49 protein-coding genes and 6 pseudogenes (1 of these 55 running past the window's edge) are annotated in these 57,671 nt (G+C 44.6%); 28 read left to right on the top strand and 27 right to left on the bottom strand.

What is annotated here, in order from left to right; genetic code table 11:
• Window positions 1–193: the start of an ABC transporter ATP-binding protein gene (locus SU60_RS19975; RefSeq protein WP_041157061.1), read on the bottom strand. The gene continues 575 nt to the left of window position 1, outside the view; the window shows 193 of its 768 coding nt (coding positions 1–193); it begins with the start codon at window positions 191–193; its stop codon lies off the left edge, out of view.
• A gap of 2 nt (window positions 194–195) precedes the next feature.
• The gene (locus SU60_RS19970; protein WP_041157060.1) at window positions 196–1,248 is read right to left on the bottom strand and encodes a FecCD family ABC transporter permease; all 1,053 of its coding nucleotides are present in this window, start codon (window positions 1,246–1,248) and stop codon (window positions 196–198) included.
• A gap of 191 nt (window positions 1,249–1,439) precedes the next feature.
• On the opposite strand from SU60_RS19970, the gene SU60_RS19965 reads away from it, so the two are divergent.
• On the top strand, window positions 1,440–2,522 hold the full coding sequence (locus SU60_RS19965; protein ID WP_041157059.1) for an ABC transporter substrate-binding protein: 1,083 nt from the start codon (window positions 1,440–1,442) through the stop codon (window positions 2,520–2,522).
• A gap of 133 nt (window positions 2,523–2,655) precedes the next feature.
• Here SU60_RS19965 and SU60_RS19960 read toward each other — a convergent pair whose 3' ends face one another.
• The 12 genes from SU60_RS19960 to proV all read right to left on the bottom strand — a co-directional run bounded on the left by SU60_RS19960 (window position 2,656) and on the right by proV (window position 13,680).
• Window positions 2,656–3,093 carry a hypothetical protein gene (locus SU60_RS19960; RefSeq protein ID WP_041157058.1) on the bottom strand — a complete coding sequence of 146 codons (438 nt, stop codon included), beginning with the start codon at window positions 3,091–3,093 and terminating at the stop codon, window positions 2,656–2,658.
• Between the two features lie 139 nt (window positions 3,094–3,232).
• A complete protein-coding gene (locus tag SU60_RS19955) occupies window positions 3,233–3,616 on the bottom strand; it encodes a hypothetical protein (RefSeq protein WP_041157057.1) in 384 nt (127 codons plus the stop codon).
• A gap of 199 nt (window positions 3,617–3,815) precedes the next feature.
• The gene (locus SU60_RS19950) at window positions 3,816–5,228 is read right to left on the bottom strand and encodes a sensor histidine kinase (RefSeq protein WP_041157056.1); all 1,413 of its coding nucleotides are present in this window, start codon (window positions 5,226–5,228) and stop codon (window positions 3,816–3,818) included.
• On the bottom strand, window positions 5,218–5,874 hold the full coding sequence (locus SU60_RS19945; protein ID WP_041157055.1) for a response regulator: 657 nt from the start codon (window positions 5,872–5,874) through the stop codon (window positions 5,218–5,220). Before SU60_RS19945 ends, SU60_RS19950 begins: the two co-directional genes overlap by 11 nt.
• Before the next feature lie 3 nt (window positions 5,875–5,877).
• The gene (locus SU60_RS19940) at window positions 5,878–6,513 is read right to left on the bottom strand and encodes a tetratricopeptide repeat protein (RefSeq protein WP_041157054.1); all 636 of its coding nucleotides are present in this window, start codon (window positions 6,511–6,513) and stop codon (window positions 5,878–5,880) included.
• 27 nt (window positions 6,514–6,540) lie between these two features.
• Window positions 6,541–7,335 carry an SDR family oxidoreductase gene (locus SU60_RS19935; RefSeq protein ID WP_041157053.1) on the bottom strand — a complete coding sequence of 265 codons (795 nt, stop codon included), beginning with the start codon at window positions 7,333–7,335 and terminating at the stop codon, window positions 6,541–6,543.
• Between the two features lie 8 nt (window positions 7,336–7,343).
• The gene (locus tag SU60_RS19930; RefSeq protein WP_041157052.1) at window positions 7,344–8,027 is read right to left on the bottom strand and encodes an iron-containing redox enzyme family protein; all 684 of its coding nucleotides are present in this window, start codon (window positions 8,025–8,027) and stop codon (window positions 7,344–7,346) included.
• 10 nt (window positions 8,028–8,037) lie between these two features.
• Window positions 8,038–9,570 carry an AMP-binding protein gene (locus SU60_RS19925; RefSeq protein ID WP_041157051.1) on the bottom strand — a complete coding sequence of 511 codons (1,533 nt, stop codon included), beginning with the start codon at window positions 9,568–9,570 and terminating at the stop codon, window positions 8,038–8,040.
• The gene (locus SU60_RS19920; protein WP_041157050.1) at window positions 9,545–10,189 is read right to left on the bottom strand and encodes a thermostable hemolysin; all 645 of its coding nucleotides are present in this window, start codon (window positions 10,187–10,189) and stop codon (window positions 9,545–9,547) included. Before SU60_RS19920 ends, SU60_RS19925 begins: the two co-directional genes overlap by 26 nt.
• Window positions 10,190–10,402: 213 nt before the next feature.
• A complete protein-coding gene (proX, locus tag SU60_RS19915; protein ID WP_041157049.1) occupies window positions 10,403–11,410 on the bottom strand; it encodes a glycine betaine/L-proline ABC transporter substrate-binding protein ProX in 1,008 nt (335 codons plus the stop codon).
• Entirely contained in the window at window positions 11,403–12,488 is a 1,086-nt protein-coding gene (gene proW / locus SU60_RS19910) for a glycine betaine/L-proline ABC transporter permease ProW (RefSeq protein WP_041157048.1), read from the bottom strand. The genes proX and proW overlap by 8 nt, the downstream gene beginning before the upstream one ends.
• A gap of 4 nt (window positions 12,489–12,492) precedes the next feature.
• Window positions 12,493–13,680 carry a glycine betaine/L-proline ABC transporter ATP-binding protein ProV gene (gene proV, locus SU60_RS19905; RefSeq protein WP_041157047.1) on the bottom strand — a complete coding sequence of 396 codons (1,188 nt, stop codon included), beginning with the start codon at window positions 13,678–13,680 and terminating at the stop codon, window positions 12,493–12,495.
• Between the two features lie 521 nt (window positions 13,681–14,201).
• On the opposite strand from proV, the gene ectA reads away from it, so the two are divergent.
• The 4 genes from ectA (at window position 14,202) to SU60_RS19885 (ending at window position 17,985) form a co-directional block, all read left to right on the top strand.
• The gene (ectA, locus tag SU60_RS19900) at window positions 14,202–14,735 is read left to right on the top strand and encodes a diaminobutyrate acetyltransferase (protein ID WP_041157046.1); all 534 of its coding nucleotides are present in this window, start codon (window positions 14,202–14,204) and stop codon (window positions 14,733–14,735) included.
• Between the two features lie 50 nt (window positions 14,736–14,785).
• A complete protein-coding gene (gene ectB, locus SU60_RS19895; protein WP_041157045.1) occupies window positions 14,786–16,051 on the top strand; it encodes a diaminobutyrate--2-oxoglutarate transaminase in 1,266 nt (421 codons plus the stop codon).
• A complete protein-coding gene (locus SU60_RS19890; RefSeq protein WP_041157044.1) occupies window positions 16,045–16,452 on the top strand; it encodes an ectoine synthase in 408 nt (135 codons plus the stop codon). Before ectB ends, SU60_RS19890 begins: the two co-directional genes overlap by 7 nt.
• A 93-nt stretch (window positions 16,453–16,545) precedes the next feature.
• A complete protein-coding gene (locus SU60_RS19885) occupies window positions 16,546–17,985 on the top strand; it encodes an aspartate kinase (protein WP_041157043.1) in 1,440 nt (479 codons plus the stop codon).
• A 203-nt stretch (window positions 17,986–18,188) separates the two neighbouring features.
• Here SU60_RS19885 and SU60_RS19880 read toward each other — a convergent pair whose 3' ends face one another.
• The gene (locus SU60_RS19880) at window positions 18,189–18,686 is read right to left on the bottom strand and encodes a fasciclin domain-containing protein (protein WP_041157042.1); all 498 of its coding nucleotides are present in this window, start codon (window positions 18,684–18,686) and stop codon (window positions 18,189–18,191) included.
• A gap of 137 nt (window positions 18,687–18,823) precedes the next feature.
• On the opposite strand from SU60_RS19880, the gene SU60_RS19875 reads away from it, so the two are divergent.
• The 5 genes from SU60_RS19875 (at window position 18,824) to SU60_RS19855 (ending at window position 21,514) form a co-directional block, all read left to right on the top strand.
• The gene (locus tag SU60_RS19875; RefSeq protein ID WP_041157041.1) at window positions 18,824–19,414 is read left to right on the top strand and encodes a DJ-1/PfpI family protein; all 591 of its coding nucleotides are present in this window, start codon (window positions 18,824–18,826) and stop codon (window positions 19,412–19,414) included.
• Window positions 19,415–19,453: 39 nt separating this feature from the next.
• On the top strand, window positions 19,454–20,149 hold the full coding sequence (locus SU60_RS19870) for an aspartate/glutamate racemase family protein (RefSeq protein ID WP_041157040.1): 696 nt from the start codon (window positions 19,454–19,456) through the stop codon (window positions 20,147–20,149).
• A gap of 9 nt (window positions 20,150–20,158) precedes the next feature.
• Complete coding sequence (locus tag SU60_RS19865; protein WP_041157039.1) at window positions 20,159–20,596, top strand: GNAT family N-acetyltransferase; 438 nt, start codon at window positions 20,159–20,161, stop codon at window positions 20,594–20,596.
• A 135-nt stretch (window positions 20,597–20,731) separates the two neighbouring features.
• Window positions 20,732–21,061 (top strand): zinc ribbon domain-containing protein YjdM, encoded by a 330-nt coding sequence (locus tag SU60_RS19860; RefSeq protein ID WP_041157038.1) that lies wholly within the window; start codon window positions 20,732–20,734, stop codon window positions 21,059–21,061.
• A 57-nt stretch (window positions 21,062–21,118) separates the two neighbouring features.
• Window positions 21,119–21,514 (top strand): ACT domain-containing protein, encoded by a 396-nt coding sequence (locus SU60_RS19855; protein ID WP_041157037.1) that lies wholly within the window; start codon window positions 21,119–21,121, stop codon window positions 21,512–21,514.
• On the opposite strand, the pseudogene SU60_RS19850 reads toward SU60_RS19855, so the two are convergent.
• The 5 genes and pseudogenes from SU60_RS19850 to SU60_RS19830 form a co-directional block, all read right to left on the bottom strand.
• Window positions 21,511–22,631 (bottom strand): annotated as a pseudogene (locus SU60_RS19850) (ABC transporter permease). The gene SU60_RS19855 and the pseudogene SU60_RS19850 sit on opposite strands and share 4 nt — an antisense overlap.
• Window positions 22,628–23,793: pseudogene (locus SU60_RS19845) on the bottom strand (ABC transporter permease). The pseudogenes SU60_RS19850 and SU60_RS19845 overlap by 4 nt, the downstream one beginning before the upstream one ends.
• 22 nt (window positions 23,794–23,815) lie before the next feature.
• Entirely contained in the window at window positions 23,816–24,799 is a 984-nt protein-coding gene (locus SU60_RS19840) for an HlyD family secretion protein (protein WP_041157036.1), read from the bottom strand.
• 3 nt (window positions 24,800–24,802) lie between these two features.
• Window positions 24,803–26,217, bottom strand: a pseudogene (locus tag SU60_RS19835) (TolC family protein).
• 241 nt (window positions 26,218–26,458) lie between these two features.
• On the bottom strand, window positions 26,459–26,686 hold the full coding sequence (locus SU60_RS19830; RefSeq protein ID WP_041157035.1) for a hypothetical protein: 228 nt from the start codon (window positions 26,684–26,686) through the stop codon (window positions 26,459–26,461).
• 442 nt (window positions 26,687–27,128) lie between these two features.
• On the opposite strand from SU60_RS19830, the gene SU60_RS19825 reads away from it, so the two are divergent.
• Window positions 27,129–28,748 carry an ATP-binding protein gene (locus SU60_RS19825; protein ID WP_041157034.1) on the top strand — a complete coding sequence of 540 codons (1,620 nt, stop codon included), beginning with the start codon at window positions 27,129–27,131 and terminating at the stop codon, window positions 28,746–28,748.
• Window positions 28,745–29,431 (top strand): response regulator, encoded by a 687-nt coding sequence (locus SU60_RS19820; protein ID WP_041157033.1) that lies wholly within the window; start codon window positions 28,745–28,747, stop codon window positions 29,429–29,431. Before SU60_RS19825 ends, SU60_RS19820 begins: the two co-directional genes overlap by 4 nt.
• Before the next feature lie 125 nt (window positions 29,432–29,556).
• Here the strand turns inward: SU60_RS19820 and SU60_RS19815 are convergent, their stop codons facing one another.
• Together SU60_RS19815 and SU60_RS19810 are read right to left on the bottom strand one after the other, a co-directional pair.
• The gene (locus SU60_RS19815; RefSeq protein WP_041157032.1) at window positions 29,557–31,692 is read right to left on the bottom strand and encodes a TonB-dependent siderophore receptor; all 2,136 of its coding nucleotides are present in this window, start codon (window positions 31,690–31,692) and stop codon (window positions 29,557–29,559) included.
• Between the two features lie 140 nt (window positions 31,693–31,832).
• Complete coding sequence (locus SU60_RS19810) at window positions 31,833–32,753, bottom strand: AraC family transcriptional regulator (protein WP_041157031.1); 921 nt, start codon at window positions 32,751–32,753, stop codon at window positions 31,833–31,835.
• A gap of 469 nt (window positions 32,754–33,222) precedes the next feature.
• Here SU60_RS19810 and zwf point away from each other — a divergent pair, with 469 nt between their 5' ends.
• The 4 genes from zwf (at window position 33,223) to SU60_RS22055 (ending at window position 37,630) form a co-directional block, all read left to right on the top strand.
• Complete coding sequence (gene zwf, locus SU60_RS19800; RefSeq protein ID WP_041157029.1) at window positions 33,223–34,725, top strand: glucose-6-phosphate dehydrogenase; 1,503 nt, start codon at window positions 33,223–33,225, stop codon at window positions 34,723–34,725.
• Entirely contained in the window at window positions 34,722–35,438 is a 717-nt protein-coding gene (gene pgl / locus SU60_RS19795; RefSeq protein ID WP_041157028.1) for a 6-phosphogluconolactonase, read from the top strand. Before zwf ends, pgl begins: the two co-directional genes overlap by 4 nt.
• 39 nt (window positions 35,439–35,477) lie before the next feature.
• Window positions 35,478–36,926 (top strand): decarboxylating NADP(+)-dependent phosphogluconate dehydrogenase, encoded by a 1,449-nt coding sequence (gene gnd / locus SU60_RS19790; RefSeq protein WP_041157027.1) that lies wholly within the window; start codon window positions 35,478–35,480, stop codon window positions 36,924–36,926.
• Window positions 36,927–37,492: 566 nt separating this feature from the next.
• The gene (locus SU60_RS22055; RefSeq protein WP_164833058.1) at window positions 37,493–37,630 is read left to right on the top strand and encodes a hypothetical protein; all 138 of its coding nucleotides are present in this window, start codon (window positions 37,493–37,495) and stop codon (window positions 37,628–37,630) included.
• A gap of 88 nt (window positions 37,631–37,718) precedes the next feature.
• On the opposite strand, the gene SU60_RS19780 is transcribed toward SU60_RS22055, so the two are convergent.
• Complete coding sequence (locus SU60_RS19780; RefSeq protein WP_041157115.1) at window positions 37,719–39,488, bottom strand: sigma-54-dependent Fis family transcriptional regulator; 1,770 nt, start codon at window positions 39,486–39,488, stop codon at window positions 37,719–37,721.
• Window positions 39,489–39,810: 322 nt separating this feature from the next.
• Between SU60_RS19780 and exaC the strand changes: the two genes are divergently transcribed.
• Entirely contained in the window at window positions 39,811–41,331 is a 1,521-nt protein-coding gene (gene exaC / locus SU60_RS19775; protein WP_041157025.1) for an acetaldehyde dehydrogenase ExaC, read from the top strand.
• A gap of 74 nt (window positions 41,332–41,405) precedes the next feature.
• Here exaC and SU60_RS19770 read toward each other — a convergent pair whose 3' ends face one another.
• From SU60_RS19770 to SU60_RS19760, 3 genes are all read right to left on the bottom strand, one after another.
• Window positions 41,406–42,932: a tripartite tricarboxylate transporter permease gene (locus SU60_RS19770; protein WP_041157024.1), complete on the bottom strand. Its 1,527-nt coding sequence runs from the start codon at window positions 42,930–42,932 to the stop codon at window positions 41,406–41,408.
• A 19-nt stretch (window positions 42,933–42,951) separates the two neighbouring features.
• On the bottom strand, window positions 42,952–43,446 hold the full coding sequence (locus SU60_RS19765) for a tripartite tricarboxylate transporter TctB family protein (protein ID WP_041157023.1): 495 nt from the start codon (window positions 43,444–43,446) through the stop codon (window positions 42,952–42,954).
• A 273-nt stretch (window positions 43,447–43,719) separates the two neighbouring features.
• Window positions 43,720–44,691: a tripartite tricarboxylate transporter substrate binding protein gene (locus SU60_RS19760; protein ID WP_041157022.1), complete on the bottom strand. Its 972-nt coding sequence runs from the start codon at window positions 44,689–44,691 to the stop codon at window positions 43,720–43,722.
• A 270-nt stretch (window positions 44,692–44,961) separates the two neighbouring features.
• Between SU60_RS19760 and SU60_RS19755 the strand changes: the two genes are divergently transcribed.
• The 11 genes and pseudogenes from SU60_RS19755 (at window position 44,962) to SU60_RS19710 (ending at window position 57,199) form a co-directional block, all read left to right on the top strand.
• Window positions 44,962–45,360, top strand: a complete 399-nt coding sequence (locus SU60_RS19755; protein WP_041157021.1) for a GFA family protein — start codon at window positions 44,962–44,964, stop codon at window positions 45,358–45,360.
• 264 nt (window positions 45,361–45,624) lie between these two features.
• Window positions 45,625–46,343 (top strand): annotated as a pseudogene (locus SU60_RS19750) (GntR family transcriptional regulator).
• Window positions 46,344–46,355: 12 nt separating this feature from the next.
• Entirely contained in the window at window positions 46,356–47,252 is an 897-nt protein-coding gene (gene prpB, locus SU60_RS19745; protein ID WP_041157020.1) for a methylisocitrate lyase, read from the top strand.
• Window positions 47,253–47,386: 134 nt separating this feature from the next.
• A pseudogene (locus SU60_RS22960) lies at window positions 47,387–48,111 on the top strand (citrate/2-methylcitrate synthase).
• Window positions 48,105–48,527 carry a citrate/2-methylcitrate synthase gene (locus SU60_RS22955; protein ID WP_483414610.1) on the top strand — a complete coding sequence of 141 codons (423 nt, stop codon included), beginning with the start codon at window positions 48,105–48,107 and terminating at the stop codon, window positions 48,525–48,527. The pseudogene SU60_RS22960 and the gene SU60_RS22955 overlap by 7 nt, the downstream one beginning before the upstream one ends.
• Before the next feature lie 176 nt (window positions 48,528–48,703).
• Entirely contained in the window at window positions 48,704–51,307 is a 2,604-nt protein-coding gene (gene acnD, locus SU60_RS19735; RefSeq protein ID WP_041157019.1) for a Fe/S-dependent 2-methylisocitrate dehydratase AcnD, read from the top strand.
• Window positions 51,308–51,316: 9 nt separating this feature from the next.
• Entirely contained in the window at window positions 51,317–52,513 is a 1,197-nt protein-coding gene (gene prpF, locus SU60_RS19730; protein WP_041157018.1) for a 2-methylaconitate cis-trans isomerase PrpF, read from the top strand.
• Between the two features lie 79 nt (window positions 52,514–52,592).
• On the top strand, window positions 52,593–54,485 hold the full coding sequence (locus SU60_RS19725; RefSeq protein WP_041157017.1) for a propionyl-CoA synthetase: 1,893 nt from the start codon (window positions 52,593–52,595) through the stop codon (window positions 54,483–54,485).
• Between the two features lie 201 nt (window positions 54,486–54,686).
• Entirely contained in the window at window positions 54,687–55,163 is a 477-nt protein-coding gene (locus SU60_RS19720) for a GNAT family N-acetyltransferase (RefSeq protein ID WP_041157016.1), read from the top strand.
• Between the two features lie 282 nt (window positions 55,164–55,445).
• On the top strand, window positions 55,446–56,903 hold the full coding sequence (locus SU60_RS19715) for an NUDIX hydrolase (RefSeq protein WP_041157015.1): 1,458 nt from the start codon (window positions 55,446–55,448) through the stop codon (window positions 56,901–56,903).
• Window positions 56,904–56,977: 74 nt separating this feature from the next.
• Entirely contained in the window at window positions 56,978–57,199 is a 222-nt protein-coding gene (locus SU60_RS19710) for a VF530 family protein (RefSeq protein ID WP_041157014.1), read from the top strand.
• A gap of 101 nt (window positions 57,200–57,300) precedes the next feature.
• Here SU60_RS19710 and SU60_RS19705 read toward each other — a convergent pair.
• Window positions 57,301–57,671: pseudogene (locus tag SU60_RS19705) on the bottom strand (TonB-dependent receptor); the annotation flags it as partial.

Genomic DNA, 57,671 nt, shown 5'->3' with positions numbered 1-57,671 from the left:
ATTTGTCGTCGTAATGAGAAATGGAACCACTTTTTAGAGTTACATCACCAAAAATGGCTTTAAGTAACGTGCTTTTACCTGCGCCATTTGGACCCAACACCGCGGTCACCTGACCCGGTTCAAGCGTGAAGTTAAAGTTGTTCGCGAGAGTTAATGACTCAATCTGAATATTGACGTTTTTTGCTTTTAACATGATTAACCTCGCTTCGCCAAGATTAACCAAAAGAAGAAGGGCACACCGATAATCGCGGTAACGATACCGATAGGAAACAGCGCACCCGGCACGATAATTTTAGACAGTACAGACGCGCCCGATAGCAAGAAAGCGCCAATTAAGAAAGAGAGTGGTAGGAAGAATCGCTGATCTTCACCGACCATCGACTTGGCCATGTTTGGCGCAACGATACCCACAAAACCGATGATGCCCACAAAGCTGGTGACCGTAGCGGTGATCACCGCGACGATAAATAGTGTTTTGAGACGTAAGCGAGTGATATTGACACCCACACTTTTAGCTCGCTCTTCACCAAGACGAAGAGCGGTGAGTTTCCAAGCATCTTTCAGTAATAAAAGCCCACCAAGTAGCACAACACCAGCCGTAATTGCGACGGTATTCCATGTTGCTTTGGTTAAACTACCAAACAGCCAAAAGAGTATCTGCTGGCTAAGCTCAGGTGAAGAGACGAACTGAACCAGAGACAGCAAGGATTGGAATAAGAAGAGCAGGGCAATACCAGCCAGAATCAATTGGCCCGAGCTAATGTGACGAGCTGATGCTAGTGAGAACAGAAAACAGGCGGATAACATACAACATAGAAATGCCCCTATCGGTACTGCGTAATTGCTGCTCAAACCAAAAGAGCCCATGTATAGCGTGATGGCAGCACCAAAACCAGCCGCTGCCGCCATCCCCAACGTATACGGACTTGCCATGGTGTTATTGAGTAAGGTTTGCATCTCTGCACCACCCATGCCAAGGGCACCACCAACAACAATAGCCATGATGGCGATGGGTAATCGTAGCTCGGTGACGATGATTTGTGTTGAGGGCTCAACGTGGAATGGCAAACCGAGAAATTCAAAAATAGAGTGCAGGACTTTGGTCGCATCAAGCAAAGAGGGACCCGTCATAATGTCCAATACGAAGGTGGCGAAAATCAGTGTGCTAAAAGCACCAATAACCATAAATCGACGTTTTTCGCTCTTGCGCTGTTGTTGGATGAGTTGTTCTAAATCTACAGATTGCACGAATTACTACCTAGTTAGTGTCAGCTTAGACTCCTAAACGGTCTATAGAAGAAACCACAGTACCTGTTGGGAGATGCCGATACTACCACTAATGATAGTTAGTTGCATTATCATTAATAAAAGAATTATGATACGCGAAGCGAAGGCGGACGCGGAACGCCAGACTGATATAATAAAAAGGAATCTTGTTGATGTTGAAACATTTATTGGCGCTTGCAGCGGTGTGTGTGAGCACGATGGCATTTGCCGAACAAACGACGGTTACTGATGTGTTGGGGCGAGAGGTAACATTTGACGCTCCTGCAAAAAGAGTCGTGGTTGGATTTTACCCAGAAGATTACATGGCAATTGGTACGGAAGCGGCTTATGACAACGTTGTAGGTATGTCAAAGTATATCTGGCAGGCTCGTACAGCAAGTTGGCAAGCGTATGTAGCGCATCGCCCATCGCTTGATGAGATTCCAGAAATTGGTCGTGTAGACACCAATGCGTTTTCTGTCGAGAAGGTAATAAGCCTGAGCCCAGACGTTGTCATGCTAGCGGATTGGCAGTTTAAAGCATTGGCATCTGAGGTAGAACGCATGCAGAGTGCTGGCATTGCCGTAGTTGTAGTCGATTACAACGCACAAACAGTCGAACGCCATGTCCAAAGTACTAAACTGATTGGTGAAATCACAGGTCAGCAAGCGCGTGCAAAAACCATCGCAAATGAATACCAACAAAATGTCGACATGATCAGTCAACGTTTAGCAAAAGCGAATTTAGATAAGCCCAAAGTATATACAGAATATGGTGCTTCAGGTGTTGGTGAAGTTGGTTATACCTTTGGTAAGAATATGTGGGGTGCGATAGCAACAATGGCGGGTGGTGAGAATATTTCCGCGCCGTTCGTTGAATGGTGGGGCAAGTTAAACCCAGAGCAGATCATCGTTGTAAACCCAGATGTGATTGTCATTACTGGCTATGAATCAGGTGGTAGTGATGACGCAATGATAATGGGGGAAGGTATCGACGAAGCTTTAGCGAAAGAAAGATTAGCAGGCTTTAAAAATCGTATCGGCTGGTCTTCAATTTCTGCAGTCAAAAATAATCGTATGTATGGAGCATACCACGGTGCTTGCCGAACGATTATCGATGGCGCATTGATTCAATTTTACGCCAAGATCATGTATCCAGAGGTGTTTAGTGATCTCAACCCCAAAGCGGCCTACGAGAGTTTTTATGAAAAGTACCTGCCAGTAAAACCGGTTGGTACCTTTATGACTGAGCTTTAGTTTCATGTCATAGTTTCAAGCCTTATCGGCGAGGTTAGTCTAGTGTGATTACCTTTGGCGATAAGGCTTGTTTAATAATGCCACGTTAAGCCTTTTTTAATTTTATATCATTCAGTAGCTTAACGTTCTCCAGTCAAAACGTATTCATCGGAATACCGGCCACTTCAAATCGCGCCATTACGGGTCTTTCACTTTCCTGATACCAGCTTGCTGGCATATTTGGTTTGAGCTTCGCTTGATCGCTCTTGCTGATCACTACGTAGTGCAAAAACTCGTTCAGTGTTTGCTCCATAGCATGAAACGACATATCTCCATCTTTACTTAACGCTTTTAATAAACCGACGACGGTTTCTTCGGGAATCAATGGCTCTATCACGCAGTGCTTACGAGTTTGAATTGTCTTCGAAGCTGGTAGCTCGTTGCGGGCGGACTCCCAACATGGTTTGTTCGTCTTACTGACATGGTTGTATTTGTAGCAGTAAAAGCTAAACAGGAAGCGTGCAATACTGTGCCAGCGTTCCGCTTGTACTTCTAACCAGATATGTTGAAGTTCGATGTCAGCGTCGGTCATAATATTATCGGTAGGTAAGGAAACGATGAGAGCAGATTATACCTGTCCAACATCGGCTTTATGAATGATATTTTTCTTTTCGTTTATCCAAAATAAAAGGAGCTCACTGAGCTCCTTTTAAAACGATGCTTAGAAAACATTAGATTCGCGACGCATCGTAGCCTGAAGCAAGCAGCAATTCACGTTCACGTTTAATCAATTGAGCACGATCTTCGATCAACTCATTTAGTGCTTTCGAAGGCTTACCCGCTATCGATTTAAATGCCTCAAACGAGTCTGCTTGGCTGATTTCATCGATCATGCTGCTGATAACATTACGAGCTTCACAAGGATTATCTTCGGTTTTGAAGTATTCGACTTGTTGTGCGGCTGCTTTCATTTCTGTAAGTAGCTCAAGTGGACTGCTGTCTTTTGCCACCGCCATGTAGTTATCCAGCACTCGTTTTGCGTACAAAAGCTCTGTTAGTGGGATATCACGCCCGCTCTCAATTAGGGACTCACTAAGGATCATACTTGCGCTCATTGCCATTCCTTTACTTATCGTCTAAGCAGATATTCATATTAATGTGAGTCTAATTTATTGAAGTCTCAATGGGAATGGCTACGAACTGATTCACCGATGATTTTTTCCAATAACTGTGTGAATGCTCGTATATTGTTCTCACGGCTTAAAGGGGCTTGATATTCAGATGTGATAAGTCCATTCACTCGGCCACCTGAAGCTAGGTAAGAGGAAAGGTGATCACAAACTTGTTTACGCCATTTTGACGAGGCGCTATTTCAATCGTTGCCCCATGTAACGTTGCGATGTCCTTGCATATTGACATCCCTAAACCCGCACCGTCACCTTTCTCTGTATGCCCCCGGTAGAATTGCTCGAAAATTCTTTCACGAGTTTCTTTTGGTATCTCAGGACCAGTGTCTGAAACGAACACTTTGAGTACTTTTCCTTCATTGATTGCACTGACTTCGATTTCGCTATCGGACCCCGAGTATCGAATCGCATTGTCGATCAGGTTTCGGAACAACACTTCTAGCAGAATTCTGTCACCAAGCAACTGCGCTTGGAAAGGTTGTAAGCTAATTTCTTGACCATTACGTAACGCCAACGGGGCTAAATCGGCAATCACGGTTTGCAAAAGCGCTTCCAGCTTGATGTTTTGTACCGTTTGTTCCGACATACTCTCGACTTTGGCTAAGGTAAGCAGCTGTTGAATCAACCTATCCGTTCTATCAATGCCTTGTAATATGTTTTCCAAATCGCGTTTCAGTTGCTCTGGTTCGTGACTTTGGAGTGCATTTTCTGCGTTGAGCCGTAATATTGTTAGGGGAGTTTTAAGCTCGTGTGCCGCTGCACGGGTAAATCGTTTTTCTCGTTGCCAAGCGGATTCTAACTCAGAAAGTAATGAGTTCAATGCATCAACCAATGGCGCCAGTTCGGTTGTGTTGTCAGTCACATGAATGCGCTCCAGATGATGAACATTACGTTGAGAGATAGCCGTTCGTAAAGCGTTTATAGGGCGGAAATATCGATTGATCAGCCAAAATAGTAAAAGTAGTAAAGTCGGCAACAAAATGATTTGTTCAACGAGTGTCGACAACGCAATTTCATTGATGATTTCTTGTCTTATTTGCTGCTTTTCAGCTACTACGATGTACTCATTTTCGTAGTTAGTATTTGGAAACGCGAGTTGAAATGTTCGCAACTGAACGCCGTCCCGATTAATATCTAAATAGCCGGAGCGGTCGGCGGATGAAGACAAAGATGGCAATTCTGGATCGGAGCTCCATAACAGCACATTGTTACGATAAAACTGGAAAATGATATTTTGTTCGTAAGGGTGTCCGAATTCGGTCGCTTTGTCATCACTACCATTAGATAACTTTTGAATGTTATGTATCCAGCTTTCGAACTGCTTTTTATGCTGAGAGAGTCTGTTTTGCTCCGATGAGATAGAAAGCGTTAGCAGCATAAGTTTTGCCGATTGGCCAAGCCTAGCGTCGTAGACTTCCTCGACTTCATGTTTTGCAGATTGAAAACTGAAGTACAATGAAACGATCAATAGCGTACTAACCAGCAAGCCAACAGACAGTGTCAGCTGACGTTTAATGGAGTAGGGCTTGTTACTTTTCAAGAATGTACCCCACACCCCGTATGTTTTTGATTTCGATGTTTGGGACTTTTTTGCGCAGGTTGTGAATGTGAACTTCTATGGCGTTGTCGCTTGCCCCTTCGTCCCAACCGTGGAGAGATTGTTGCAACTGATCCTTACTCTGAACTCGACCAGCGTTGGTGATCAAACTTGTCAGTATTTTGAATTCATTTCGGGTGAGTTTGAGCGGTGTATCTCCGTATCTGATAGTTTGTTCTGATAGAGATAACGACAACAGCCCAACTTGGATGATCTCATCAGCGCTACCAGATAGTCGGCGGATGATTACTCTAAGCCTTGCGAGAAGTTCTTCTAACGCAAAGGGCTTCCCTAAGTAATCATCGGCACCGCCATCAAGACCTTGCACACGATCACGTATATCATCTCTTGCAGTAAGTATCATTACCGGTAGCTTAAAGCCGTTCTTACGGATGTTACGCAAGACGTCTAACCCGTCAATATCGGGTAAGGTCAGATCTAAAATGACTGCTGTAAAAGCTTCTGCTTTTAGTGCACTAGTCACACCAGCTCCTTTCTCAAGCCAGTCTACAGTGTAACCATGGCGACTAAGCGAAGTCACCATGGATTGACCGAGGAGTTTGTCGTCTTCTACCAGTAATAAACGCATAGATTATTTTATTTTTCCTAGTGTTGTTTCGATTTCCGATCTCCGTCCTTTATCGGCTAAAGGGCGATCAGGTCGTGGGGACGCTTGCATTGCACGAGTGAGGTACAATTTTGCTTCGTCATATCGGCCTTCTTCTGCTAGATAATCACCATAAAAATAGTTTGGATCGATGCCGTTAGGGTTGATCTCTAACGCTTTTTTTAACATTTGTTCGGCTTTGTCATCATCTCCAAAACCGATTGGCCATCCTGGGACTTTATAATATAGGGAGCCCAAGCTTGTGTATGCCGAGCCTTCGAGTGTTTTTGGTGATGTTTCAATCACTTCTTCTAGCAGGGCTTTTGATTCTTTAACTAACGATAATGCACCTAAACCGCCTTGTGCGCCAGCAAGAGATGCTTTATTGATGGCAAGCCAAACGGTGAGCTCTGGATTGTTGGGCTCTCTGTCCAGGTAAATACTGGTTTTTGCGATAGCGCGATGAAAGCATTGCTCTTGCTCATCGCCACTAGGCGTGTTGTATTGACACTCTGCCCACTTTTTTTGTACATCATGAAGTGGTGTATCGGCCGCGAATGCATGGGTTGATGCCAACGTTGAGCATAGGGTTATCGTGTAACATAGCGTTTTAATGTTCATCGTTCGTGTCCTTTTGTCATCAATGCGTTAATGATGTACGCGATTGACATATTGCTGAATGGTGTCTTGCTGTTTTCTGATCGCAGAAGAAACCACACTGGGTAGCAGTTGATTGATGCGCGCAAACAGTTTTTCTGGCCAACCAATCCACTTCGCTGAAATTTCTTTTTCCAACATAGTGACAACATGTTCAGCGACGACTTGTGGCATATCCATCTTGTTTCCTAGTTGTTGGTTCATTTCGTTGACACTATTGCTGTTTAATGACGTTTTTGTCGCTCTTGGCGCTAAATATAGAGCGCGAATGCCCGTAGCAAACAGCTCTCGGTCTAATGCTTCAGTAAATCGATGCAGTCCTGCTTTAGCTGCGCAATAGGACGTATAGCCCGGGTAGCCGATGGATCCGAATGTTGACCCAATATTAAGGATGATACCTGGCTGCTTTAACCAACTTAGAGCAGATTTGCACAACAGCATTGGTGCAAGAAGGTTTAGTTGGATATCCGCTTCAATCTGTGCGCTGTTTTTATGGCTCAATAGCGAGAAATCGTTACAGCCCGCGTTGTTGATAATGGCATCCACTTTGTTCACTTGCTTAGCTCGATTGTTAATCTCGCTTCGGCCTTCTATTGTCGTAACATCGGCAACCAACACGTCGTGAACCTCTTGGTTTGGTAGTGATGATTTGAGCGTGAAGAGCGTTTCTTCATGTCGTCCGACGAGGATTAACTGTGCGCCTCTACTCGCGAGTTCTGTTGCAATGGCCTGGCCAATGCCACCCGTTGCGCCAGTGAGTAAAATGCGACTGTTTTCAATCTGCATGGTTCACCTCACGCGGCTTGCTGCTTGGAATAAGATGGCAACTCTCTTAGCATCTGCTCGTAGAGAGAAAACACCATATTGGCGGAATCAATGATCACTTGCTGATCGAGTGGGTCAGTTATTTTGTTCATTAATAACTCAAAAAACTTCAGGTGGTCTTGATCTAATACGCTGTGTGAAACGAGATACGTCATTGCTGAAGGTGGTAAGTTGAGTGTCGATTGGATTTTTTCTGCCATTTGTCCTCCAATACCTACACTGGTTCCTTCCAATACCCACACCATGCCAAACAATGCCAACGGGTTGTGGCGATCAATATTGTGATACAGATAAGACACCATCAGTTCAATTGCTTGCCCGACACGACCATCCCTCTGATTGTGGCGAACGGCATTAGCATCACCACCACATGCTTCAATGTCATTGAGAATCCACTCTTGATGACCTTTTTCTTCCTCGATGTATTCTGCAATTGCGCTGCGCACCCACTCATATTCTGCAGATAAACGACCACCACAAGCCATGAGAAGAGGAACGGTATGCTTAACGTGATGATAAGCCTGGGTCAGAAATGCGATGTACATTGGTTTAGATATGTGGCCTTGTTGTACTTCCGCAATCACAGGCGCTGTGAGCATTGAGTGTTGAGCGGCAGAAGTCTGTTGTTTGAGTTGTTCAAAAAAAAGGGTCATAACCTTCTCCTTAAGAAGCGATAGATGACTGGAGAGAAAGGTCGATTCGTTGTACCTCTTCGCCTTCCAGTGTGAATTTTGGTATGTCGTGTGCAAGCCATTTAGAGATGCTACGCTCGATTGCGTCACGCTTAAGCTTGCCGTTTTCGGTGTACCAACTCGGAATTCGTTGTGGGTTATCCATCACCAATAAAACTTGAATTCGGGCATAATCAGGAAGCGTGCTATTTAACGCTGAGATTTTTTCTTCTAAACCCTCGCTCTTTGTAACGATTGCACATAAAGCCTGTTGGTCGTCTCCGGTGACGATCAGTGGCGTATTGGGCAAAAATGCTAGCGCTTCAGACTCGACCCATTCTGGTGATACATTTCGTCCGTACGCTGTCACGATAAGATTTTTTTTGCGACCTGATAGAGTGATGTAACCTTGATCGTCAATCTGAGCCAAATCGCCAGTTGCTAACCATTCTTGATGAAAGGGTTCGTTTAAGTAACCAAGGGCGATACTGCCTTTCACAAACAGTTCTCCATCGTCTGCGATTCGGGTTTGAGTATGCGGCAACGGTTTCCCACATGTGCCGGGTTTGAATTCCGCAGGCGTATTCAAACAGACGACGGAACCACACTCAGATAATCCATAACCTTCAAAAGCGGGTATGTTTAAAGCACGGGCTGCACTAATCAATTGTGAAGACACTCTTGCACCGCCGACGGCAACAAATTTTAGAGAAAGCGCGAGGGTTGGCTGAGTTTTTACGATGTGTATTAATGCCAAGAGTAAAGCAGGGGTTAACACTAAGCTGTCTGGTTTAACCTCGGCTAACGTTTTCGTAAATTGAGAGGTATCAAAGTGGCTAGAGCCCATCAGTCCAGTGTGTTTTCCGGGCAGGATCGTCGCGGTTACTCCCAAGATTAATGGTACGTATACACCCGTAATATTTTCCAGCAGAGTAGATAGTGGCAGCAAGACCAAATGAGACTGCGCTAAGCCTTTGACTGCATGTGAGAGCGATGTGGCAACTTGGAATAAATGCTCATTGCTTAAACATACGCCCTTGGGTTGGCCAGTCGACCCAGAGGTAAACGTAATTTTCCCGGTCCCTTCAAGATAAGGGGCATGTACCGTGGCGAATGTATGTGTCAATGGTAAGCCAGAGACTCGTAGTTGTTCGTTTGGCGTTGGCTGAATGATACCGTCAGGTAAGGCAACGTTGTTCCAATCTCCTAGTAAGGTATCGACGTTTGACTGGATTAAAATATGCCTTATTTGGCTATCAGAAAAAAACATTGGGATAGGAACAACAACAATGTTTGCAGCCATTGCAGCAAGATCGATGATGGCCCAATTAATGTTATTTTCTGCACGCAACGCGAGCACTTTAACATTGTGCGCCTTTAGTTGAGACGCAGCATATTGAATTTGATCGAACAACTCAGAGTAGGTTAATTGAACGGTTTTTCCAGTATCGTCCTTTCCCACAAATGCTAAGTGCTCTGGTTGGGTCATTGCCCAATTTTTAATGGTGTCTAGGAGCGTATTCATTATTATTCCATGCTTGTTGACGTTTTCGTTGTTGGAGTGTTCGAAGGCGTTCTAGCCCTTGGATTAAGTTTCCGGCAAGAACTCGAGGCTGGTGCTCGTAGTATGACCCCCAGGTTGATTGAGCATCATGGACTTTGCCAGGGTCGGCATGGGTGATGATTTTTGACTCTAAACCAAAGCGCGTCATCATAGCGTGCAGTGGATCTGTGGCAGTAAAAATGCACCATTCAAAACCAAGTTCCACTAACCGTTCCGCAATGAGGTAGAAGTGAAGACCTGACATGCCTTTAGCAAATGAAGCTAGATGCCCGAATTCCACCAGATTGGAACGCTGCACTTCACATTCAAATAGATTGGAAACCAGTGTTTGTGCCTCTCCCTCTAAGTATTGTTCTAGGAAAAGAGGTTCCTGATCAGCGACGCGAAAGCCGCAAACTGAAATAATATGGTCGTTCTTAATTAGGGTTAAATACTCAGGCATAAATTGCTTAAGTTCAGCGCAGAATGCTTTTTGGTAGCGCAGAGAAACATGATCAATAACGTCGCTCCACAACGGGTGTTTTGAATCAACGATGTCCAACGTAAAGCTATCTTGAGAAGTTCTTACATTGAGTTTCATTTGCGATTCCTTTGACTGAGTGAATACCAATAAAGTAAAACGCAAAACTTAAGGAACTCTTAAGGAGTGAAAATTAAATGAGATAAAGGGAAGTTGGGAGTGAAGATAAGATGTAAAAAATAAGAGCCAATTGCGATGAACAATTGGCTCTTAGCGAGTTTATTAACTAACCGTATTGTTTTGAAAAACAGTGGTTATGCCTGGTCCTGAGGGCTACATCGCCGCTTTTTTGGCCTCGGCAATCCAACTATCAAACAGGTCTCGGTTAGCTTTAATCCAACCATTTACGTGAGATTTAATGTCAGCTGAGGTATTTTTACCTTTGCTCATCATCATGTTCTCTGCACTCACATCGTTGATGTTAAGCTTCATGATTTCGAAAAGTTTCGCTGCGGCAGGATTTTTTTCTGCAAATTCTTTGTTTGCAACAATTCGCATTGAGTTCATCTCGAAACCATAGTTTTTGCCATTGGCAAGTGTTGTGTCGACGTCTTTACGATCACCAGGAAGCGATGAAAAAGGCACTTCTAACCAAACCACATCTTTACCCGGAACTAAAACGCCACTTACCCAATATGGTGTCCACGTGTAGTAAAGGATTGGGTCGCCTTTTTTGTAACGTGAAATAGTATCAGCGATGATTGCAGCATAGTTACCTTGGTTATGCGTGACAGTGTCACGAAGTCCGAAGCTATCAAGTTGATGCTCTATGACCATTTCGCAACCCCAACCAGGGTTACAGCCAGTTAAGTCAGCTTTACCATCGTCATTCGCATCAAACAACTTCGCGATCTTTGGATCCTTTAGCTGACCAATGTTAGTGATGTTGTACTTTTCAGCTGTTTTCTTGTCAATCAAGTAGCCTTGAGCGGCACCGCTGATGTACTCGCCTTTAGTGAAAAACTTGTCATCACCTCCCGCCATTTCGTATTTACCTGAATGGAGTGGATACCAATATACAGCCAAAAACGTTGCATCGCCTTCTGCGATAGACGTGTAGGCGACATTGTAATCAACCTCTTTTGTCGGCTTCACATCGTAGCCAAGCTCTTCGAGTGCTCGATTGACGATCAACGTCTGAAACGTTTCTTCGGCCACCGTCGATTGAACAGGTTGGACGCTAACGCCTTTACCTGGGAGATCTTCTGCGACACTATAAGTGGAAAATGCCATTGTACTAAGTGCGCCTATCGTCAGCGCGTTCTTCCATGAGTTAATCATTAACGTTTCTCCTAGTTTTTAGGTCATCTTGGTTCGTCTTTGTTTTCAATTTTAAAAGGTATGAAACAGGACCTGTGTGATACCAGCGCAGCTTAGTATTGCCTGCATTTACGCCGAGGACTTGGGTAATTCGGTCCAACAAGATCGCCAGTATGACAATCCCAAGACCACCAACTGCAGCAAGCCCCATGTCCAGTCGTCCGATACCACGTAATACCATTTGTCCCAACCCACCGACGGCGATCATGGAGGCAATGACCACCATAGAAAGTGACAGCATTAAGGTTTGGTTTACGCCAGCCATAATCGTCGGTAGTGCGAGCGGTAATTGAACGCGATACAACATTTGCTTTTTGTTTGCGCCAAAAGAGTGGCCAGCTTCGATAAGTTCTTCGGGTACTTGCTGAATACCTAAAATAGTAAGGCGTACTACTGGTGGTAAAGCGAAGATGATAGTCACCACCACGCCAGGAACGTTACCGATACCGAATAACATAACAATGGGCACCAGATAAACGAAGGCTGGGGTAGTTTGCATCGCATCTAAAATTGGTCTGACAAACTTTGCCGCTGTGTTACTACGTGATAACCATATCCCCATGGGGAGGCCTATTAATAAACAGAAAAACACCGCGGTTAACACTAGTGCCAACGTGGTCATCGCTTGCGACCATGCGCCGATTAAACCAATAAACACAAGAGAGACGAGTGTTGAAAGGCCTAATTTGAGGTTCGAAAACTGCCAAGCCAGTAAAAATAGAATCAGTACCATGATTGGCGCGGGAGTAGAGACCAAGGCGGTTTCAAATGATGTAAGGATAAAATCAATTGGAATTCTAATCGCTTGAAAGACCGGACGACCGTGTTCAACCAACCAATTTAATCCATTTTCGACCCAATGATCGACAGGAAGAATTGCATCCTGAAAAGGATGCATGATATCGAACGGTGCTTGTTCGACAACTTCTGTATTTAACCAGTCATTGTTTCCCGCAGCTTCACCGCCTTGCGCCCAAGGATCGCTTTGTGCTGGGGCTGTTTGTGACCACGGATCGTTATTTGATTGTTCTGATGACATCGTATTAATCCTTATCTAGCGTTTGCAGAAGACGTGATTTAGTCACGACACCAAAGTAATTACCGTGTTCATCAACCACAGGAACAGAATAGGGGACGCCACCAACAATCCCAAGAATGTCATTGATTGATTGTGTGGGTTCTAGTGTCACCCCATCTTCCAGTAGAGCACTGGCGAGTGAACGGTTTTCCTTGTGAGCTAAACGCAATGAGTCAATAGACACAATGCCGGAGTACTTACTTGATTTGTCAACGACAATGCCATATTCACGGTCGTTATCCATGAGCATCTGCATAGCAGAACCAGGACCATCGTATTCTGACTTTTTGAATACCGCAGCTGGCTTTTTACGCGCGATATCTTTCGCAGTGAGTGCACTGGCTATGTTTACGCCTCGGAAAAAGGCTTCTACATAATCATTGGCCGGATTGTGTAAAATTTCGTCGGGAGTACCAACTTGAACGACATCACCATTTTGCATGATGGCGATTCTATCCCCAATCCTCATCGCCTCATCCAAGTCATGAGAAATAAATACAATTGTTCGTCTGTCGTCATTTTGGAGTCTGATCAGCTCGTCTTGCATTTCTGTACGAATAAGAGGATCGAGAGCGGAGAAAGCTTCGTCCATTAGCAAAATGTCTGGGTCACAAGCCAAAGCTCTTGCTAAACCGACACGCTGTTTCATACCGCCGGACAGTTCATCTGGGAATGATTCAGAATATGGACCAAGACCGACTCGTTCTAGTGCTGAGAGGGCGCTAGCTTGACGGGTTTCTATGTCTACGCCTGCCAACTCCAAACCAAATGCTGCGTTTTCGATGACACTCATATGGGGCATAAGCGCAAAGTTTTGGAAAACCATGGAAATGTTATTGCGGCGAACTTCTCTGAGTTCATTTTCAGAAATGTGGGCAATATCTTTGCCTTTGAGATAGACATTTCCCTTAGTCGGCTCGATAAGTCGATTGAGTAGGCGAACAAGCGTCGATTTGCCTGAGCCAGAAAGGCCCATGATGACAAAAATTTCTCCTTCGTTGATGGAAAGAGAGACATCATTTACACCAACGGTTAAACCGGTTTGTTCGAATATCTTGTCTTTATCGTTCCCTTTTTCGATAAGAGAAAAAGCACGTTCTGGTGCTTCACCAAACACTTTATAAAGTCCCTTAACTTCCAGTATGGGATCCATGTTTATCGTCCTTTTTTATGTGCTTAACGCTTTGTACTCTAAACAATTTTCTGGAATATTTCAACGTGCTGCAATTATCTTGGAACGAAATAGGCTTATATGTAACCAAAAGGTTACAGTGTGAGTTTTGAGTTATTTGTCTTTAAAAACAGTTACTTGATGTGGTTTTAATTGTGTTTATTCTATGAGTCCATGAATGCGTGAATTAATTTTGAATATTAATTGACCGATTTTGTCGTGTAAGGCTGTTTGCGTTCCTCAGGGGTGTTAGGTGGTTGTGAATTTTTTAAAATTTAGAGCACTAATCTTTTGATGTCTTGGCATGATTTTTGGCAAATTTGTATAATATTTACACAATAATTTAGACCTCAAAGTATTTTAAGATTTGATTAAGGATGTAAAATGTGTGATATTGATCACAATTATTCGCTTAATGCTGTCAAATATTTGATTTTTGGTAGCGAGAGATGCGCATAATAATAGCGAAATTTAATTAGACCTCAAAGGATATGGTTTTTCACATGATCACATCAGCACCTTGGGTTCTTTATCCTGAGATTGATAAAGAAACAAACAAAAAATGGATTTTTCGTGAACCTAAAATCTCTGATGGTGACGACATTTATAGCTTGATTGCAGACTGTCCACCATTGGACATGAACTCTTCTTACTGCAATTTTTTACAGTCTTCTCATTTTAGCAAAACCAGTGTTTTGGTTGAGCAAAATGGTGACATAGCGGGGTTCATTTCTGGTTACAAAAAACCAGATGAGCAGAACGTTCTGTTTGTTTGGCAGGTTGCAGTTTCTCCTAAGTTTAGAGGGAACGGATTAGCACTTCGTATGCTTAAAGAACTGCTTTCACGAGAAAAACTAAACAATGTCAACATGGTTGAAACGACCATAACGGAAGACAACAAAGCCTCTTGGGCACTTTTCAAAAAATTGGACGCGATGAATGGCAATTTAGGCCAAGTCAGCACATTTTTAGATGAAGACGCCCATTTTAAAGGCAAGCACGATACAGAATATCTGTATCGAATTCCTCTAAAGTAATCCTCAACACAAGTAATCCACAAACAATAGGAATCAAAAACGGTCTTATCATGGATATTTTTAAAAAGCAGGAATCTAACGTACGCTCTTATTCAAATAATTTCCCAGTTGTATTTCGTAAAGCGAAAGGCTGCTGGCTAGAAACAGAACAAGGTGAGCGCTACTTAGACTTCCTAGCTGGCGCAGGATCTCTTAACTACGGACACAATAACCCTGTACTCAAGCAAGCTCTGCTCGAATACATCGAAATGGATGGTATTACTCACGGTTTAGACATGCATTCAGAAGCGAAAGCTGGTTTTCTTGAAGCCTTAAACCGCTACATCCTTGAACCAAGAAAGTTGGACTACAAAGTTCAATTTACCGGTCCAACGGGTACCAACGCAGTAGAAGCTGCTCTAAAACTGGCGAAGAAAGTGACTGGTCGTTCTAGCGTAGTTGCATTCACAAACGGTTTCCATGGCTGTACTGCTGGCGCGCTTGCTGCGACAGGTAACCAGCATCATAGACAGGGTAATGGTTCTAGCTTGCATAACGTTACGCGTCTGCCATATGAAGGATATGCGGGAGTTGATGGTTTGGCTCTGTTTGAGACGATGCTAAACGACAATTCTGCCGGTATGGATAAACCTGCTGCTGTTCTTCTAGAAACGGTGCAAGGTGAGGGCGGCTTAAATGCGGCGTCTAACGAGTGGCTACAACGATTAAGCAAAATCTGTAAAGCGAACGATATATTAGTGATTGTCGATGATATTCAAGCTGGTTGTGGCCGTACTGGTACATTCTTCAGCTTTGAACCATCGGGCATTAAACCGGATATCGTCACTCTGTCTAAATCGATTGGTGGTTACGGACTACCAATGGCGGTTGTATTGCTTAAGCCAGAGCTTGACCAGTGGAAACCTGGTGAGCATAACGGTACGTTCCGTGGCAACAACCACGCGTTTGTGACTGCAGCGAAAGCGCTAGAAATTTACTGGGCAAACGACGACTTTGAAACGCATATTAAACAGTGTTCTGAACGTGTGAGTGAAGTCATTCAGCGTTGTGTGAAGCGCTACCCACAAATGTTCGTCCAAGAAAAAGGGCGTGGCATGATGATCGGCATTGAATGTGTGAATGGTGATATGTCTGCTGAAATTACCAAGGCGTGTTTTGATAACGGCATGGTGATTGAGACCGCTGGACCAGACGATGAGATTGTGAAGTTCTTCTGTCCACTGACGATCAGCGAGTCAGAGCTGGATCAAGGACTCAGCATTTTTGAAAGTGCAGTAGAAACAACTGTTGCAAAACACTTCAAACAAGCATCTTAAAAGGATTTTTAAATTATGATCGTAAGAATCTTGAAGAGTGTCAAAACAGTGAACGACGCGTTGTATCAGATAACTGGGAAAGCGTCCGTATGTTGTTGAAAGATGACAACATGGGTTTTTCTTTCCACATTACGACGATTTACGAAGGTACTGAAACACATATTCATTACCAAAATCACCTAGAGTCTGTTTACTGTATGAGTGGTGAAGGTGAGATTGAAGTTGTGGGTGGTGAAACGTATCCAATCAAACCTGGTACGCTATACATCTTAGATAAACACGATGAACATTACTTACGCGCTTATAAAAATAAAGAAATGGTAATGGCGTGTGTATTTAACCCACCGATCACTGGCGCTGAAGTACACGACGAAAATGGCGTATATCCACTCGTTGACTAAGCATCAATGACTTAATGTGAGGCGTTTAAACGCCTCACACATCAAATCTCTTTTCTTTTTTTTTTTAAAGTTACCAATCAAAAAAGGTATATCATGACTTTTACCGTAGAAAAAATCGGCGGTACATCAATGACGGCATTTGACGCCGTTTTAGACAATATTATTCTTCGTCCCAAAACACCTTATAACCGAATCTTCGTTGTTTCGGCTTACGGTGGTATGACTGATGCGCTATTAGAATGTAAAAAAACGAGCAAAGCCGGTGTATACCAACTGGTTGCTAAGCGCGATGACAGCTGGGAAGAGGCTCTAGCGTACGTTGAAAATCGTATGCTACTGACTAACGAAAACATTTTTGCTGATCCAATGAATCGTATGCGAGCAGATAAGTTTATTCGCTCACGCATTTCGGAAGCGAAAAACTGTATTGCCAATATTCTTGAGACATGCCAATACGGTCAATTTTCATTGCGCCAGTATTTGCCTCAAATTCGTGAATTTCTCTCTTCGATCGGTGAAGCACACAGTGCATACAACACCACATTGAAGCTCAAAAATATGGGTATCAACGCTCGCTTTGTTGATTTATCTGGCTGGGATACGCAAGAGCCAATCAGCTTAGACGATTCAATTCGCGACGCGTTTTCAGATATCGATGTGTCAAAAGAGCTACCGATCGTAACAGGATATGCTTACTGTAAAGAAGGGCTAATGCACACTTATGACCGTGGTTATAGTGAGATGACATTTAGCCGTGTTGCTGCGATTACGCAGGCTGACTTAGCGATTATTCATAAAGAGTACCACTTGAGCTCTGCTGACCCACGTGTTGTCGGACCTGAAAAAGTGTTGCCTATTGGTAGTACAAACTATGATGTAGCGGATCAGCTCGCTAACTTAGGCATGGAGGCGATTCACCCTAATGCCGCGGCAGGCTTACGTGAAAGTGGTATCGAACTGCAAATCAAAAACACCTTTGAACCTGAACATGAAGGCACTTTAATTTCTTCTGGTTATCGTCCGGAAGAAGACAAAGTTGAAATCATTGCGGGTAAAGAGAAAGTTTTTGCTTTGCACTTGTTCGACCAAGCAATGGTGGGCAAGGTTGATAACGTGAGTTATGAGTTGATGGAAATTATCTCAGACGCACGAGTCAGTTTGATCGGTAAAGAAATGAACGCAAACTCGATTACCTATTATTTGGGTGGTAGCGCAGACAGCTTGAATAAGGTTCTCTACAAAGCTGAAAAATGCTATCCAAAGGCGTCAATTAAAGGCCGTATGGTGGCATTGATTTCAGCAATTGGCTCTCAGATTGACACGAACAAAACCTTGGCGAAAGGCGTGTTATCTTTGATGAACAGTGGTGTTACTCCGGTTGCTCTTCACTCGTCATTACGCAACGTGAACGTTCAATTTGTGGTGAGTGATAAAGAATACCAACGTGCTATTTGTGCCTTACATGATGAGTTTTTCGAACCGTTGGAAAAGTCTGGTTCATTAGAAACGGAATCAATAGAAGACGTTGCTTAGGCTTGATTACCGACCTTAATGAAAACTATGTAAGCAATAAAAGAGTGATAAGTGACAGTCGATCAATAAACGTAAAAATCGATAAATATAAAAAGGGGCTTATGCCCCTTTTTTGCTTATGCCTCTTTTTGTTATAGTTTGACGCCCTATTGTTACAGTCCCGCCCTTGGGACCAACCTTTCAGTTCAAGGTGAGTGACAATCTTATTCAGGCATCAATACGGTATCAATGACGTGAATCACGCCGTTACTCGCTTTTACATCGGCAGCGACAACGTTGGCATCGTTTATCATCACCATATCGCCATCAACCGTGATTTTTACTTCACCTCCCTGTACGGTGTTTGCCGTATCCATTTTGACAACATCGGCCGCCATCACTTCTCCTGGTACAACATGATAAGTCAGAATGGCGACAAGCTTGTCTTTGTTTTCTGGTTTCAACAGTGTTTCAACTGTGCCTTCGGGAAGTTTAGCGAACGCTTCATCTGTAGGGGCAAATACGGTTAAGGGGCCATCGCCTTTCAATGTGTCGACCAAATCCGCCGCTTTTACTGCCGCGACGAGTGTAGTAAACGAACCATTTTCGATGGCAGTATCGACAATGTCTTTTTTCATACCATGATTGTGAGCATAGGCACTCAATGGCAAGACTAGTGTTGCAGCGAATAGATATGCTAGTGTGACGTATCGTTTAAACATGGTGATTTCCTTTTCTTGATGAGTTTTTAACATGGATCACCGTTTATTTACGTCCGTTTTGGCGGATCGATCATAAAGCAGTGTGAACGGCCAATTCTGTTTCAAGATTAATAGCGACCATAAAACATGGAGTGTTGATGAACATTGGAATTTATATTTACGACGACGCCGAGGTATTGGATTTTTCCGGTCCCTTTGAGGTGTTTAGTACCGCAAAGCGATTAGATAACAACGATTGGAACGTATTTTTGGTTTCTGAAAATTCGGCACCGGTTGTCGCGCGTGGTGGTTTTACTGTCTTGCCACATTACGCTATTGACGATCATCCGAATATTGATTTACTGGTCGTTGTTGGTGGTATCCATACAGAAGAAATGACAAAGCAAAATGTACTGAGTTGGATCAATTCGTCCGCTCAACACGCTGAACACGTCGCTTCCGTTTGTACTGGCGCGTTTTTATTGGCTAGCGCAGATTTGTTGAATGGGTTAACAGTGACAACGCATTGGGAGGATATTTCCGATTTGGCTCGTCGCTTTCCTGCATTAACGGTCATAGGAAACCAACGTTGGGTCAGTTCAGGGAAATATACAACATCGGCTGGTATCTCTGCTGGTATTGATATGAGTTTACATCTTGTTGCAAAGCTAGTTAGTGAAGGGTTAGCTAAAAAGGTGGCCCGTCAAATGGATTACCGTTGGCAGATTAACGCTAAAGATATTTGCTGAACAAGTACTTGTGGTTACTTGATTATAGAAGGACGATAGATGAAGACAATTGGATTACTCGGTGGGATGAGCTGGGAGTCAACGGCCAGTTACTATAAAGCGCTAAACGAAGGCGTTAAGTCTCGTCTCGGCGGATTACATTCAGCAAAGATCTGTCTATATAGCGTAGATTTTGCAGAAATAGAGCAACTACAACATCAAGGTAAATGGTCAGAAACAGGTGTGTTACTCTCAGATGCCGCAAAGTCCATAGAACGAGGCGGTGCGGATTTTTTAATGATTTGCACTAACACCATGCATAAAGTCGCACCAGAGATTGAGGCGCAGATATCTATTCCTATATTGCATATTGCTGATGCTACGGCACAAAGCCTAATTCGAGATGGCATCACAAAAGTAGGCCTGTTAGGGACGCGCTTCACAATGGAACAAGATTTTTACAAGGGAAGGATCTCTGAAAAGTTTGGAATCGAAGTTATTGTTCCTTCCAGCAGTGAACAATCGGTGGTTCACGAAGTTATTTATCAAGAGCTTTGCCAAGGTGTTATTAATGACGATTCACGAAAGCGCTATGTAGAAATCATTGGCAACTTACATGCTCAAGGCGCACAAGCGGTGATCTTAGGCTGTACTGAGATTGCACTATTGGTTAAGCAAAGCGATACCGATGTGCCTTTGTACGACACGACAGAAATTCATGCAGCGCATGGTGTGGAATGGGCATTAAATCGCTGAGAGGTTGCAATGAAAACTGTAATTGGAAATAGCCCAGAATTGATACAAAAGGCGCAAGCTATTCGTCATCAGGTGTTTACTGTTGAACAAAATATTCCTAAAGAGCTGGATTTAGATGGGTTAGATGAAGAGTCTGTTCATGCATTAGTTACTGAAAATGAGGCACTCGTTGCGACTGCTCGATTAACGATAACAGCAGAGAACTCTTCTGTTATGGCTCGAGTTGCGGTAACTAAAACCTATCGAGGAATGGGCATTGCGTCTAATGTTGTTCGGTCATTAATGGAGTACGCGAGAAATCACGGAATAAGTTCAATAGAAATTCATGCCCATGGCTATTTACGTGACTATTATGAACAGTTTGGTTTTGTGTTTATTCAAGATGTTGAAATCGTCGGAGAACATCAGTTAATCGAAATGCATTACCAATTTAACCATATCACGTAGTGGTTTTATCTCTAGTGTCTGTTATGTTAGGAGCATCTTGCAGATGCTCATTAACGGGATTTATTAGCACAGCCAAACTGAATATGTTCTAAAACTAGAATGTGTCTCTTAAATAGTAATTTAAAATAGGTAGTTATGTCTTTTCCTCCATGTCCAAACTGTCAATCAGAGTACGTTTATCAAGACCAAAACCATCTTATCTGTCCAGAATGTGGTCACGAGTGGGACCCTTCCGAAGTTGAAGAGGGGTTTAGCGTTAAAGACGCAAATGGTACTTTGTTAGCGGAAGGCGATAAAGTGACTCTCGCCAAAGACCTAAAGGTGAAAGGCAGCTCTCTTGTGTTAAAAATTGGTACCAAAGCGGTTATCAGACGTATTGTCGAAGGCAAAGACCATCAGCTCGATTGTAAAGTGGACGGTGCTGGTGAGATGATGGTCACCGCTAAATTCGTAAAGAAAGCTTAAGGCACTCAGTGCGATGTTAAATTTAGTGTTAAGTGTTTTGTTGTGGAGAGCAGTTGAATGGCAGGGATAACCCAGTTAGATGACTTATTAAAATCATTAAGTCCCCATTTATTGGAGCCAGAGTTCGTGTTTTGCTCTGTAACAGATGAGATAGCAGATTATGTATCATTTGATCCTGTTGCGACTTTTAAAGAAGCAGAAGGTTTAACACTTGTACTCGAAAAATCGGTAGCTTTGGATGCAGGGTTGGCGTTTGATGGAAGCTTCAAGCAGATTACATTAACGGTGCACTCCAGCCTTGACGCGGTAGGTTTAACGGCTGCGGTTGCCACCAAACTTGCGTCAAAAGGAATCAGTGCCAATGTGATCGCTGCTTTTTATCACGATCACATCTTTGTACCGTCCGCTAAGGCAGAGGATGCGATAGCCGCATTACGCGAGTTGAGCGTTTAAACTCTTCTCGCTCGCCAATACGCAATCCCACCCCATAACACAGTAAGCAACCACAGAGCGGTCCAATGGGTCGCAACTTGTTGCCATGTTGCGCCCATTTGATTAAGAGCAAGAAAGCCTTTGATAGCCCAAGTGCTTGGACTCAAATCTGCTATCCAAAGTAGGGGGCTTGGAATGGATTCCACTGGCCAAATGAAGCCTGCGAGGAAGACCAACGGCATGGAACTAACCAGCACAACCAGTGTGACCAGTTCTCGCGAGGTAATAGAGTGCCAAGCCAGAAACCTAATCCACAACTACTTAGCAGAAATGGTAACAGCAATGTCAGTAGCTCGCCGGCTTTGCCAATGTGATTGACATCTAAGCGTTCGAAACTTATACCAAAGTAATAGGCGCTGAGAACGTAATAAATGACAACGAAAACCAAGGTCCTGACCAACAACAAAGCAGGGATTGAGGCTTGTGACCAGTAGCCTTTTCCGAGACGTTGTGAACCGGTTTGTAAGCCCACTGCCATTATCAATGTTTGCTGTAAAATAAGGACAAACACAGCAGGAACAACGTAATCGATATAGCCCATTGTGGGGTTAAATGTCGGTTTCATATTGAGCTTAATTGCTGAGTTGTTATGGCTTGCTAGACTAAGGGGCGTGCCATCAATCAACATCTTACTCACTTTGACTTGCGCACCTAAGGTTCCGCCCGCTTTTGCTAACCCTTCTACAACAGTACCATAGACCAAAAAATACGAAGCATCCGCTGCATAGGCTAAGGTTGGGCTTTTCCCCAGCAGTAGATCTTTATAAAAGTGTTCGGGAATGACTAAGAACCCCGTGATATCACGCTTTAAGAACGCATATTTGGCATCCTCAATGGTGCTTAGCCTCGAAACGACGCTTACTTGAGGCGTTGCGTCTACCATTCGCTCTAGTTTAAAACTCGTTTGGCTACCATCGAGGTTAACGATGGCAATGGACTGTTCTCTTGGCGTTTGTTGCGTGTAAGGCAGTGGGTACAAGAACGAATAGAACACAACCCCACCAAAGACCGTTAAGGTCACCACTGGATTTGTCATTACCGAGCGGATTTCTGCCTTAATCAATTGCCAGAGCGTCATGCTATCTCCTCATGTTGGCGTTTATGAGTCGCGCTGCGGTGTTTGCCCATTAAAGCTACAGTGGTTAACAAAGGCACAATATACGCGCTCATTGGCCATAAGTGACTGAGGGATTGCGCTATTTGTGCACCATAGTTTGCTTGTTCTACTTGAATTTCGATGTAGTGACTGATGGGCAAGAACGAGCGCCAAAGCATGGCGAGTGTATTCATGTCTGATACAGGAAACGTGATGCCATAAAAGCAAAACTAGGTGCAGTAAATGCACCAGCAAAACTCATTGCTCGAGCTGGGTCCATTGTTAGAAAGAAAAACAACGCTCCCATGATGATACAGGCGATAACTGTGGCGAGTTGCGCCAAAACTAACACCAAAAAACTGCCCGCCATTGGCCAGTCAAGTAATCCATAGAACCAATACAAATACAGTGCACCTTGCACCATAAATACTGGAATGTATTGTCCTAAAATCATAAACGTTCGAGCGTAGGGTTGATTACCAAGAAACTCGAAACCATTTTTATGTCCGTAAATGCGAAAATTTGCGGCGAGAACCAGTATTGTACTGACCACGATACAAATCTGCCAAATCGCCGGCACGATAGCGGTTACGAGAAACTGTGCATAGTTGTTGTTCTGATTAAACAGGGCTGTGACTTGAGTGGATACTGCAACAGTGTTTCCAATCGCTGACAGTGCGGTTGTATTTCCTTTTGCAAGTCGATTCATGACTTCGAGTTGAGCGTCAAAATAGCCTTGAGCTTGTACAACTGCCGAGTTGATCAACTTAGCCACCAAAATATATTGGCTGTTATAAAATACCGAGAGTTGTGGCTGTCGGTGTTGCAGAATGTCTTGGTCGAACCTTGGCGGGATAACCGCGTATGCGTAGATTTTACCATTGATCATCGCATTTTTGGCTTCGCTTGCATCAGCATATGCATAGCGCACATCTAAGGCAGAAGAAGCGTCTAACGTTTGCGTGAGTTGACGTGACAGCTGCGAATGTTGCAGGTCCACGATCCCCATGGGCAAGTCACGGGCAATGCCTGATGAGAATACGCCCCAAATGATCAACGCAAGCAAAAGGGGGATACAAGTCAAACAGGATAACAGCCATTTATCGTGCTGTAAGACATGCCGCTGTGAAATATGAATTGTCATCGTCTCGACCGTATGAATATCGTTAAAGTTCAACAACGACGCTCATACCCATGCGCAACGTAGCATCGAGTTGCTGAGTGGGTCTTGCTTCGACTTCAAACGTTCTGAGGTCAAACCCTTGCGAGGCATCTGTCGCACGCCAAGTTGCAAAATCTCCCATTGCAGCCACGTGCGTGACTTTAAACTCAATGTTTTGGTCTAGTGCAGGCAAGTACGCCTCAAATGTCGAACCTTTTGAGAAGTACTTTAAAAGATCTTCACGGACATTCAGTGTGGCCCATGCATCTTTGGTGTCGATCACGGTAACGACAGGAAAGCCTTGCGGAGCCAGTTCTCCACTTTGTAGCAGTACTTGAGACACTTCACCGTCAAACCAGCTGTGTATTTGGGTGTCTTTCGCATACGCTTCCACCTCTGCTACAGCACCGGATGCCATACGTGCTTTCTCGGCTGCGGCTACTTTTGTTTCGCTTCGGGCGCCTTCTCTTGCCATTTCGTACATTTGAAAAGCGGCACTTTCCGTGTACTTTGCGGCTTGCCATTGAGTGAGCGCTTCATCGCGCTTTTGTTCCGCAACAACGCCATCTTCATACAAGTTATTGACTCGGTTATAGGTTTTTTCTCGTAAGTTGGCGGCGGCTTTTGCTTTCAACCATTGATCTTTGGCGGCCCGGATTTGTTGATCGCGAGCGCCGTTTTCTGCTTCTTGTGCGAGTGCGTCTGCCGCTTTTTCACCTGCTTTTGCTTGCTCCAATTTGGCCTCTATTTCTGGGCTATGAAGCGTAAAAATAAGTTGGCCTTTTTGAACCTCTTCGCCTTTACGCACAAGAACCTGGTCAATACGCCCCGGTACTTTCGATGAAATGCTGTATTGCTGTGCCTCAATCAAACCTTGAAGGCGAACTGGGCTTGGCTGATAGGCTTGGTAAAACTGATAGCCAACCCAAGAGGTAATACCCAAAGCACAAAGCGATAGTAAGACGGGTTTCAATGATTTTGTTGCCATACTTTATTGAACCTCTTTGGATTGAATAGCAGGAGAATAGGCGGTGTTTTGATATTGTTGGAAGCTGTTCATCTCGTTGCTGAGTGCCAACAGTTTGGTTAATGATACTAAGTAGCGGAAGCGTGCCGCTGAGATTTGTGTCTCTATACTCGCGACGTAAAGCTGAGCGTCGACAACATCCAGTGAAGAAGAAAGCCCTTGGGTAAACGCTTTTTCTCTGAGCCGTAAATTTTCGTTCGCTAAAGAGATGCTAGACTCCAGCCCTTTAACCTCATCGATTGCTTGTTGTGCTTCTAGGTAGGTCTTTTGAACCAATAAAGAGAGATCTTGCTTAGCTTGGGATTTCAAAGCATTGACTTGTGAAAGTACACTTTGTGCCGCTTTCACTTTTTCGCTTCGTCCAGACGATTCAATTAATGGCACGTTGACACCAACACCAACGAGCCAATCGGGTTTAAGCTGACTAGCAAGGGAGTCATCTTCATACAAGGTGTAATCACCGTATAAGTACACATCGGGATAATATTTGCCTTTTTCTGCTTTGAGTAAGCTGGTGGCTTGTTTGTGTTTGGCGTCGAGCAGAGCTAAACCAGGATAGGTCTGCAATGTCTGTTGTGTAAATGCGCTGAGAGGAGGGAGATGATCGTTTATGAACAACGACTCTGACGGTTCAACCACATCATTTACCGCAAGGAGTTTACCAAGGGCAGCTTGGGCAATGCTTAAGTCACTGGCCGCTTTCCGTCGTTCTACCGATGCTTTATCTAAAGACGCTTCTGCTTGAAGACGTTCAACTCGTGCTATTTGACCTTGTTCTTCGAGCTTTACCGCAAAGTCTCTGTGTTTCTTTAAGCCATTCTCGACCATTTCTCGTGTTGTTAACACTTCTTGCGCCAGTACAACAGAAAAATAATATTTTGATAAATCCTCAAAACGTGCCTGTTGCTCCATCTTAAGCTGGCTTTTCGCTTCTTCTGTTTTTCCTGCTGCTGCAGATTGCGCAGCAGAAATTCGACCACCAGTAAAGATTGGCCATATAGCTCGAATAGACGAAGAAAAAATATCTTGCTCGGTAATGGTTGACGTGGTGCTAGCAAGGCCACTAAAAATAGGCTGAAAAGCGGCAGGTATTGATAGGTTAGTGCCGGTGCTGTCCAGGATTTGCTTACCCGATAGTGTCACATCAGTGTCGAGGCGAGTGTAGTTTGCTCCAACAGTCACTTGAGGTAAGTTAAGGTTGCTGGTCGCCCCCTGTTGATACTGATAGTTTTCCACGTTGCTTGTTGCGCTTTCAGAGAAAAGTTGTTTTCTAATAGCACTTGCCATGCGTTGTCGAAAGTAATGCGTGAAGCGTAGCTAGCCGGAGAAAGGACACAAGTGATAAGGCCTAGTAGCCAAAATTTTCCAGTAAGTTTCATAATGGCTCTTATTGTAGAGTATTGGCTCTAATATAAAGCAATAAACATTGCGTGTTAAGTATTAACCGCGTTTATACAATCACAGAGTCGCGTAGAACTTTGAGACGTTCGCACGTTTGCGTTTATATGCACTTGTGTTTATACACTTTGCTTATGTGTTTATACACATTGTCTACAAAGGTACAAAACGTCTCATAATTCTTTAACTACCTACTTTACGGGATGTTACTTGTAGGTTGCATTATTTTTTGCAAGGGCAGTGAAACTCCGCTCTCCACTCCAGTTGTCGTGAGCCTCGTATAGTATTCAACAAGTCCTTACCGCTCATTTGAGGGAAGGACATCAGCACTTTAAAGTCTAATGTGCCTCCATCTTTTTTCTCATAAGCTCTTACATGAGTAAAAGTTGAATACATATTATCCGACAACATGGCCTTATTAAGGCAAATTCCCAAACTATCACGTTCCATTTTTGGTGTTCCTTATAACTATAAATACACCTCTGTTTATAGTTTTCAGTATGCAGGTGGTGTCTAAACATTTGTTATATAGTCAGTATTTTGAAGTTTTTTAGTTTATTAATTGAAATGACTGACAGGTATGTTGAGCTTGTTTTAGACTTCCGATTTCCACTGCTTTATCAAACGGCTCCTTTGGCTTATTTGAATAAAAAGTATACGCCTGAAAATCTAAAAATGCTTCAACATTCATCAAAAATATGACGTGACCGCACTCATGGATTTCGGTCCAATCAGTGTACTGAATAGAGGAAACGTTGCTCTACGAGTGGTGTTGGTCGAATCAGATACGCATATAACTCTTTACTCTTCACAAATTTATGATTTTGCGACAGCTTGACTGTTAGTTAAATGTTAAGTTTCACCTCGGAAGTTTAATGAAAAGGAACAACTCATGAGTTGGAGCACGATCAGCTTTAGAAAGCGTATGCTGATAATTATGACGCTCTCAGGGTTGATTGAGTTATTGGTGCTGGTTGCAGCCGGTGTCACCTATTTAAAAGTAAACCAAGAACAAGAAATGGGTGAGAAAGCGCTTGGCGTAGCCCGTTTCCTAGCGAGTTCATCGATTGTGCGTGAAATCGTACAAAGTCAAAACGGAGAGGCTTATCAGGCCCGATTTTTAGAGCTTACAGATGCTATCGGTGCTGCTTTTATTGTGATTGGAGATAAGGACGGTGTACGTCTGATTCACCCAGTCGAGGATCGCATCGGCAAGCCAATGAAAGGAGGAGACAACCGACGAGCTCTTGAAGAAGGCCTTTCTTATGTTTCGACGGCAAAGGGTTCGCTAGGGTTTTCTATTCGTGGTAAAGCGGCGGTCTTTGACTTGGAAGGGAATGTCATTGGTGTCGTGTCTGTAGGCTATTTGCTGGATAGGCTGCAAGATCGAATTGAACCGTTTTTAGCTTTTTTAATACTCATGGTTGTCATTGTGGTGGTCGCGAACGCACTGGTGTCAAACTATGCGTCTCGCAGATTTCAGCGCGCTATTTTGGGCTTTGAACCAGAGGAAATTGGTCGGCTGTATGGCGAATTAGAAGTGACCATGGGCACGATTAAAGAGGGAGTGCTAAGTATTGATTCACAAGGCGTACTACGTTCAATAAATCGCAGTGCGTGTCAGATCTTGGGAATAGAGCGAGACGCCGCACTCAATAAACCGCTTACCGATACGATTCCTGATAGTGATTTGTATACGGTATTAGAAACCGGACAAGAAGATCATGACATTGAGATATTCTTGAATCACAAGCGGTTGATTGCCAACCGTAGCCCTATCAATGTTGATGGTAAAATTGTTGGTGCCGTTTCGAGTTTTCGTTTGCGTGATGAAATCAACGAACTTACAGAACAATTGTCGCAAACCAAAGAGTATGCCGATCTCTTACGTTCTCAAACTCATGAGCATAGAAACAAACTCAACACCATTAGTGGCCTTGTACAAATGGGTGAGTTGGAAGAAGTGCAAAAGTTAATTGGGCAAGAAGCCGCTCACTACCAAGCCATGATCGAGTTTTTGAGAGATACGATCAAAGATCCTTTAATCGCTGGGATGCTACTGGGCAAAACAGAACGAGCGCGAGAGCTAGGATTGCAATTAGTAGTAGAGGAGGGAAGCCGTTTAGAACCATTGACTGAGTGGTTAAATGCAGAAGATCTCGTGACAATTTTGGGCAATCTCATTGATAACGCGTTTGATGCAACTATGACGGCGATTCGCGACGAACCGAACGTGGCGGCTGACCGCAGGAACATTGATGTTTCGATCAGCGATTATGGTAACGAAGTTATTCTAGAAGTAAGCGATCATGGTTGTGGTTTGCCTAGCGATATAGAGCCTCAAATGCTTTTCGAAAAAGGCATTTCAACGAAATCTCGGCATAACCGTGGCGTTGGTTTGCATTTGGTTAATCAACTCGCGATACGTTATCACGGCCACGTTGAGCTACTACCTAATTCACAACAAGGAACAATAATTACTGTGTATTTGCCGAAGGAAGAACAAGTATGAGTAACGCGACTCGAGTCATGATCATTGAGGATGATTTGGCAATTGCGGAGTTACATCATAAGTATCTAAGCCAACTTGATGGTTTGGATGTGGTAGGTATTGCAACGTCGCGTATGGAAGCAGAAATGCAGATTGACATCCTTAAACCGGACTTATTGTTGATGGATGTTTATCTTCCTGATGGAACGGGATTAGAAATTCTCAATACATTGCGTTCGAGTAACCTGACTTGCGATGTTATTTTAATTACTGCCGCGAGAGACGTGGATACCTTGCAACAAGCGATGCGAGGAGGCGTTGTAGACTATCTGCTCAAGCCCGTTATGTTTCCCCGTTTAGATGCTGCTCTTAAAAAATACATTGCTCAGCGTCAACAACTGGATGTAATGAAAAGTTTGGACCAAAACTTGGTCGACCAAATGCTACGCTCAAGCGATATGTCTGATAGTGCGGTTAAACGTTTACCAAAAGGGATTGACGGCGTAACCTTGGATAAAATTCGGGAGCTATTTACCGGCAGTGAATCACTGACAGCTGACGAAGCAGGCCTAAGAATTGGGGCAAGCAGAACAACAGCAAGACGATATCTGGAATACTTGATCAGTGCCGGTGAACTAGAGGCCGATTTAAACTATGGGACAGTAGGGCGCCCAGAAAGGTGCTATAAAAAAGTGATTCGTTGACACTCAAAACGGCCACTTCAAAAATAAAAGATGATGCAAAAGTAATACAAAACACAAAAAGCGGTGACGAGCTTTCGCCACCGCTTTTTTTGTGTGATAAGAGTGTTCACCTGCTCGTCGACCGACTAAAAGTTATACTCTAACCTCGCTTCAATCGAACGTTCTGCCCCAAACCAGCAGTTACTGCTGTCAAAACACGAGTAGTATTCTTTGTCGAACAGATTGCTCGCGGAGATGGTCACTTTCGCACCATCAAGGGATTGAGATGAAGAAGAAAAGTCATAGCTCGCGGCTAAATCGACCAGTGTATAATCTGGCACTTGATCGCTGTTTTGCGCATCGAGTTGTGTTTCTCCCACGTACCGGACACCGGCACTTGTGCGCAGGCCATTGAGTGTACCTTCGAAGAAGTAATTCGCCCATAAGGAAGCGCTTTGCTCTGGGACCCAAACTGGCACTTTTCCCTCTTGGTTGTAGTAGTTGTCCTTGGTTATTTCCATATCAATATAGCTGTATCCAAGTGTGACATCTGCTTGCGGTGTCGCTTGCCATTTTGTCTCGAGCTCCACACCCTTTGATATGACTTCACCTGCCTGATAATTGGGGGCATAAGGATCATTTGGATCCGTTAATATCGCGTTTTTCTTTGTAATATGGAATAACGCTAAGTTGGCAGACAGTGAACGGGTCATTGGTACATACTTCAACCCAAACTCCCACTGATGTCCAGTGGATGGTTCGAATGCAGTGCCATCGGCATTTGCTCCAGCAATTGGCTCAAAACTTTCCGAATACGTCAGATAAGGCGAAACTCCGACGTCCAGTTCGTATAAGCCACCGACGCGGAAGGAAATGTTGTTATCGTCAAGCTCTTCTTTACCATCTGATACCGATCCTAAGTAATCACTCTCTGTATCTGTTTCTGATTCGTATTTATCCCAACGAAGTCCCGCAATCATTATTAGCTTATTGAAACGCATTTGATCCTGAAAGTAGAGACCAATCTGTTTGGTACTAATATCGAGGTCTTGTTGGTAAGGGAAGTTGAGTGTCTCGCGGTTAATGCTGTTGTGATCGGGATTAAAAATATCCTGAGTCAGCGAGTAATCTAACGTGTCTTTGTATGTTACCTCTGAATCGAGCTGTTGGTAATCCAAGCCGAACAGTAGGTTATGTTCGAGACGACCAGTTGTAACGAGTCCTGAAAGTTGGTTGTCGATGACAAAAGACTTGGACGTTTCATCGGTCAGGTAGGCATTTCGACCAACCGTCCGGTTATCGGTGTTTAAGGCGTTGCTGTAGGTATTTTCTTGGTATGCGTCCGCAGCCATATAACGAGCATTTTGTAAAAACTGCCAGTTGCTGTTGAAATCATGCTGAATCTTATAGCCAAACATCAACACTTCGCGCTCATATGTGTTCCAGTTTTCATCCCCTAGATACGTATTTGGCGACATAGAACCCAAAGGGTTTTTAGCCACAGAGCCGGAGGCCGGAACCGTGGTATAAATCCCCGCTGATGGGTCGTTTTGATAGTAAAGGTTAACGTTGATGAGGGTGTCATCTGTTGCTTGCCAGTTCAGAGAGGGAGCAAGAACGTATCGCTCGTTTTCTGATGTATCAGCTTGACCATTGCGCTGCTTAGCTAGACCAACGATGCGGTAATCTACTTTGGACTCCCCAAGCTGTCCTGTGCTATCAAACGTCAGTTCTTTAAGGTTGTTTGTGCCTGTGGCGACTGATATTGAGTGCGCAGACTCGGATTGAGGTGCTTTGGCGATGATATTAACCATACCACCTGGTGGTATATTCCCGTAAAGGACAGACGTCGGTCCTTTAAACACGTCAATTTGTTCTAGTGCCACCGCATCAATTTGCGGTTGTAGGTTCCATCCGTTGTACAACAATGGCAGTCCATCATAGAAATTAGTGTAATTAATGAATCCGCGAATATTGAATAAATCGAGACGGCTTACCGCGCCACCACGCAACTCGGTATTCACTCCAGGGGCATAACGCAATGCTTCTCCAACGGAGCTGACCCCGCGCAAATCCATCTCATCCTTGGTTAAGGTTGTCATTGCTTGAGGCGTTTCGTAGGGTTCGAGTGCGGTCTTGGTGGCGGTATTTCGATATGTTTCACCCAGCACGGTTACGGTGTCGTACTTTGTGATGTCATCACTTGCGCTAACATGACTGGCAAGCATTGTTGATACCACTATTGCTACCAGAGACCGACGAAGTCGCGTTTGTTTATCCATAATTGTGTTTTCCACTACTGCTACTACTTTTTGTTGATAATGATTGTCATTTCTATTTTATAGAGAGTAATAATGAAAACTTAACAATTTGGTGCAAATCGCTCTTTATCTGATTCGAGTAACGAAGCGTGTAAATAAAATTAAGACTTGCCGCTGCATTGCAGTGATTTGATTGGAAGCCAGTAATGCATTTTCGCGCTGTCATCATTTAGCTTGTAGTTGCTCGGATAGACTTCTAGCTCATATCCATCAACGCCTCGATAGTTGGAGTTAGGGAGCCATTCGAGAATAAACCAAGTTAATGTGTTCGCTAGCTCAGAAACTTTACCTACATGCGTGATCACCGCATAGGTTTGATGAGGCACGACTAGAGTGTCTAAGTGAAGTTTTCCTAGCTGATCATTGTTTGCACCTTCGCTCAGTTCAAATCCTGCCCAGTATTCGAGTAGACCAGCATTGCAATTGGAGTTTACGACATCAATCACTCCAAGTGATGAGTGGGGCGCATCTATCCCTTTGCTCATGAGCGTATTCCAGACCGATGGAACCTTTTGATGGAAGTCGGGGGTTGGGGAGAGTAACCCGCGGATGGGCTGATGAATACCCGCGAGATGAAACGATGGTTTGGTTTCCACTTTCACTTCAATAAATTGTCCGCTGCGGTGTGAGCTCGTAGAGGACCGCTTTGCGGTTAACGGCTGTCGTAAGCCCGTCAATTGCTGCCTTTTACGGTATTCTCTAGGGCTGATTGAGAACATTTGCTTAAAAGCGCGGCTGAATGCAATTTCAGAAGTAAATCCAACGTCTATAGCAATGTCCAACGAGCGCTCGCGGCTGTGAATAAGCTTCTCTGCAGCGAGACTCAATTTTAGGGCTCTGACGTAAGACGCGACGGTCATTCCTGTATGCTGTTGGAAAACACGTTGCAATTGCCAACGTGACCAGCAGCTTTTTTGGGATATTTCATCAACGCTGAGTGGTGACTCTAGGTTGTGATGAATATAATCCAACAACTTTTGGATGCGATTAATTGCGTTCGTGTTAACAGTGCTCAGACTCATACATGGTTGTTATTGATGATCATAAGCTTTATTATCTAATATTGAGAATCATTATCAACAATGTTGAGTGGATTTTTTTCATGACTTATAAACAGCGTGACGATGTTGTCAGGGTGGCGGTTTTTTGTCCTGCTTGGGGTGCCGAGTTAAATGAGCTGCAAAGTAGGGGAAACTTTTTTTATAATTAAAATACAGTTGGTTATGTGAGTTTTTGTAACTTATTTAAACGTTTGCATTCTCAAAGTATTGATGTAAATCAAATTGTCGTGGACAATACTGTCCCGAATCGGACTCTACTCCTTTGAGCTAAAGGTTGTGCTCATAAACAATTATTGGCCTGAGTAAAGTTTACCTATTAGTGTAATAGGTAAGACCAATTTTCTATTTTGAGGTACCATTGATAGGTTGGTTTCCTCCTTTTTAGCCGTATCCGGGCATACAATCAGTACCTCGTTTTAAGGGAAGAATGATGGTAATACCAGAAAACAGCAGCATCGTTATTTTTGGTGCTTCAGGTGATCTAACATATCGCAAGTTGATTCCTGCTTTATACCACCTCTATGCGAGCAAACAGCTTCCAGATAACTTTACGATTCTCGGAGTCAGCCGCACTGAATACAGTGACGAGTCTTACCGTGAAAAACTGCAAAAATCACTTAAAGAAATGGAAAAAACTGAGCCAGAAACGCTCAGCGCATTCATCAACCATCTTCATTATCAAGCGATCAACACCTCTGATACACAAGATTATGGCAAGTTAGCAACACGATTAGATGAGTTAGCTGCTCAATATGGTCATGATCAACGCAACACGCTTTTCTATCTAGCAACACCTCCAAGCCTTTACAGCGTTATTCCAGCTAGCCTCGCAGCGCATGGTTTAAACAGCGAGGAAGATGGCTGGAAGCGATTAATCATCGAAAAGCCATTCGGTTATGATCTCGAGTCGGCGCGTACCCTTGATACGGAAATACACGAACATTTCCAAGAGCATCAGATCTACCGAATCGACCACTACTTAGGTAAAGAAACGGTGCAGAACCTTTTGGTTCTTCGTTTCTCAAATGCGATGTTTGAGCCGCTTTGGAACCGTAACTACATCGAATATGTTGAAATTACAGGTGCTGAGTTCTTAGGTGTTGAAGAGCGAGGTGGTTATTATGATAACTCTGGTGCCGTTCGTGATATGTTCCAGAACCACCTGCTTCAAGTATTAGCAATGGTCGCGATGGAACCGCCAGCTCAAATTAACGCTGACGCTATGCGTGACGAAGTAGTGAAAGTACTGCAATGCCTTAAACCGCTAGATGACCAAGCACTACGTAACGACCTTGTGTTGGGACAATACACGGCGTCAGAGGTTCGTGGGCAGAGCTTACCTGGGTATCGAGAAGAGCCTGGTGTTGCCGACGACTCGCGCACAGAAACTTATATCGGTTTAAAAACTTACGTTAATAACTGGCGCTGGAATGGTGTGCCTTTTTATGTTCGTACAGGTAAGCGCCTGCCGACACGCGTAACGGAAGTGGTCATCCACTTTAAGCAAACACCACATCCTGTTTTTGGCCAAAATGCACCTGAAAATAAGCTGATTATTCGTATTCAGCCAGATGAAGGCATCCAAATGAGTTTCGGTTTGAAAGAACCAGGCGCTGGGTTTAAAGCGAAAGAAGTGAAAATGAACTTCCATTATGCGGATCTTCAAGAAACGCAAATGCTCACCGCTTATGAACGTCTTCTTCTTGACTCGTTAAACGGTGATGCCACGTTGTTTGCGCGCAGTGATGCAGTTGAAGCATGTTGGCAGTATGTACAGCCAATTCTAGACTTCAAACAAGATCCCCAGTCACTCTTTGGATACGCATGCGGTACATGGGGACCAAAAGAGTCTGATGACTTGTTGCAGCGTAGTGATCGCGCTTGGCGTTTCCCATGCAAAAATTTAACAGATACGGATTACTGTGAATTATGATCAACCATAAGATTTATCAAACACCAGAGCAGGTCGTAGAAAGCCTTGCCAATGACATGAAAGCATTCAGCGAAATGGGCAAGCCTATCCATATTTCGCTTTCTGGTGGCAGTACGCCAAAAATGCTTTTCAACTTACTTGCGACGGATGCGTACGCGACTTCAGTTCAATGGCAAAACCTTCACTTTTGGTGGGGTGATGAGCGCTGTGTTGCTCCGGATGATGCAGAAAGCAACTATGGCGAGGCTAATGCGCTTCTTTTCAGTAAAGTTGCTCTGCCCACTGAGAACATCCACCGCATTCGCGGTGAAGAGGATCCAGAAGTAGAAGCGGAACGTTTTGCTAACGAAATGCTAGACGCAATTCCATCTTTGCACGGTACGCCAGTGTTCGATTGGATCCTACTTGGTGTTGGCGCTGACGGTCATACTGCTTCTTTGTTCCCAGGACAAACGAATTACGATGATGCGAATCTGTCGCTAGTTGCATCACACCCTGAATCGGGTCAGCTTCGTGTGTCAAAAACCGCTCGCGTTTTAGAAGCAGCGAAGCGTATTAGCTACTTGGTACTAGGCGCTGGGAAAGCAGACATTGTTGAAGAGATCAACAGTTCGCCAGCTGAGGCACTGCCATACCCAGCTGCAAAGGTTCAATCCCAGTCTGGTCTCACAGAGTGGTACTTAGATTTAGATGCAGCTGCGAAAATTTCGTAACACGTTGCTCGTCATTAAAAGATTAATTGGAGAGAAATAATGAAAGGTGATATCGGTGTAATTGGCCTAGCGGTAATGGGTCAAAACCTTATCCTAAACATGAACGACCACGGCTTTAAAGTTGTCGCTCACAACCGTACTGCTGCGAAAGTAGACGAGTTCCTGGAAGGTCCAGCAAAAGGCACTAACATCGTTGGTGCATACTCTCTAGAAGAGTTAGTAGAGAAATTAGAAACGCCACGCAAAGTGATGTTGATGGTTCGTGCTGGTGACGTGGTTGATAAGTTTATTGAAGCGCTTGTTCCATTGCTAGATGAAGGTGACATCATCATCGATGGTGGTAACACAAATTACCCTGATACAAACCGTCGCGTTGCTGCACTGCGTGAACAAGGCATCCACTTCATTGGTACTGGTGTATCTGGTGGTGAAGAAGGCGCACGTTTCGGTCCATCTATTATGCCAGGCGGCGCTCCAGAGGCTTGGGAAGCGGTTAAACCTATCTTCCAAGGTATCTCTGCAAAAACTGATGCTGGCGAGCCTTGCTGTGACTGGGTTGGTAACGATGGTGCGGGTCACTTCGTGAAGATGGTTCACAACGGTATCGAATACGGCGACATGCAGTTAATTACTGAAGCTTACCAGTTCATGAAAGACGGTCTTGGTATGTCTGCTGACGAGATGCAAGCAGTATTTGCCGAGTGGGACAAAACAGAACTAAACAGCTACCTTGTTGAAATCACCGCTGACATCCTTGGCTACAAAGACGAAGACGGCGAGCCGCTAGTTGAGAAAATTCTAGACACAGCTGGCCAAAAAGGTACGGGTAAATGGACGGGTATCAACGCGCTAGACCTAGGTATTCCTCTAACGCTAATCTCTGAGTCTGTATTCTCTCGTTGTCTATCTGCACTGAAAGACCAACGTGTTGAAGCTGAAAAACTGTTCGGCAAAACCATCACACCTGTTGAAGGCGACAAGCAAGAATGGGTTGATGCACTACGTCAAGCGCTTCTAGCGTCTAAGATCATCTCTTACGCTCAAGGCTTCATGCTAATGCGCGAAGCGTCTAACGAAAACGGCTGGGATCTAAACTACGGTAACGTTGCACTAATGTGGCGTGGTGGTTGTATCATCCGTTCTGCATTCCTAGGCAATATCCGAGATGCATACGAAGCAAACCCTGAACTAGCGTTCCTAGGTTCTGATGATTACTTCAAAGGCATCCTACAAAACAGCCTAGCAGCATGGCGTAAAGTTGCAGCTAAGTCTCTAGAAGCTGGTATCCCAATGCCATGTACGACTTCTGCACTGACGTTCCTAGACGGTTACACGACGGCGCGTCTACCTGCTAACTTACTGCAAGCTCAACGTGACTACTTCGGTGCGCACACTTACGAGCGTATCGATCGTAAACGTGGTGAATTCTTCCACACTAACTGGACAGGTACAGGCGGCGATACGGCGTCTACGACTTACGACGTTTAATCGTTTTAAGTAAACCAGTTTAAGTATAAAAGATGCCCATGTGGCATCTTTTTTATTCATCAAAGATTATATGCAGGTTCTATTGGTTGGTTTTGATGAAGTTGGTTCTGCTTTTTTAGGCAACTAAATACACAGTTTTTGTGTGGAGTATTTTCTTTACATCGTAAATATGAAATTTGTTTAAATTGCATATAAAGTGCACTTTGTTGTAATAAAATGTGAATAATTTTTTTGTATTGCTGATTAGAAACAGGTAGTCATCGTGTTAGAACTGCGTGAACTCATCCTTTTCTATGTGAAGCTCTTATAACTATATATGTTTTATATCAATAGTTTATTAATATTTTTATATGTAACAACTTGCATTTCTAATATTAAATACGCCTCAATGATGAAAATTAACTATATATCAGCCTGCGATCTACGCCTATAATACTCGGCCAAAAGGATGATGCTTAGTTAAACGATCTCCTTTAAATTTGAAATCGATAGGGATCCCGGTGAATGGCTTTCACTGGCTTCACGTATATTGCTATATAAATAACATAACCATTGAGGTTCTCATTATGACTCTTAATAAGTACTTTGTTTTCGTTCCGGTTGCACTTGAAACCGAAATTAAAAAAGAGACTGAAGTTAGTTCAAATAAAGAGGCTCAACGTCAGACACTATTAAAACAGGCGCAACAACAGGGCGGTCTGTAAGCTAGGTTTCAAATTAATAGAGCACCCATTCTTGGGTGCTCTATTTTTACAAGATAACGTCAGTGCTGAGGTTACTTGGCTATATATATTATTTTATTAATCCCAACGTTTTCAGTTTGCGGTAAATTGTATTTCGGCTGACACCCAGCATACGAGATGTTTTGCTTATATTGCCTTGGTTGGCCTGATAGGTTTGAACAAGTTTATCTTCTACCGTACTACGCATATCTCGTATTTCCGATACATCTGTCATCTCTTCCAGTGTGCTCTGAGCTTCGGTGAGTTTCTTCGCTAGGTGGGAGGGAACGTGTACAAGTTCTAGAGTCTCTTCTCCTTGGGCCATCAGAGCCGATACTTTTAATAAACTGTCCAGTTCTCTTAGATTTCCAGGCCATGAGTAGGAGAGAAAGAGAGAAAGAAGATGAGGGCACAGCTGTTGCCCAGGTTCGCCGTGTTTCCGATGAATATTCTCAATCAATTGCTTTTTGTCCGCACGATCTTCAAATTTAGGCAATTCAATGATTAATCCATTGAGTCGGTAATACAAGTCTTGGCGAAATTCTCCTAACTCTACTAATTTCTCGAGGTCTTTATGTGTTGCGGCGATGATTTGGGTATCAACTTGAATGGTCTGATTGGAGCCAACGGGCAGAACCGTTTTGTCTTGTAGAACATGGAGCAGACGGCTTTGTGCTTCCATAGGTAGATCCGCTATCTCATCGAGAAATAAGATCCCTTTGTGTGCCTGACGGATCTTACCTAGATAGCCTTTGTTACTTGCCCCGGTAAACGCGCCAGCAACATAACCAAACAGTTCAGATTCGACGAGATCTTTTGGTAGAGCACCACAATTTACGGAAACAAGAGGACCGGTTTTTCTTTGGCTATTTTTATGCAGCGCTTTGACGAACTCATTTTTCCCAACCCCTGTTTTCCCCAAAATCAGTAAGCTGATGTCCTTGTCAATCACTCGATTTGCTTGTTGCCAGCAGTGCTCAACACTGGAGTCACCGAAATGAAGGTCATTCGATGCGCTGATAGAGCGGTGTTGTACTTTTTCCTCTGTTAATGACGCTGTTTTATACACGATAGTTTGATCTGAATTCTGGAGGTCGAGAATGTCCTCTATCGATTGTCCGATAACATCACTGCGATGAAGTAACTGTGATGCTACTTGATTATGGGCCAAAACCTCACCTTTTCGGTTAGCAATAATAATGCCTTGCCAGCCACTATTAAGGAGACCTCGTTCACAGGCTATGTCCACGCGTATGTGCCCGTTTGGTACTTGGTTAAGCATTTGATTCTCGACGCGCTGAACCATAGTTTGCAGCAAGACTTGTGTTGATAATTCATGCTTTTCTTGTTCACTGGTAATATCCAATATGCCAAGCAATCGACCTAGGTGGTCGAAAACAGGGGTGGCTGAACAACTGATGAAGCGGTGGTGCTGAATGAAATGTTGGTCACCAATAACCGATACAGGTTTCGCTTCCACTAGAGCAGTTCCAATCGCATTGGTCCCTTTGACTCTTTCTTGCCAGCAAGCTCCGGAACTGAGTGCGATTTCTGTGAGTCTCTCTCGGAATTTAGGTTGACCCCAACTGCCAATGACGATGCCGTCGCTATCAGTCAGGATTAAGCGACTGTCACTATGTGCAAAAGTCTGATTAAACAAAGGCAACGCAAACTTTGTCACCGCCTCTAAGAGGAAGTTAAGTTGGTGGCGTCGTTCTTCTAGGGTAGCAGGCGTCACCCTAATGTCCTCTGGGCGACGTCTTTGCTTCAAACCGGCTTGCGCACTTCGATTCCAAGATGTAGAAAGCCAGTTATTGTCGGTAAGATGTTGAATTTGCATGACTGTACCATTTTGCCACAATGTGGGTGTGTCATTTTGGAACACTTGAACAGTGCGGAACATAACGGACTTTAGCTCAGGCACTATCCACTCATATTGTTATTGTTTGTTAATCATAGTTTTACAATTAATTAACAACAAGTCGCTCTAACTTGGCTTGTGACTTGCGTAATTTTGTTGGTCAACGGTGCGATAGCACACTGATACCTAAATAAACTCAAAAGGTGAACATTTAAGCATTAATGCTCTGATTGCTAAGCCTTTAAATCATTTGGGTACATAACAACAAATGCTAAATGAACGAGAAACAAAAGGAAGAGTTATGATCTATGCACAACCAGGTAGTGAAAACGCCATTGTTAACTTCAAATCACATTATGATAACTTCATCGGGGGCGAATGGGTAAAACCGTCGAGTGGTGAGTACTTTGACAATATCTCCCCCGTTAATGGTAAGCCTTACTGTAAAGTGGCTCGCTCGGGAGAAGCTGATATTAATTTAGCATTGGATGCGGCGCACAGCATTCGAGAGACGTGGGCAAAAACCAGTGTGACAGAGCGTTCTAATCTGCTGTTGAAAATTGCTGATCGTATTGAGCAGCACATTGAAGAACTTGCTTTGGTAGAAACATGGGAGAACGGTAAGCCAATACGGGAAACGCTTGCAGCGGATATACCACTGGTTGTTGACCATTTTCGCTATTTTGCCGGGTGTATCCGAGCGCAAGAGGGTAGCGCGGCTGAAATCGATCAAAATACCGCGGCGTACCATTTCCCTGAGCCAATTGGTGTCGTCGGACAAATTATTCCGTGGAACTTCCCCATCCTTATGGCTGCATGGAAAATTGCGCCAGCACTTGCAGCGGGTTGTTGTGTTGTACTTAAACCAGCGGAACAAACCCCAACGTCGGTATTGGTTTTAATCGAAAAAATCGCGGATTTGTTACCACCGGGAGTTCTCAATGTGGTGAATGGTTATGGCTCTGAAGCGGGGCAAGCGTTGGCGACCAGTAACCGTATCGCGAAGTTGGCTTTCACCGGATCGACACAAGTGGGTAATCACATTCTAAAATGTGCCGCTGACAACCTCATCCCTTCAACGGTAGAGCTGGGTGGCAAGTCACCGAACATCTACTTCCCGGATGTTTTTAACCACGAAGATGAATTTGTCGACAAATGCATCGAAGGCACACTACTTGGCTTCTTTAACCAGGGAGAAGTCTGTACCTGCCCATCCCGCGTTTTGGTTCACGAATCCATCTATGACCAGTTTGTTGCGAAAGTTGCGGAGCGAGCGAAGTTGATTAAGCAAGGCAACCCCCTCGATACGGAAACACAAGTTGGGGCTCAAGCCTCTCAAGAGCAGTTTGATAAGATTCTTAGTTACCTCGAAATCGGTCGAGAAGAAGGTGCAAAAGTGCTCTTTGGGGGTGAGATTGCGACGCAAGAAGGCGATCTTGAGCAAGGCTACTACATCCAGCCAACGCTACTAGAAGGGCATAATAAGATGCGCGTATTCCAAGAAGAAATTTTTGGTCCAGTCATTGCGATAACGACATTCAAAGATGAAGCTGAAGCACTCCAGCTCGCCAACGACACAGAATATGGTCTTGGTGCTGGCGTTTGGACCCGAGATCAAAATCTGGCATATCGAATGGGTCGCAACATTGAAGCTGGTCGTGTCTGGATCAACTGTTACCACGCGTATCCGGCTCATGCGGCATTCGGCGGTTATAAAAAGTCGGGTATTGGACGTGAAACGCACAAAATGATGCTAGGTCATTATCAGAATACCAAGAACTTACTGATCAGCTATAGTATCGATCCTCTTGGCTTTTTCTAGGTAAAACAACCAGAAACGAAAAAAGCCATCGCTAGGATGGCTTTTGCGTCTATTAGGGGGAGTAATAGACTGAGTTACTGTTTAACTTTCACTGGTTGAGCTCTGAGCTTCTGGAATAAGTTAACAAATAACGGGCTGCTCAAAACCAAAACTGCTAGGACTGTAAAGGTTAAGGAAATAGGACGTTCCCATAAGAAGCTCAACTCACCATCAGAAATCATTAATGCACGACGTAAGTTCTCTTCCATCAGTCCACCAAGGATAAAGCCAAGCAGTAATGGAGCGAGAGGAAAGTTTGCCAAGCGAAGAGCTATCGCCGCCATGGCTACGAGCAGCATTACAAACACATCCATGGTATTGAACGACACTAAGTACACACCGGTAATTGAGAAGAACAGAATCATCGGAAGGAGGACCGTTCTTGGCACCGCAAGTAATTTTGAGATGTACGGGATAAGTGGTAAGTTCAGAATAACCAGCACGATGTTGCCAAAGTACATTGAGATAATTACCGACCAGAACACATCTGGGTGTTCAACAAACAGGCGAGGGCCAGGCTGAATACCGTAGGCGATCAATGCACCAAGCATGATTGCAGTCGTGCCTGAACCGGGAATGCCCAATGTTAGCAAAGGTACAAATGAGCCACTTGATGCTGCGTTGTTAGCTGATTCTGGCGCAACCAAGCCACGAATACTGCCTTTACCAAATTCTTCTTTTTTCTCTTTCGGAGCAAGGTTACGTTCCAATCCGTAACTCAAGAAGGCTGCAATTGTTGCGCCCGCTCCAGGAAGTACACCTGTAAAGAAACCAAGAATAGAAGAACGGATAGAGACGGGGGCTACTTCTTTGATTTCTTCTTTGGTGACCTTCATGGATCCTATGTTGCTGAGCTTTTGCTGCTCTTCGTCACGAGTATCGTCAGAAGGCTTAAGAATGCCCATCAACGTTTCGCCCAAAGCAAATGTCGCCATTGCTAACAGTAGGAAGCTAAACCCATCCATTAAGTCGGTCAGTCCAAAGGTAAAGCGTTCCACACCGACACCTTTGTCAATGCCAACCGTTGACAGCATTAATCCGAGAATTGTCATCATCCATGCTTTGATCACTTGACCTTTACCTGCAAACGCTGCAACGGCGGATAAACCAAGTAGCATGAGAGCAAAGTAGTCCGACGACTGGAAGCTAAGTGAAACCTTCGCTAGAGCGGGAGCCGCAACAAGTAACATGATTGCTGACAGTGTACCACCTGTAAAAGAGGAGTAGGCCGCGAGCGCCAGTGCTTTGCCTGCCTGACCTTTTTGTGCCATTGGGTAACCATCAAATGCGGTCACAACGGTTGAAGAGCAGCCCGGAGCATTGATAAGGATCGAGGACGTCGAACCTCCAAATACCGCACCATAATAAACACCTGCCATCAAAATCAGGCCAGATGACGGCTCAAGACCGTAAGTGATTGGGATCATCAATGCGATGGCAGAAATCGGGCCAAGACCCGGCAGCATGCCGATAAATGTACCGACGAAGCAGCCGACGATCACCATCATGATGTTCATTGGCATCACCGCCGTGGATAAACCTTGTAGAATTCCATCTAACATAATTCTTTCCTTTCTTTGGCTACCAGATGGTGAAAATTAAACCTGGCTCGAGGTAGATATCTAAACCTTGAGTGAGCAACAAGTAGAAGGCGATGACAAAAGGGAAAGAAGCGCCAAACAAAATGGGCTTACGTCTTTCACCGAGCAAGTAAAAGCCTGCGAGCAGGAAGAAGCCTGTTGCCAACACAAAACCTAGGTAGGTAAGCCCAAGTCCGTACAGTGCCATCAATGCCAGGAAGGCAATGAGCAATTTCCAGTTGAACGTCAACACCGCTCCGCTCTTTTTATCTGGTTGTCCTGTTACAAGCAGTAAAAGTGCTAATCCGATACCGATATAGGTAAGGATTGTCGGTAACGTACGCGCGGTAAACGGTTCGTATTCATCACCAGGGAATAGAGGGATTTGTGACGTTTGGTAACCGTAACAAAGACAAAAAAGAAGAAAGATCATTGCACCGACGCGATCACGACAGAGCAAATACTCTTTGGTAAAAAAGTTGGTTGAACGAGACATATTCAACTCCTAACAAAATAAAAAATCCGTATATGGGCGTTAATGTGCAAGTAAATTCATTAACAATTAAGCTTTTCGCTGCTAGTCGAGCCGCTTAATAATATCCAAATGACTTCCAGATGCTGGTTTCAGAGCAATCTTGCCCAGCCATGCTTCTCGAGGTTGTTTGGGTATATAAACAAAGGAGTTTGTATGCCGAATGCCGACAATGCCCATATACGGTGAAACTTTAAGTGCAGAACACATAGGGGCGAAAGGACTCGCCCCTAAGGGTTACTTCAGAAAACCTAATTCACGCATTAGATCGCCCATTTGCTGCTCTTGATCTTCAAGGAAAGCAAAGAACTCTTTATCTGCCTTGTAGTTGTCGATCCATCCATTTCGGTCACGAACAACTTGCCACTCGTCAGTGTTATACATCTTAGTGAAAGCGCTATTCCACTCATCAATCTTTTCTTGGCTGACACCAGGAGCGGCAAAAAATCCACGCCAGTTTGCAAAGACGGTTTCATTACCATATTCGGTGAGTGTTGGAATATTTGGAGCCGCATCTAGGCGTTTTGGTGCTGTGACGGCCAGTACTTTGACTTGTCCAGATTTGGACATTTCCAGTACTTCACCCAAGCCTGTTGATAGCAGTTGAGTTTCGCCAGAGAGCAGGGCCGCCATCGCTTTACCACCAGCATCGTATGCGATGTAACGGACTTTACGTGCATCAAAGCCTTCGCCTTTAAATGCCGCTGCAACAACGAGATGGTCCATTGAACCGCGCGCTGAGCCGCCCGCTATTTTTACGTCGCGAGGATTGGCTTTAAAGGCTTTTACTACATCTTCCCATGTGTTGTATGGAGAATCGGCTGAAGCCACGATTGCACCGTAGTCGGCAATTGTTGCAGCAACTGGTGTTAGATCGCGAAATGATTGTGGGAAGATGCCCGTAAGGGAGCGAACAACAATGGGGGTCGAGTTGACCATCAGTGTGTCTTCTTGGCGATCAGCAGTTTCAATTAGGTGAGCTATCGCTTTACCGCCACCGCCGCCAGAGAGGTTTTGGAAGGAGACCGTGTCAACAATATCTGCTTTCACTAAGACATCGCCAGTTCCACGAGCGGTCATATCCCAGCCGCCACCCGCACCACCAGGAATAAGGAAATGCATTTTTTCTACATCCGCAGCAAAAGTGTTGAATGAAAATGTAGCTGCGATGATTGACGCGGCGAGCGTTGGTTTGAATACCTTTAACATGTTCACGTTCCTTCTTTAGTGTGACCCTATTCTGTGGGTGGGTCTTTTTGTTTTGATGAGTATTACTATTGTTTCAGTTGTAAAGCTGAACTTTGGTGAAAGGTTAATGAACTGTTAATGATGTGTCTGTAAAAGGGAGATAAAGAGAATATTGGTTATAACGGTAATTCTGTTCATAAAGTTCACAGCGAAAAACTGGCGGTTGGTCACGCAGGTATGCCGAACATTAGGTCATAATGTTGCGAGTACCAACTTGATAAGGAGAGCTAAATGAAAGGAACATGTCTGTGCGGCGCAATAGAAGTGGTAGCAGAACCAAAAAATGAGGTGAGCCTATGTCACTGTTCAATGTGTCGAAAATGGTCGAGCGGGGCGCTTCACGCGGTGCACTGTGGCCCAGATGTCACTTTTAAAGGTGCAGAACCTAAACGTTATCAGTCGTCAGAGTGGGCGGTTCGAGGTTTTTGTGGCGAATGCGGTACCAATCTGTTTTATCATCTCCTACCAACCAACGAATACATCCTCTCGGCTGGCCTGTTTGATAATCCAGATTTCAAATTGACGCTAGAAATTTTTACCGATGAAAAGCCGGATTATTACGATCTCAATCCACACTCGAAAAAGATGACCGCGCAAGAGGTCTTCGAGCAATTTGCACCCAAAGAATAGCTGGTTGCGGTTTTATGGCTCGGCAACAAGTTGGATTTCCTTTATTTTCAAATCAGTATGAATCTTTTAGTTGTCGACAATTTGTTTATTTTTATAAGTTTCCCCTTCATTAAACCTCTAAAATTTTAATTTTCCCCGCTTAAGACTAAGACCTTAGTCTAGATTGTCGACAATTAACTTGATTGTCGACACTTTGATGGTTTACTTTATATACAGATTAAGAAAATGTAGACATTTTGGTGTCGTTAACACGAGTGGTTGTATATGAACACTGAGTTGAAAACCCGATATAAAGCGATCGCATCCGAGAAAGAGCATACTAAGTCAGAAACGCTGACGGAGTCTCTCATCGAGCAATCGTTAATGGGGACGTTGAGCCGGGAAGTAAAATCTCTGAGCCAGAGCTTGCAAGGAAATATCAGGTCAGTCGAGGGCCTTTGCGTGAAGCGATCATGCGTTTGGAAGGGCTTGGGTTAATTGAACGTATTCCGCATGTTGGCGCACGCGTAATTACGTTTTCACCAGAAAAGTTGATTGAGCTTTATGCCGTTCGCGAAGCGTTGGAGGGAATGGCGGCGAGACTTGCAGCGCGTCATATTACACAAGAAGAGCTATTGAGTTTGGAGATGCTATTGTCGACACATTCAAAGCATATTGACCAAGTTGAGGGTGCCTCATACTTCCACCAGCATGGTGACTTTGACTTTCACTATCGGATTATTCAAGCAAGCCGAAATAGCAAGTTAATCACGCTTCTTTGTGATGAGTTGTATCACTTGTTGCGTATGTACCGCTACCAGTCACCGCGCGCACAATCTCGTCCTAATGAAGCGCTTCATGAACACAAGTTTATCTTGGAAGCGATTCGTAACCGTGATGAAGAATTAGCCGAAATGTTGATGAGGCGCCACATATCTGGAAGTCGAAAACTCATTCAATCGCAAATTATTCATACAGAAAATGAAAGTATAGATAAAGACTAGAAGGAATTCGTCATGAGCTTAACACCGGGAGCGAAATTCAGACTCGCTATTGAACAAAACAATCCGCTACAAATAGTCGGCACAATTAACCCTTATTGCGCAATGATGGCGAAAAATTTAGGCCATCAAGCGATTTACTTGTCGGGTGGTGGCATTGCGAATGCCTCTTATGGTTTGCCAGATTTAGGTATCACAACATTAAATGACGTTCTGGTTGACGTTGACCGTATTACTAACGCGTGTGATTTACCGTTATTAGTGGACATTGATACTGGGTTTGGTGGTGCATTCAATATTGCGCGCACGATTAAATCGATGGAAAAAGCGGGTGCAGCAGCCGTTCATATGGAAGATCAAGTGGCACAAAAACGCTGTGGTCACCGCCCGAACAAAGCCATTGTTAGCCAGCAAGAGATGGTTGATCGCGTGAAAGCTGCAGTTGATGCACGCAACGATGACAGCTTTGTCATTATGGCGCGTACTGATGCACTTGCAGTAGAAGGCATGGACAACGCCATTGAACGCGCGATTGCTTGCGTGGAAGCGGGGGCGGATATGATCTTCCCAGAGGCGATGACCAAGCTAGATCAATATCTACAATTCTCTAACGCTTTGGAGCAAGCAACGGGCAAGCACGTTCCTATTTTGGCAAACATCACTGAATTCGGAGCAACACCACTGTATGGCTGTGATGAGTTAGCAAAGGCAAAAGTGGACATGGTGTTGTACCCACTCAGCGCGTTTCGTGCCATGAACAAAGCTGCAGAGACAGTATACAAACACCTTTTAGACGTGGGTAATCAGGAAGCATTGGTGGATTCAATGCAAACGCGTAAAGAACTGTATCAGCATCTGAACTATCACGATTACGAAGACAAACTAGACCAACTATTCTCTGAGGGGAAATAGGCGGCACAACAAAATAGTCGGAAGCCCAAGAACAAATTTTAGTCATACGAATATCAATCCAATAACGTGAAAGCCGTCTGGTTAATAACTAACGTTCCACAAGAGAACAAAGCCAGACCCAAAAGGAGTTGAACATGCCTCAATCTGTAGATAAGAAAGCAGAAATAGGTGGCGCTGGCCTGCGCGGTCAAAGCGCTGGAAGCACAGCTTTATGTACTGTCGGTAAAACGGGAACGGGTCTTACATATCGTGGTTACGATATCACTGACCTTGCCAATCATGCTCAATTTGAAGAAGTTGCCCATCTTCTGTTACGCGGTCACTTGCCGAATCAACAAGAGCTAGATGCTTATAAGACACATTTATTGAGCCTTCGGGGCTTACCCACTCAGTTGAAACAAGCTTTAGAACTGATTCCTGCTACTGCGCACCCGATGGACGTGATGCGTACGGGTTGTTCTGTGTTAGGTAACCTAGAACAGGAACTGAGCTTTGATGAGCAACTGCAAGCAACGGAACGTATGCTGCGCTATTTCCTGCCATTATTTGTTACTGGTACCGTTTCAGCCATGATGGCGTGAGGGTTGACACCGAAGATCAGACCGAAGACTGCATTGGTGGTTATTTCTTGAGACTGCTGACGGATAAAGCGCCGAGTGATTTACATAAGCAGGTGATGCATTGCTCATTGATTCTGTATGCCGAACATGAGTTTAATGCGTCAACCTTCGCAGCACGCGTTTGTGCTTCAACGTTGTCAGACATCCATTCCTGCATTACCGCGGCTATCGGAACGCTCCGTGGTCCTCTTCATGGCGGGGCAAACGAAGCCGCGATGGAGATGATTGAAGATTGCTGACGCCAGATGAAGCAGAAGCGAACATCATGAAAATGTTGGCAAATAAAGACAAGATCATGGGCTTTGGGCACGCGATTTATCGCGAAAGCGACCCACGTAACGCTTTGATCAAACGTTGGTCTGAAGAGTTGTCGAAGCACGTCGGTGACACGCATCTTTACGCGGTGTCTGAGCGCGTGGAATCGGTCATGAAGCGTGAGAAAGGTCTGTTTTGTAATGCTGACTTCTTTCATGCATCGGCGTACCACTTTATGGACATCCCAACCAAATTGTTCACACCAATTTTCGTGATGAGTCGTCTTACAGGCTGGGCTGCACACGTTTATGAGCAGCGCGCGAATAACCGAATTATTCGTCCGAGCGCGGACTACACTGGGCCAGACCATCAAGAGTGGGTACCGATTGAGAATCGCTAGCGCGTAACGCCTTCTCTTACGTTCTATTTTCTCCGCGTAAGAGAAGGCTCTTTCTCATCACTCACGTTATTAGAATAGCGACATCTTAAAAAAGTTCTCCAAACTGCTTGTCGAAAGTGATGTTTCTAGAGTGATGGGGAGAAGGCCAAGATGTACAGATTGAATGGAAGCAAACCATGAGCACAACCATTAATACCCAATATCGTAAGTCGCTTCCGGGGACTCAACTTGATTACTTTGATGCCCGCGAAGCCGTAAATACTATTTCTCCTGGAGCTTATGAAACGCTCCCTTATACCTCGCGCGTTCTTGCCGAGCAGCTGGTACGCCGCTGCGATCCCAACGTATTAAAAGACAGCCTTAAACAACTTATTGAGCGTAAACGCGATCTTGATTTTCCTTGGTATCCAGCTCGTGTTGTTTGTCACGACATCCTCGGACAAACGGCACTGGTTGATTTAGCTGGTTTACGTGATGCGATTGCAGAGCAGGGCGGTGATCCTTCAAAGGTCAATCCGGTGGTAGAAACTCAGCTGATTGTTGACCACTCTCTTGCGGTTGAACACGCTGGTTTTGATCCTGATGCATTCGAGAAAAACCGCGCAATAGAGGAGCGTCGCAATGAAGACCGCTTTCATTTTATTGAGTGGTGTAAAACGGCATTTGAAAACGTCAGCGTTATTCCTGCTGGTAACGGTATCATGCACCAAATCAATTTGGAAAAAATGTCGCCAGTGGTACAAGCGAAGCAGGGTATTGCTTACCCAGATACGTGTGTAGGTACGGACAGTCACACTCCTCATGTTGATGCGTTAGGGGTCATCGCGGTTGGGGTTGGTGGTTTAGAAGCCGAGACTGTTATGCTGGGTCGTCCATCAATGATGCGCCTGCCTGATATTGTGGGTGTCAAACTAACGGGTAAACGCCAGCCGGGCATTACCGCGACAGACATTGTTCTTGCGATTACTGAGTTTCTTCGCAATGCGCGCGTGGTCTCTTGTTACCTTGAGTTCTTTGGTGAAGGGGCGCGAGACCTGACCATCGGTGACCGCGCAACCATCTCTAATATGACACCTGAATACGGTGCATCAGCAGGGATGTTCTACATTGATGAACAGACCATCACTTATCTGAAACTGACAGGCCGTGATGAGCAGCAAGTCGATCTAGTCGAGAAATACGCGAAACAAACAGGTCTTTGGGCAGATGATATGGTTACTGCTGAATATGAGCGGGTCCTTGAATTCGATTTGTCTTCAGTAAGCCGTAACATGGCTGGTCCTTCAAACCCTCACCGCCGTCTTCCAACTGCAGAGCTCGCTCAACGTGGTATTTCTGGCGCGTGGGAAGATAAAGAGGGCGAACTGCCAGATGGTGCAGTGATCATCGCTGCCATTACGTCTTGTACGAACACCAGCAACCCAAGAAACGTGGTAGCGGCGGGACTGTTGGCGAAGAAGGCGAATGAGCTCGGCCTTGTTCGTAAACCGTGGGTGAAATCGTCGTTTGCGCCGGGTTCTAAGGTTGCGCGTTTGTACCTAGAAGAAGCCGGCTTACTTCCGGAACTCGAGAAGCTTGGATTTGGCATTGTCGGTTATGCATGTACAACCTGTAACGGTATGAGCGGTGCATTGGATCCAAAAATTCAACAAGAGATCATCGATCGCGATTTGTACGCGACAGCCGTGCTTTCTGGTAACCGTAACTTTGATGGCCGAATCCACCCATATGCGAAGCAAGCTTTCCTCGCGTCACCACCGCTGGTGGTCGCGTATGCGTTAGCTGGCACGATTCGTTTTGATATAGAGCGTGATGCACTTGGTACGGATCAAAACGGTAATCCAATTCATCTAAATGATTTGTGGCCAAGCGACGAAGAGATCGATGCGGTTGTTGGCAAGCACGTTAAGCCAGAGCAGTTTAATCAGGTTTACATCCAGATGTTCAAACTGGGTGACACGGCGCAAAACACCAATCCACTTTACGATTGGCGCCCTATGAGTACGTATATCCGCCGTCCTCCGTATTGGCAAAAAGAGGGAGAAGGAGCGTTAGCGGGTGAAAGAACGCTGTCTGGCATGCGTCCTTTAGCGGTTCTGGGCGACAACATTACCACCGACCACCTATCACCATCGAATGCGATCATGGCAAGCAGTGCGGCAGGTGAATACCTTGCAAAGATGGGCGTTCCGGAGCAGGACTTTAACTCTTACGCGACCCACCGTGGAGACCACTTAACGGCGCAACGTGCGACCTTCGCTAACCCGAAACTGTTCAACGAAATGGTGAAAGAAAACGGCGAAGTTGTGCAGGGCTCTCTTGCTCGCATTGAGCCAGAAGGTCAGGTTGTTCGCATGTGGGAAGCAATTGAAACTTACATGAATCGTAAACAACCACTGATTGTTGTGGCTGGCGCGGATTATGGTCAGGGGTCATCTCGTGACTGGGCAGCAAAAGGTGTTCGATTGGCTGGCGTAGAAGCGATTGTTGCGGAAGGCTTTGAGCGTATTCACCGTACTAACTTGGTTGGCATGGGTGTGTTGCCACTGCAATTCAAACCGGATGTTAACCGTAATACATTGGAACTGAATGGCACTGAACTTTACGACGTAGTGGGTGATATTAAACCGGGCGCGGATTTGGCTTTGGTAATCACCCGCAGCAATGGAGAGAGGGTCGACGTGCCTGTGACTTGTCGCTTAGATACTGCTGACGAAGTTCATGTGTATAACGCGGGTGGTGTATTGCAGCGTTTTGCTCAAGACTTTTTGGCTCAATAAGGAGTCGCTATGAAAAACATTTCTCCTAACATGATGAGTCAAATAAAAGTACCTGCGACGTATATGCGTGGTGGAACGAGTAAAGGTGTCTTTTTCAATCTCGATGATTTGCCTCAAGAGGCGCAAGTGGCGGGCGAAGCGCGTGACAAGCTGTTATTGCGAGTGATCGGCAGTCCCGATCCTTATGCAAAGCAAATTGATGGCATGGGATGCGCAACCTCAAGCACCAGTAAAACGGTGATTGTATCGCGCAGTTCTCGTGATGGTCACGATGTTGATTACTTATTTGGACAAGTGTCCATTGATAAACCATTCGTTGACTGGAGTGGTAACTGCGGCAACTTGTCTGCTGCAGTCGGCCCGTTCGCGATTCATGCTGGCTTGATTCCGCAAGAATGCATACCTGAAAATGGCATCGTGACAGTGCGGGTGTGGCAGGTGAACATCAGCAAAACGATCTTAGTCCATGTGCCTATCGTGAATGGTTTCGTGCAAGAGACCGGAGAGTTTGAACTCGATGGCGTGACATTCCCAGCGGCGGAGATTCAAGTGGATTTTGTAGACCCGGCAGACGGCGAAGGCAGCATGTTCCCTACGGGTAACTTGGTCGATGATTTGGTGGTGCCGGATGTGGGCACCTTCAATGCGACGTTCATCAATGCGGGCATTCCGACCATCTTTATTGATGCAGATTCACTTGGGTATCAGGGAACAGAGCTGCAAGACGACATTAATAACGATGATGAAGCGCTGGCCATGTTTGAATCTATCCGTGCGCACGGAGCATTAAAAATGGGGTTGATTTCAGATCTTGAAGAAGCCCAAAAACGCCAACATACACCCAAAATAGCCTTTGTTTCTCAACCGAAAAACTATGTCTCGTCGAGTGGTAAGTTGGTCGCCGAAGGTGATATCGATGTGCTGGTTCGCGCTTTATCGATGGGGAAACTTCATCATGCAATGATGGGGACCGCTGCTGTCGCGATAGCCTCAGCTGCCTGTGTTCCGGGGACATTGGTGAACCTAGCTGCTGGTGGTGGAGAAAAAGAGTCGGTAGTTTTTGGTCATCCGTCAGGAACGCTAAAAGTAGGCGCAAAAGCGCAGCAAACCGAACACGGCTGGATGGTACAAAAAGCCATCATGAGTCGAAGTGCGAGAATACTGATGGAGGGCCTTGTGCGTGTTCCCTCCGATGTCTTTGAATAAAACGAGAGTATTACCAAAAGTAGCAAATAACCGCTTATTTAGGGTGATAGTAAAGTCAGGACATACTGGAGGAAGCAATATGTCTTCATACGAGCAATCTTTATATGAAAAAGAATACCAATGGGCGCAAACAGAACCAGAGAGTTTTTGGCGTGTTCAGGCAGACAACATTGATTGGTTTGAGTCTCCAAAGACCATTTTGAAAGCGGACGAAAATGGTATCGAACGCTGGTTTCCAGACGGGGTGATGAACACATCTTGGTTGGCGCTAGACTACCATTGTGAGCTAGGTCGTGGTGATAGCATCGCCCTTATCTATGATTCACCAGTGACGGGAATTAAGAAAACGTATACCTACGCTGAACTACGAGACCAAGTGGCGAAGATTGCCGGTATGTTGTCTTTGCAAGGCGTTGAAAAAGGTGACCGAGTGGTCATTTATATGCCGATGATCCCAGAAGCGGCAATGGCCATGCTCGCTTGTGCACGATTGGGCGCAATTCACTCAGTCGTTTTTGGTGGTTTCGCACCCAATGAGCTCGCGGTGCGGATTGAAGATGCTGAGCCAAAAGTCATCATGACAGCGTCGTGTGGGATTGAAATTAACAAGGTCATTCCTTACAAACCTATGGTCGACCAAGCCATTATGGATAGCCGTTGGAAGCCGGAGAAAGTCTTAGTCTTCCAGCGCCCTGAATGTGAAGCTGAACTTGGCCAAGAGCGAGATTTGGATTGGCAACAAGAATACAGCCAAGCACTCCCACACGCTTGTGTCCCTGTTTTAGCCACAGACCCTCTGTATATTCTTTACACCTCAGGTACGACGGGTAAGCCGAAAGGGGTGGTCCGTGATAATGGCGGGCATGCGGTGGCGATGAAGTACTCAATGAATGCCATCTACAATATTCCTCAAGATGGCGTATTTTGGGCCGCGTCGGATGTTGGTTGGGTCGTCGGGCATTCGTATATCGTTTACGCTCCACTCATTCATGGATGTACAACGATTCTGTTTGAAGGCAAGCCAGTCAGGACCCCCGATCCTGGCGCGTTCTGGCGGGTATGTGAGGAATACAAAGTTGATGTGTTGTTTTCCGCTCCAACCGCGTTTCGTGCGATTAAGAAAGAAGATCCGGAAGGTGCGTGCCTAAAGCAGTATGACCTATCTAATTTGAAAACAATTTTTATGGCTGGTGAACGCTTGGATCCTCCAACGCTTGAGTGGGTCCAAAGCAAAGCTGAAAAACCTGTGATTGACCATTGGTGGCAGACAGAAACAGGTTGGGCGATTTCTGGTAATCCGACGGGGATAGAAATGATGCCAGTGAAAGCGGGGTCATCAACTAAGCCTATACCTGGTTACCAAGTCGACATTCTCAATGAATTTGGTGAAGTAGTCGGTCCTAATCAGCAGGGTTTTGTCGCGATAAAACGTCCCTTGCCACCGAGTTGTTTGCCAACGGTATGGCGCAACCACGACCGATTCGACACGGGGTATCTGAGTCAGTTTCCAGGTTATTATGTGTCGGGGGATGGAGGCTATCTGGACGAGGACGGGTATTTGTTCATTATGGGACGAATTGATGATGTCATAAACGTCGCAGGGCATCGCTTATCTACTGGCGAGATGGAGGAGATTGTCGGTGGTCACCCTGCCATTGCCGAGTGCGCGGTAGTGGGTATCCACGATGATTTAAAAGGACAGCTTCCGCTAGGTTTTGTGGTACTGAAAGACGGTGTCAAAGTAGACGAGCTTGACTTGGAAGGCGAGTTAGTCGGAAAAGTACGCAGTGAGATTGGTGCGGTTGCTTGCTTTAAGCATGCGTTGGTCGTAGACCGATTACCGAAAACCCGATCGGGTAAAATTCTCCGTCGAACCATTCGTCAGATTGCCGATGGTGAGAAGTATACGGTACCTTCGACCATTGATGACCCAACCAGTCTCAATGAAATCGAGCGGGTATTACGCCGTTAGAATCTGTTGTGATTAGCTCCGTACTTTTGCCCCTGTGAATCTCGCCACCACAGGGGCTTTGATAATCCTTCTAGTTACACCAACGAAATTCACACTAACGAAGCAACATTAACCACATAAAATAAAAAGCTTGTGTGCTTGCCATCCTTCCACTTTAGACACAAACTACAAAAATTCCATGATTGGCAGTTGTCCTTATTTATGTCTGAATTTTTAATCAAGCCTGCGCGTTTTGAAGATCTTGAAAGCCTCAACGATCTGATGTTCGATTTGCATGATGAACATCATGTCCAATCTCCAGAATTATTTAAAACAGCGGAGGAGATTGAACAGGAAAAAAGTATCGCTCGTTATATCGATAACCCGGAATGTTTAGTGTACGTTGCAAGAGAGGCTGAGGTGATTATAGGGTTTGTATCAGGCCATTTTTGTGAGCTCATCTCTGCGGTCAGTAACCCTGTTATGATGGGCAGCGTTGACGAACTCTATGTTTTGCCAGCATATAGAAAGCAAGGCGTTGCAATAGCACTACTCGAAAAGATTGAATCAACTTTTACAGACTATGGTGTGAAGCAAATGTTTGTCGAGGTATGGGATTTCAATCAACAAGCACTCGCACTATACAAAAGGGAAGGGTTTGGTCCTCATATCCACTGCCTACGTAAACCGCTTTCGTGACCTCAAATCTTAACAAACTGTTACGCACATAAAGACAATCCACGATTTGATGGCAATATATGACTTTTAGCTGCCTTAAAATTAAGACTTTATGCAATATGCATGTATTTTCCTGACATAAAATTCATATTGGTGGCAGAATTGCCCGCTAAATTTGCGTTGTGTCTGAATATTGTCAGAGTTGCATTAAATCTGATTGTGTATGATGGTTGGTTCGAGTGAGCTTGTTTCTTCCAGTATTAGATGATTACGTAACAACTACTCCAATGAAAGGTTATATCTGTGCTGAGACTGCTGTTTTTTCTCACTGTCTTTTCTTCTCTGTTATCTGTATCACCGACAGTTCTTTCGAAGCCGTCTTCTTCGGAGGAGCAAGGCGCACAGAAAGGAGCGCTGTGTGTTATCCGTGCTGAAGATAAACTTGTTCTCGTTCATGAAATATTAACCGATAAAATATCATTACCCGGTGGGACCATTATAGAGGGTGAACAACCTGAGCAAGCCGCTCAAAGAGAAACCTGGGAGGAAACGGGTTTAGTCGTGACGGTCGGTAATGAGGTGGGGCGAACACCTACTGCGATTTTTTATGATTGTACTTCAGACTCAGAGATTATTGCGTTTGAGCTGGATAATGAGCTGGGAGGTAATGAAGTCCCTATTTGGTTTGCACCGCACTACGGTGTAGAGATCGCGTCTGCCATGCTTTTACCGCCAAATGAGCTCCCTTCTTCTCTCTACCGATACAAAGAGCAGTGGCGAGCTGTTATCCATTATTTTGATCATGCCACTGTTCAACCAGTGCGTTTTGTTGGTCATTTAATTGAGTCTGCCCCTGTGTTTCGACAACTCGAATTATCGTGGATGATGAGCTTACAAAGTTGGGTGGGGTCAGTATCAGAAAGCAGTGGACGAACAGTGAGTGAATTGGCCAGTGTTATCGAGAACCTGTCTTCTGCAACAACGTTGTTACTTTTGTTCCCTTTCGTGCTGATGCGCTTTGGCCATCGTTACGTTTATCAATTATTTTTCGCCATTTCTGTTACGTCACTAATGACTCTTATTGCACAGTTAGGCTTTGCTTTACCTAGCCCTAACGTGTACATACCGATGGCTGAATTAAGCGGTCAATTTGGCTTCAGTTTCCCTTGTTTACCCATTGCAATTTGGAGCTGTGTTTTAACCTTCTTCTTTCAACAAGCAGGTAAAGTCGGAGGGGCGGTGACTGTAGGTATCGCTTTAGGAATCACTTTATTGGTTATATTGGCTAAATTTTTCCTTGGTAATGCATTTATTTTAGACATGTTTTTTGGTGCATTGCTGGGTGTATTAGTCGCATGGCATGTACTTCGCTTGGAAAGTCATTCCGAGATTGACGTGGAACAATTGCTCACTTCTAAAGGTGTCTGGTTTGCGATGACGTTGATTACGGCCGTGGTCTCACTCATTTGGCCTTTACCAGTGTTTGGAAACTGGCTAGCAATACTACTTACGGCTTCTGCGTTAGTTCTCAGCTTTAAAGAGTCATCGACAACGTTGAATGTCCAGCAAGTTGTTTTTCTGTCGTTAACGCTTATTTTAGCCGAACAGTTGTATGCATATTCAGCATCCCAATTTTCGTATAGCGGATTATATTCTTTGGTGTTTGGTACGCTTCATTATCCTCTATTAATGGTTATGTTTGTCCTGCTCGCTAGAAAGCAAACATGTAAACAGAAACTGAAGAATCTGGGCTGCGGTTAAATAATAAAGTGATTTAAAGCAACACACTCTCTGGTACACTTAACCGCCTCTCTCCGATGATAGAAACGTTAACAATGAGTGCTGAACAACCTAATAACCCGCTGCATGGCTTGACCTTAGAACAAATCCTCGTTCGTTTACAAGAACACTATGGATGGGAGGGCTTGGATGCAGAAATACAGATAAATTGCTTCTATAACAACCCTTCGATTAAATCGTCTCTAAAGTTTTTACGCCGAACACAATGGGCAAGAGATAAAGTAGAAGCACTTTACATTGAGACGTTTTGTAAGTAAGACTTGAACCGAAGCGAACGTACGAACTTATCGAGAAATCACGCTTTTCAGAGAAAAGCCGTGATTAACAACTACGTGATTAACAACTACGTGATTAACAACTAGTAGGTTACTTGGTAATTAAGAGTATAAGTGCGGCCACGACCTTTATAATCGTAGGCGGCAGAATCATAATGAGATGAGTAAACAATTTGAGCTCTTTGCCCCCAGATAGTGGTGTAGTCTCTGTCAAACAAGTTTTGGACGCCAAAACCGAGACTGCCTACAGGAAGTTGGTAGGAGCCCACTAAATCAAATACTGTGTACCCATTGAGTTTGTTGTGATCCGCATCTTCGTAATCAAACATGGTTTGGCTTTGAACTTTTAGCGCTAAATTTGTATCGTACCAACCCGCCCAAGCTTTGGCTTTTGAAGTACTTGCTTCACCTGCTGTGAAATCTTCCCAACCGTTATCGCCTTTTACTTCCGATT

Source organism: Vibrio mytili, from assembly GCF_000830505.1.
GTDB classification, from domain to species: Bacteria; Pseudomonadota; Gammaproteobacteria; order Enterobacterales; family Vibrionaceae; genus Vibrio; species Vibrio mytili.
This window is presented reverse-complemented; position numbering and strand designations above follow the sequence as displayed.

Coding starts and splice junctions, on each gene's coding strand:
- SU60_RS19830 (WP_041157035.1), bottom strand. CDS start 26,686: ATGGAACGTGATAGTTTGGGAATTTGCCTTAATAAGGCCATGTTGTCG.
- SU60_RS19865 (WP_041157039.1), top strand. CDS start 20,159: ATGAAAACTGTAATTGGAAATAGCCCAGAATTGATACAAAAGGCGCAA.
- SU60_RS19840 (WP_041157036.1), bottom strand. CDS start 24,799: ATGGCAACAAAATCATTGAAACCCGTCTTACTATCGCTTTGTGCTTTG.
- prpB (WP_041157020.1), top strand. CDS start 46,356: ATGAGCTTAACACCGGGAGCGAAATTCAGACTCGCTATTGAACAAAAC.
- SU60_RS19820 (WP_041157033.1), top strand. CDS start 28,745: ATGAGTAACGCGACTCGAGTCATGATCATTGAGGATGATTTGGCAATT.
- SU60_RS19885 (WP_041157043.1), top strand. CDS start 16,546: ATGACTTTTACCGTAGAAAAAATCGGCGGTACATCAATGACGGCATTT.
- SU60_RS19945 (WP_041157055.1), bottom strand. CDS start 5,874: ATGCGTTTATTACTGGTAGAAGACGACAAACTCCTCGGTCAATCCATG.
- SU60_RS19940 (WP_041157054.1), bottom strand. CDS start 6,513: ATGAACATTAAAACGCTATGTTACACGATAACCCTATGCTCAACGTTG.
- SU60_RS19720 (WP_041157016.1), top strand. CDS start 54,687: ATGTCTGAATTTTTAATCAAGCCTGCGCGTTTTGAAGATCTTGAAAGC.
- SU60_RS19780 (WP_041157115.1), bottom strand. CDS start 39,488: ATGCAAATTCAACATCTTACCGACAATAACTGGCTTTCTACATCTTGG.
- SU60_RS19710 (WP_041157014.1), top strand. CDS start 56,978: ATGAGTGCTGAACAACCTAATAACCCGCTGCATGGCTTGACCTTAGAA.
- proV (WP_041157047.1), bottom strand. CDS start 13,680: ATGGATCCCATACTGGAAGTTAAGGGACTTTATAAAGTGTTTGGTGAA.
- SU60_RS19860 (WP_041157038.1), top strand. CDS start 20,732: ATGTCTTTTCCTCCATGTCCAAACTGTCAATCAGAGTACGTTTATCAA.
- SU60_RS19920 (WP_041157050.1), bottom strand. CDS start 10,189: ATGAAACTCAATGTAAGAACTTCTCAAGATAGCTTTACGTTGGACATC.
- proW (WP_041157048.1), bottom strand. CDS start 12,488: ATGTCATCAGAACAATCAAATAACGATCCGTGGTCACAAACAGCCCCA.
- acnD (WP_041157019.1), top strand. CDS start 48,704: ATGAGCACAACCATTAATACCCAATATCGTAAGTCGCTTCCGGGGACT.
- SU60_RS22055 (WP_164833058.1), top strand. CDS start 37,493: ATGACTCTTAATAAGTACTTTGTTTTCGTTCCGGTTGCACTTGAAACC.
- SU60_RS19855 (WP_041157037.1), top strand. CDS start 21,119: ATGGCAGGGATAACCCAGTTAGATGACTTATTAAAATCATTAAGTCCC.
- SU60_RS19725 (WP_041157017.1), top strand. CDS start 52,593: ATGTCTTCATACGAGCAATCTTTATATGAAAAAGAATACCAATGGGCG.
- SU60_RS19955 (WP_041157057.1), bottom strand. CDS start 3,616: ATGAGCGCAAGTATGATCCTTAGTGAGTCCCTAATTGAGAGCGGGCGT.
- SU60_RS19870 (WP_041157040.1), top strand. CDS start 19,454: ATGAAGACAATTGGATTACTCGGTGGGATGAGCTGGGAGTCAACGGCC.
- gnd (WP_041157027.1), top strand. CDS start 35,478: ATGAAAGGTGATATCGGTGTAATTGGCCTAGCGGTAATGGGTCAAAAC.
- SU60_RS19810 (WP_041157031.1), bottom strand. CDS start 32,753: ATGAGTCTGAGCACTGTTAACACGAACGCAATTAATCGCATCCAAAAG.
- SU60_RS19925 (WP_041157051.1), bottom strand. CDS start 9,570: ATGAATACGCTCCTAGACACCATTAAAAATTGGGCAATGACCCAACCA.
- SU60_RS19825 (WP_041157034.1), top strand. CDS start 27,129: ATGAGTTGGAGCACGATCAGCTTTAGAAAGCGTATGCTGATAATTATG.
- SU60_RS19815 (WP_041157032.1), bottom strand. CDS start 31,692: ATGGATAAACAAACGCGACTTCGTCGGTCTCTGGTAGCAATAGTGGTA.
- proX (WP_041157049.1), bottom strand. CDS start 11,410: ATGATTAACTCATGGAAGAACGCGCTGACGATAGGCGCACTTAGTACA.
- SU60_RS19755 (WP_041157021.1), top strand. CDS start 44,962: ATGAAAGGAACATGTCTGTGCGGCGCAATAGAAGTGGTAGCAGAACCA.
- SU60_RS19935 (WP_041157053.1), bottom strand. CDS start 7,335: ATGCAGATTGAAAACAGTCGCATTTTACTCACTGGCGCAACGGGTGGC.
- exaC (WP_041157025.1), top strand. CDS start 39,811: ATGATCTATGCACAACCAGGTAGTGAAAACGCCATTGTTAACTTCAAA.
- SU60_RS19765 (WP_041157023.1), bottom strand. CDS start 43,446: ATGTCTCGTTCAACCAACTTTTTTACCAAAGAGTATTTGCTCTGTCGT.
- pgl (WP_041157028.1), top strand. CDS start 34,722: ATGATCAACCATAAGATTTATCAAACACCAGAGCAGGTCGTAGAAAGC.
- ectB (WP_041157045.1), top strand. CDS start 14,786: ATGGATATTTTTAAAAAGCAGGAATCTAACGTACGCTCTTATTCAAAT.
- ectA (WP_041157046.1), top strand. CDS start 14,202: ATGATCACATCAGCACCTTGGGTTCTTTATCCTGAGATTGATAAAGAA.
- zwf (WP_041157029.1), top strand. CDS start 33,223: ATGGTAATACCAGAAAACAGCAGCATCGTTATTTTTGGTGCTTCAGGT.
- SU60_RS19965 (WP_041157059.1), top strand. CDS start 1,440: ATGTTGAAACATTTATTGGCGCTTGCAGCGGTGTGTGTGAGCACGATG.
- SU60_RS19770 (WP_041157024.1), bottom strand. CDS start 42,932: ATGTTAGATGGAATTCTACAAGGTTTATCCACGGCGGTGATGCCAATG.
- SU60_RS19880 (WP_041157042.1), bottom strand. CDS start 18,686: ATGTTTAAACGATACGTCACACTAGCATATCTATTCGCTGCAACACTA.
- SU60_RS19760 (WP_041157022.1), bottom strand. CDS start 44,691: ATGTTAAAGGTATTCAAACCAACGCTCGCCGCGTCAATCATCGCAGCT.
- SU60_RS19930 (WP_041157052.1), bottom strand. CDS start 8,027: ATGACCCTTTTTTTTGAACAACTCAAACAACAGACTTCTGCCGCTCAA.
- prpF (WP_041157018.1), top strand. CDS start 51,317: ATGAAAAACATTTCTCCTAACATGATGAGTCAAATAAAAGTACCTGCG.
- SU60_RS19875 (WP_041157041.1), top strand. CDS start 18,824: ATGAACATTGGAATTTATATTTACGACGACGCCGAGGTATTGGATTTT.
- SU60_RS19960 (WP_041157058.1), bottom strand. CDS start 3,093: ATGACCGACGCTGACATCGAACTTCAACATATCTGGTTAGAAGTACAA.